Origin of the sequence: Streptomyces sp. 7N604 (genome assembly GCF_052245475.1) — a bacterium.
In the GTDB taxonomy this organism is placed as follows: domain Bacteria; phylum Actinomycetota; class Actinomycetes; order Streptomycetales; family Streptomycetaceae; genus Streptomyces.
The window spans coordinates 1-55,199 of record NZ_JBQQBX010000027.1; the positions used below are offsets into that span (position 1 = coordinate 1).

Below are 55,199 nucleotides of genomic sequence, written 5' to 3' on the forward strand. Positions count from 1 at the left end.
GGGCGGGGGCGGGGGCGGGGCCACCGGGGGCGCATCCCTACCGCCGAACCCAGCCGGACCCGCCGATCCCCGCCGGACCCCAACGGATCTCGCCGGACCTCCCCGGACCTCCCCGGACCTCCCCGGACCTCCCCGGACCTCCCCGGACCTCCCCGGACCTCCCCGGACCTCCCCGGCTCGCGGCCGGATCCGGACGCGAGCCGGGCGGAATTCTGCGGCCCGGTGGTGCGTTTCCACGAAGTGGACGCACCACGCCGAGGAGTCGCCCGATGTTCCTGAACCGCCACAAGACGCAACTGCCGACCGCCGAGGAGTCCCTGCGCGGCCGCGAGACCCCCGAATTCGCGGTCCCTGAGCGCCACACGGTCCTTGGTAACCCGCTCCTCGGCCCCTACCCCGAGGGCCTCGAGGTGGCGGACTTCGCTCTGGGCTGCTTCTGGGGCGCGGAGCGGAAGTTCTGGCAGACCCCGGGTGTGTGGACCACCCTCGTCGGATACCAGGGCGGGCACACGCCGAACCCCGCATACGAGGAGGTGTGCAGCGGGCTGACCGCTCACACCGAGGCGGTCCGCGTGGTCTTCGACCCGAAGGTCGTCCCGTACGCCGCGCTGCTCAAGCTCTTCTGGGAGTCCCACGACCCCACGCAGGGCTTCCGCCAGGGCAATGACGTGGGCACTCAGTACCGCTCGGCGGTCTACACCCACTCCCCCGAGCAGCAGTCCGCCGCGGAGGCCTCGCGCGACGCGTACCAGCCGGTCCTGACGAAGGAGGGCTACGGCCCGATCACGACGGAGATCCTCCCCGCCGAGGGCCGCACCTTCTATCCGGCCGAGCCCTACCACCAGCAGTACCTGGACAAGAACCCGAACGGCTACTGCGGCATCGGCGGCACCGGCGTCGCCTGCCCCGTGGGAGTGGCACGAGCGGACGGGTGAGGCGCACGCCATCACTCATTCGGAGGACGAGGAGCTGTTTCTGCTGAGTAGGCTGTGCTCAGGGAGCAGGATCTCGCTCATGGGAGAAGCCGTGACCACCTCTGCCTCTGAGGAGCCGCTCATTCCTCAACCGCCCGCCACGGCGACGGCGCTGCGGCAGGCAGTGGCCCAGATCGCGCCTGCGGCTCTTCCTGCCTTCACCCGTGAGCTGGACCAGGCAGCGGACCAGTCCCGACAGGGTTCGGACCTCGCCCCGCTTCAGCGTTTCGTTGCCCAGTGGGCTGCCTACGTGTACATCCAGCGACTTCCCCACCTGGCCCGGCGGCTGCGGCAACTGGAGGACGTTGCGGCCACAGGAGACGCCGAGAAGGTCCGGGAGGCCGCGTCCGAGATCGGCCGCATCCTGGACGATGCCCACGCCGCTATCGCCGCCGCTCAACAGTGAGCCATAGCTGGCGCTGGGAGTACGACCCCGACTACGCACACGTCGCGGGAGGCATTCCGACCGAGATCGTCACCGAGGTTGAGCGTCTCGCCGATCAGCTCGTCGAACTGGCCGACACGGGTGTCGACCTCGCCGACATCGGCAACGGACCACGCCCTGGTGGTCTGCGTCGCATGGACGCGGCCGGCGGCTGGTTCTACTTCCTGGCCGCCCCGAGGAGCCGACTGGTCATCGTCGTCAGAATCGTCCCACCCTTCCGGTCCCTCTAGCTGTTGCAGTCGTCGGAGCGCGATCCAATGTCCCTGTCAGCGCAACGTATCGGGTGCGATCGTCTCAGCTGGTCGAACGGCCTACTTGAGAAGCGGGCGGCGCCACCAGCAGTACCTCGATCGCAATAAAAACGGCTACTGCGGCATCGGCGGAACCGGGGTCTCCTGCCCGATCGGCGTCGCCCCGGCGGGCGGCTGAGCGCGCGCCCCGCTGGACACCGATCCGGCTGTCCTGTGCGGGATTCGTAGTGGATGTGACCTGCGCGGTATCGGTTACGGCATGCCGGTGCATCCTGGCAGAGCAGCTGCCGGTCGGTTCTCTTGGCCGTCGCATGCTGTGACTATGCGCAGCGCGGTCTGCTCGGCGACCCTGGGAATGTGAGCCACCGGACCCACGCGCAGGACTCGCGGCCCCACCCGTCGGCCGGTGCCGCCCACATCGACTACAGCGGCGCGGTCTACGGCTCGCTGCTCGCCGCCTCCGTGGTAGTTGGCGCCGGAACGCTCGGCTCGTTTCCGCGGCTGCAACTCGTTGTGCTGCTGCTCTGCACCGGTGTGGTGTTCTGGGCCGCGCACGTCTTCTCACGCCTCCTCGGAGCCCGGATGGCGCGCCAGCCTCCGAGCCTGGAGGAGTTCCGCCGTGTGTGCGCCGACGAGCGGCCGATCGTCGAGGCGGCCCTGCCACCAGCCGTGGCCGTGGCGATCAGTCCACTCCTCGGACTAGGAGTTCAAGGGACGGCATGGCTAGCACTCGCTGTCGCCCTGGCCGGGCAGGTCGGCTGGGCGACCGTTGCCGCCGTTCGCGCCGGCGCCTCACGTCGTCTGATCCTGGTCGCGGGTGCAGCCAACCTTCTCCTCGGGTTGGTCATCGTGGTCGTCAAGGTCGCGCTCCAGCACTGACGCTCTGCCCCGCGGTCAGCCTGGGCTGGCTGTGGCATTCCGGCGGGCCGCCCCCCGAAGGGCGACGGCCGATTCCTGACTGCGAGCGTCCACAAGACCGTACGGGGGGTGGCACACTCCGTGCGGGTGACTGGACGCCCGCGATGACAGCAAATATCGCTGTTAGAGCCAAATCTATGCTCCCGTGGTCTCTGGTCCCGCTCATCCGCCGTGAGGCCGCGGCGGAAGCTGTGGAGGTGCGACGCGGTGGGGCGCTGGCGGGCTCTGATCATTCTCGGGACGGCCCAGTTCCTGATGGTGCTGGACACCTCGGTGATGAACGTATCGATCAGCCAGCTGGTCGAGGACTTCGACACCGAGGTCACCGCGATCCAGGCCGTCATCACCCTCTACACCCTGGTCATGGCCGCCTTCATGATCACAGGTGGGAAACTCGGCGACATGCTCGGACGCCGCCGCGCGTTCGCCATCGGACTGGTCGTGTACGGCGTAGGGTCCGCACTCACGGCATCGGCCCCGACCCTGTTGGTGCTCACACTCGGCTGGTCGGTGGTCGAGGGGCTCGGCGCGTCACTGGTCCTCCCCTCCCTGGCCGCTCTTGTGGCCGGCGCCTACAGGGGCCGGGACCGGGCTGTCGCCTACGGGGTCATCGGGGGGCTGGCCGGGGCGGGCATCGCGGTGGGTCCGCTGCTCGGCGGATGGGTGACGACGTACCTGACGTGGCGGCTGGTCTTCGCCGCCGAGGTCGTCGTGGTGGTGGTCATCCTCTGCTGCATGGGATGGGTCGAGGAGCACCCGCGAACGGGGCCGCGGATCCGGCTCGACAGCGTCGGCGCCGTACTCTCCGCCCTCGGCCTGGCCCTCGTGGTCCTGGGCGTGCTGCAGAGCAGCTCCTGGGGATGGCTGCGGCCCCGCAACTCCCCGGTCACCGTCTTCGGTTTCTCCCTCACTCTGTTCGTCATCACGGCGGGCGCCGTCGTCCTCTATGTGTTCCGGGCGTGGGAGAGACGGCAGGAGGCTCGAAGGCGAGATCCGCTGGTGCGGTTCTCGCTGTTCGCGATCCCCCCGCTGCGCTCCGGACTGACCATGCTGCTCAGCCAGAACCTCATCCTGCTCGGCCTGTTCTTCACCATCCCCCTGTACCTCCAGGTCGTACAGGGCTTCAACGCGTTCGAGACCGGCCTGCGGCTGCTGCCGGTGTCGATCACCATGCTGCTGTCCGCCATGACCGGCCCCCTCCTCGGCCGGATCGCCTCGCCACGGACGGTGGTGCGGCTTGCTCTACTGGTGCTTTTCGCCGCCATCCTGTGGCTGCTCGCCACCATCGAGCCGAAGATCGACAATGTCCCGTTCGCGCTGGCGATGGCAGTGCTGGGGGTCGGCATGGGCCTGCTCGCCTCGCAGCTCGGAAACGTGACGCAGTCCAGCGTCGGGGAAGCGGACCGCAGCGAGGTGGGCGGCCTGCAGTACACCGCCCAGAACCTGGGCTCTTCCCTCGGCACTGCGCTCATCGGCTCCCTCCTGATCGGCGCCCTGGTGAGCGCGTTCACGAGCCAGATCGAGGACAACCCCACGATCTCGGACGAGGTGCACCAGCAGGTCGGCGTCGCCATCCAAGCCGGGGTCAGCTTCGTCAGCACCGACCAGGTACGAGCCGCCACCGAACGTGCCGCGCTGCCGCCGTCCGAGGCCGACGCGGTCGTGGACGCGTACGCCGACGCCCAGCTCGACGCCCTCAAGGCGGCCATCCTGGCCACCGCAGGCATCACGCTCGCCGGCTTCGCGTTCACCCGCCACCTGCCCACGGAACCGTTGGTCAAGCAGCCGGACACCGCGCCAGCGGCATCCTGACCCGCCAACCGGCAAGGTGAAGGCCGACTTCTACGCAATCCAACACGCCGACACTACCGTCCAGGGCTACGGCACGAGCTCGATCTGGGGCAAGCGATGGTGGCGTCGCGACGATCACCTCTGGGTATCCCTTGCGCCGCTGCGCGACCGTCTGCCATGCGGCTGTTCTGACCCGGCGGATCCAAGGGTGCCAGCAGCCGACTACCGGGAACCATTTAGGCTAGTGAAGGGTCCGCTTCATCTCCCGTGTGGGATGTCGGATGAAGCGGACTCTCGCTCAAGGGCCAGTTCAGCGCTCCCTCTGCGATGCTGAGGCCAGCGTGTCTCCCCTGACAACGCACAGGGCCCATATGACGAAGCCATATATGGCGATCAGGATGATCGACCAAAGCGGGTAGTAAGGCAGGGACAGGAAGCTGGAGATCAGGAGCAGCCCGGCCAATAGAACACCAATGATCCGGGCCCCGAGCGTGGCCTTGAACAGCCCGAAGCCCACTATGACAGCCAGTACTCCGAGTATGAGATGGATCCAGCCCCACCCGCTGACATCGAACTCGAAGACGTAGTCCGGTGTAGTGACGAAGATGTCGTCCTCTGCGATGGCCATGATGCCGCGGAAGACGTTGAGGAGACCGCCGATGATGAGCATCACAGCGGCGAAGGCCACGAGCCCGCTGGCCAATTGTTGGGTTTCGCGGGCCTGACGTCGGGTTGTCGTCGTCATGGTTTTCTCGATTCGCTGATGGGAGCCCTGGCATCAGCGCAGGATTTTCTCCTTGGCCTGCTGGAACTCTGCCCCCGAGATCTCACCTCGCGTCTTGAGCTCCGACAGTTTGGCCAACTCGTCCGCTGCGCTCATGCCACTGGTTCCAGCAACAGTCCTGCGGAGGTATTCCTCGAGCTCCTCCTGCCGTGCCTGTGCGTGCAGTGTTTCGCGCTTCCCCATCTCCTTGCCGCGGGTGATCACGTACACCAGGACGCCGAGGAACGGAACGACGATGACAAAGAGCAGCCAGCCAGCCTTCGCCCAACCGCTCAAGTCATGGTCACGGAATACGTCGGCTATGACTCTGAACAGCAGCATCAGCCAGACCACCCAGAGGAATATCCACATCACGGTCCAGAAGGCGCCCAGCACCGGATAGTCATACGCTAGGAACACATGGCCGTCCATCGCCATCCTCCTGCCACTGTGTGCCTGGGAGTTGGGGTTTCATCGTCCGGCGAGACAGGCAACCTACTTGCACCGAGGTGCGGCTGCGGAGGCTGCGTCCACACCGTGGCAGCATCAAGCCGGAGCGACCGGTTCTGGCATGACCGAGCAAGAACCATTATGTGGTCCTCCCTGTGGGGCGCCTCAGAACCCGGCAACACACCCTCACGCAAACAGACTAGCCCCTAGTGGGGCATAGCGCCCATCGATTGCCCGCGGCGATCCCCCCAGATCAGTAAGACCGGGTCTGCGTGGTGGAGCGTACGAGGACCTACGTTGAGCGCTCGAGCACGGGAGCCGATTGCCTGTGACTGAACCAACACGGTCCGTCATCTATTCCCGATTCGTACCGACCGAAGGCTCCCGTACGGTCTCGTGCACCTGGGTCACCCGGATGCAGCCTGCCCGGTGAACACCCGAGCAGGGGCGACCGAGTCCACGCCCTGCACATGCACGCAGCAAGCCGAAGGGGACGGCTCCCCCGACACAACGGACAGCGGTACCGCCAGGGCAGCAATACCGGCGACAGCAGCCACCAGCAGTACCTGGAGGAGAACCCGAACGGCTACCGCGGCATCGGCGGCACGGGCGTCGAAGGTGTGCTCGACGCGGGCACGGACCCTGCGATGCTCGGCGTTGTCCTCTTCCTCGCCCTTCAGCAGCGGCCGTCCGGGGCGTTTGCGGTGCGGCACCAGCAGGCCGGTGTTGATGTACGCGCCGTCGCCGAGCACCGTGGCGCCCTGGCAGTGCTCGGCCAGGCCGGAAGCCCGCCAGGCCTGCGCGTCCGCGGTGGTGCCGGCACAGGACGCGTCGTGGCGACTACCAGACAGGACGCGGCGTCCACGATGACCTGCACATTTTCCGAGAACCGGCAGTTACGGCTGGAGGCGGCCACCTGCCGGTCGCGGACCAGGATCAGTGTGCCGTCCACGATCCACAACCGCTCCACCGCTATGTGGGGGCGGTCGACCGACTCCAGAGCAAGCAGCGGACCCAGACGCTGAATGACACGGCACACCGTGGCCGGGGAGATCCCGAACAACGGCGCCCACTGCCGCATGGTCAAGTTCGTGCGGTAATAGACAGCGACCAACAGCACCCGCTCGGCCAGCGGCAGACACCACGGACGGCCCCATCCCGTGCCCTCGTCACCGCGTTCCCGCATCACCCGCAGCAGCCGCCCGAACTGCGACACCCGCAGCCATTGAACACCTCAATCCACACCCGCTCAGCCCTCAACTCCCCAGCCATGCAAAAGAAAATGCCCAGCCCACAGCCTTCTGCAACACGGTTTACGGGGTGTCCTCCGCGGGGCGGCCGCACAGCGCGCGTCCTTTGATTGGCTTGGGCAGGGGAGTGTCCTCGACGCCTCCAATACGATTGGCCCACCAGACAGTCAGCTCGCGTACGAAGAACATCCGCGCTCTTCGGTAGCGGTGGAGCTTCTGGAACACCCCTACGGAGTCGCCCCAGTAGGCGTGTTTGGCATCAATGGCCGTGTAATCGTGCCGGATTCCCTTCATCGGCGGGAAGTCGGTGTAGGCCTCGCGCAGTTCGAGTCCTGAGTATGCGGCCAGGGCCCGGAACCCGTCCGGGTAGTAGCGCCAGCAGTCCTGTACATCGTGCACATGGCCGCGTGACGGCGCCGTGATGAATGCCATTCCCCTGGGCTTGAGCACGCGCGCGATCTCCATCATCGTTGCCCAGAAGAACGGGATGTGTTCGAATGCCTGGCCCGAGAGCACAATGTCAGCACTGTTGGACTTCACCGGAATGCGGTACGGCTTGGTCATGACCGCATCCACATTTGGTCCGTCGAGAACATCGACGCCTACATAGTCGATGTCGTGCTGACCGAGCATGTCTTTGTGCGTGACCGTCTGTTTGTCGGACACGCGCGATCCCAGATCCACGACCCGGTGCCGCCGGTTTGTCGGCATGTACTCCTTCACGCAGAGTTCCATCTGCTCGTAGGCAGACCTGTGCATTAGTGTTCCTCTCGATGTGCCCCATCTGAATGGCCATGTCCGATAACGTCACGCGACAGGCAGGGGTCACGAAGAAGACGGGTCTGCTGTGACATCACAGGTGCCTCCGGGCCGAGACACCGCTGCAGCCGCGCGGTGCGTGAGCGAGCTCGCGACCAAGGCTGGTGCACGGCGTTCCGCCGGGATGCGGCTACGGGCTGCGCCTCAGCCTCTTCCGCGTGAGCACGGACATCTATGGCTGCATCGAGATTCGCCAACCGTGCGCCGACAACGACTGGTACGACCAAGAGCCGTGGCGGTACGTCATGGATCTTTCGCCGTTGTACCGCGGCAATGACTACACGGCGTTCGGGCGTCTCTTCGACCGCCATTCGTCAGCAGGCAGAACCGAGTGCCAACCTCAACGTTGAGGTCATCAACCCCGTGCGTGCCCGTCCGCGCTGCACAGCTCGCTGGGGCGACCTTGGCGTCACGCTCCAACTCGACACCTGTTCAGCGTGGCCACCGGCTGCGGCGAGGCAGCCGCGGCAGCAGACCACCCGCCTTCGACCGCGGGGCCTATAAGCGGCGCAACACCGTCGAGCGGTGCATCAATCGCCTCAAGCAGTTGCGCGGCATCGCCACCCGCAACGAGAAGACCGCGGCTATCCACCTGGCCGGACCGCACGTCGCGGGCATCTTCCTCTGTTCTGCCCGGTGATCCCGACGAAACCGCCTAACTGTCCGCCCGATACAGCTCGGAGCGGACCCGTCCGGCGGCCCGCGCGGCGAGCGAAACACAGGTGCCCCGGTCGCGTGCGGCACTCACGATGGCGACCACACCGCCGACACGAACGCCGACGGCGTAGGCCGGGCTTCCGTCGTACTCGTCACCGCCGGTGACCCGCGAGATCTCCAGCAGTGCCTCGTCGCCGAGGTCAGGGATCTCCCGGGCTTCGTGGTGCTCCCGGACGGGGGCGGCTTCCGTGTCGACGGCGACATCGGGGCAGGTCTCGTGGAGCCGGCGCCGGATCTCCAGATAGCGCTCGGTGCGCCCCGCGGGCATCGACACCAGTCGGACGGTGACGATCCGGCCGGCCTCCGCGCCGGGTGCGAGGCGCACGGTTTGCTGGGCGCTCGCCCCCTCAAAGCCGGCCAGCTCCTCGCGCAGGTCGTCCCCGGCCCTGCACTGGCTCCAGTCGCCGCCCCCGTACCGGCCGAAGACCCCCAGATCCGTCCCGGTCACCCGTGCGCGCGTGCCGAACGCCCCGGCGGGCAGGAGTGCGGCCTTCAGTTCGGCTTCCGTGAAGACCCGGTCCGGGGCGGCTGTGCCGTCGACGCCGGGTGCCGTGGAGGGTCCGGCCGGCGGGGCCTCCGACACGGCGGGACGCTGCGGATCCGGTGGCGCCTGCGGGCCGGCGCATCCGGTGACGAGGGCCGTCAGTGCGACGACGTGGCCTGCGATTCCCGCCCGTACGGCCGCTCGCACGGCGCCTCCCCTGGTTCTGCGAACGGTTCGACCGAGACCGTGGGCCAACCCTAGGCCGTCTCCGCGAAGTCCCGCACGGACAGCACGCGACGCCTCACGTCGCTGTCGGCCAGGCCGTAGCCCGCGGCGGGGCCTGTCCGCCCGGGGTCAGGCCAGGAAAGCCCGCAGCTCCGCGGCGAGTTCGCCGGGTAGCTCCTCGGGCAGCCAATGGCCGCCCGGCAGTGGCTTGCCCCGGACGTCGGACGCGCATTCCTTCCAGGTGTCGAGTACGTCGTAGAGGGCTTCCATGGCCCCTTGGGCGCCCCAGAGGGCGAGGACCGGGCAGCGGAGGCCGACGCCGTGATCTGCCGCGTCGTGCTCGAGGTCGATGGTGGCTGCGGCACGGTAGTCCTCGCACATCGCGTGCAAAGTGGCGGGGTCCGTGAAGCAGCGCAGGTACTCGGCGAAGGCCGCCTCGGTGACGGCGGAGGGGACGTGGCCGCGGAACGCCCAGTTGCGCAGGAAGAACTCGGCGTTCCCGGCGAGCAGTGTCTCCGGCAGGGGCGCTGGTTGGATCAGGAAGAACCAGTGGAAGTAGACGCTGGCCAGCTCTTTCGAGATCTCGGCGTAGACCCGGCGGGTCGGGACGATGTCCAGCACGGCCAGCTTCGACACCACGTCTGGATGGTCGAGGGCCATCCGATGGCCGACGCGGCCGCCACGGTCGTGACCGACCACGGCGAAGCGGTCGAACCCGAGCGAGGTCATGACCCCAACCTGGTCACGCGCCATCGCGCGCTTGGAGTGACCTTCGTGGCCCTGGCCGTCGGCGGGCTTGCCGCTGTCGCCGTAGCCGCGTAGGTCGGTGGCGACCACCGTGAAGTGCGGCGCCAGCAGCGGAGCGACGCGATGCCACACGACGTGGGTCTGCGGCCAGCCGTGCAGCAGGAGCAGGGGCGGGCCGCTTCCACCGATCACCCCGTTGATCGTCACACCGGCCGTCTCGCACCGGAACGCCTCGAACCCGGGAAAGAACGGTACGGTCACGCCGTCCACCTCCTTGTGACCGGGCGGCCGGCCCGCCCGCGCCGGTCAGTCGAACAGATCCGGGTCCGAGGCGACGATCTGGTCCCACAGCGGCTGGGCCTGGAACCAGCCCGCACGGTGTGTGCCGATCTGCTCCCGGGTCGCCAGCGCGACGTCGCGGTCGATGTGCTTCGGGGTACCGGCGGCCATGGCGAGCAGCTGGGCCTGGCAGGAACGCTCCATGGTGACGAACCACCAGACCGCTTCCGCGACCGACTGACCGACGGTGAGCAGGCCGTGGTTCTGCAGAACGACCGCCTTGTGGGGGCCAAGTGCCGCTCCGATCCGCTTGCCTTCCTCGAGTTCGCTGACCACGCCCTGGTAGTCCGCGTACAGGCCCTGGTCCTCGAAGAACGCGCAGGCGTCCTGAGTGATCGGAGCGAGCGGAATCCCGAGGCTGGCGAAGGCCTTGCCGTACAGCGAATGTGCGTGCGCGGCGGCGAGCGCGTCCGGACGGGCGGCGTGCACCTGCGAGTGGATGACGAAGGCCGCCCGGTTCACCGGGCGGTCACCGTGCAGTACGGCACCGGCGTGGTCGACCAGGATCAGATCGGACGCCTTGATCTGGTTGAAGCTCATGCCGAAGGGATTGACCCAGAACGCCTGCGGGTTCTCCGGATCGCGCACGGTGATGTGGCCGGCGACGCCTTCGGAGAAGCCGAACTTGCCGAACAGCCGGAAGCCGGCGGCGAGCTGCTCCTTGCGGTACTTCCGCTCCGCCTCGACCGAGGCGAACGTCGGGGGCTTCGGAAACGCGAGACCCTCGGGACTGGGACCGGCAGCCGAAGCCGACTTTTGCACGGTGGTTGTCATGGCGCTTCCCTGAGATCGGTGGACGACCGTCCGGCCTATGGGATACATCGGTGTATCGGATACGCCCGCGTATCCTGACCGAGGTCCCGAGACAACGTCAAGGCGTAGGAAGAAGTGCGATGCCCAGAGGCGCGACGAAGAGACGCCCCCAGACCATGGCGGCACTGCTGAATGCCGCGTTGGAGACGTTCGCTGAGCGGGGGTTCCATGCGGCGACGATCGAGCAGATCTGCGAGCGGGCCGGTTACACGCGGGGCGCCTTCTACTCCAACTTCCGCACCAAGGAGGACCTGTTCTTCGCCCTGTTCGACGCGCACAGCGAACGGGTGATCACGCGGCTGACGGACCTGGTCGAGAAGGCGGGCAGCGACGCGCTGGCGCTCGACCGCTTCACCCAGCTGATGTCACAGGTGGAGCCGAGCGAACGTACCTGGTATCTGGTGACGACCGAGTTCACCCTGTACGCGATCCGCAACCCCGAGGCCGCGCGCGTGCTGGCCGGGCGCGACGCGCGGCTACGCGCAGAGATCTCCCGGCTGCTCCTCGACGTCATCCGCCGCGCCGGCCGCAGGATCGACGTCGACCCCGACCAACTCGCGCGACTGCTCGTCGCGATGCGCGAAGGCGGCCTCGCGCAGAGCTACGTCGAGCCCGATCGGCTACCGCCGGGAGAACTCGAACGGATGTTCCTGCCCACCCTGCTCCTCGGCGTCTCCACCGAACAGGACGGTCGCTGACCGGCCGGGCCCCACCGACGGACAGGGCCGAGCGCACCGCACCGAGCCGGATTGGCGCGACCAGCGGCAGTACGGTCTGGAAGAGCGCGAGGTAACTGAGCCGCGGGCGGACGAGCTTGCCCGTGGCGCCGGGCTCGACGATGGCGTGCCGGTGCTTCCACATGGCCTGGAGGGTGCCGTAGCACCAGCGGTAGCGCTGTTTCCACAGTTGCCGCAATGAGGCCGGCGCCTCGGTCCAGGCGATGGCGGACTCCTCGTAGACGACCCGCCAGCCGGCCCGGCACAGCGCCATGGTGAGGTCGGTGTCCTCGGCGAGGTGTCCTCACTGACGCCGCCGACGCCCAACAGCGCGTGGCGACGGAACGCGCCGATCGCACCCGGCACGGTCGGCATGCATTCGAGGACATCGAACATGCGGCGGTCGAGTAGGAGAGCGCCCTTGTTCAGAGGCCGGTCCGGCGAGTCGGCGGCCACCAGGAGGTAGCCGTCTTCGGCGGCGCGCCGGCCGGCCTCCCAGTCATCGGCGCAGCGGCTGGCCGTGGATGCGGTGTGCGGCAGGCGCGACAGTCGCGTGTGAACGCCCGCAGCGCCCGCGTAAAAGCCTTCTGGGTGAGGGCCGGCTCCAGTCCGGCACGGGCAGAGCGGTGGCGTGGGCGTTGTGCTCCGCGAGCAGCTCGAGCAGGCGGGGAGTCCAGGCTGAGTCGGGCCCGCCGTCGAATGTGAGAGCAACGGTATGAGCACGTATCGGTGAGACCGAGGATCAACAGGAGCCAGTGGGCACGGGGGTCGCGGCGCAACGCATGGCGGGTCAATTACCCGGGCCCTTGCCCGTGGGGCGAGAGCCGTTGCCGCCGCGGTCAGCAACGCCATTCCCCCGTCCGGGCAGGCTGGGCGTACTGGTGGGGGTGCTGGTGGGCGTACTGGTGGAAGCCGGAGTATAGCCATGGAGCTGCGGGCCCCGGCCTCGGCGAGCGGAGAGCGGAGGACCGTCGCTCCCGGCATCCCCTGGCGCTACCTGCCGCACGACTTCCCACCCTGGGCCACGGTGCACGGCTACTTCGCGAAATGGCCCAAGGACGGCGTCCGTCCGCAAGGCCTGGGTGGACGGGCTTCTAGGTGATCCCGAGGCGGTGGAGGAAATCAGCGGCCCAAACGCTCGTTACGACGTCCGGACAGGGGCATCGAGGACCCGTTCGACCAGCGCTGTGTCGCAGTGCTCGACCACTTCTACGAGTTGCCCGTCGGCCACTCGGAAGATGTAGCAGTACGTCTGGTGGTAGGGATCACCGCGCTTGGTGGTGGCGTATCCGCGGGCTTGGACCACGACGCGGTCGTCTTCGGCGATGATGAGGTCCGCATCGCTGCGGTAATCGGTGAGTTGGGCCATGAGAGGCCGCAGCAACTCGTCCAGAGCCACCGACTTCGGTCCCCAGATCCCCGACCATGACCAGTTTCCCGGCACGACCCACCGGAAGTCGTCGGCCATCGCCTCGCTCATCGCGCGCGTGTTTCCACGGGCCATCTCGTCGAAGATGTCCTGGAGCAGCTTCTTGTTCTCCGTAGTACCCATGCGAATGAGGCTAGGCATGCCACACCCATGCCACAAACGACGGTCTGGCATATCTGCTATCAATATCTCGCATGGCTGACTTCACGATTCTGGGCCTGCGCGTGGTCCGCGAGGCAGCCCGCCGCGGCTCGTTCTCAACGGCGGCCGAGCGGCTGGGGTACACACAGTCGGCCGTCTCCCGCCAGATCTCGCTCATGGAGCAGGCAGCCGGCCAGGCGTTGTTCGAACGCCATGCGCGCGGCGTCCAGCCCACCGAAGCGGGCCGCATCATCCTTCGTCATGCCGAAGCGGTCCTTGGTGAGCTCGACGCCGCCCGCCAAGACCTCCAGGACCTCGACGCCCGCCCGCCCGGCCGGTTGAGTGTCGGGGCCTTCTCCACCGCCCTCGCGGCGTTGGTCCCCCGAGCGCTGGCCGCCCTCGCCGAGCAGGAACCGCACACGCAGATACCGTTGCGCGAGGGGATGAGTCCCCGTCTGCTCACCGCTGTCGCGCGAGGACGCCTGGATCTGGCGGTGGTGACCCAGCCCCAGCAGGCACCGGACGGCGTCGAGGTGATCCGCCTTCTGGACGACCCCCTGCTCATCGCGGCCCCGCCGGACCATGCCCTCGCCGGCCGAGCAAGCGTCACGACCGCGATGCTCCGGAACGAACGATGGATCACCGCAAGCACAGAGCCGGGCGCAACACTCCTCGGAGCGTGGAGCGAGGCCTCCTGGCGGCCCGATATCGCCTTCGTCGCGCGCGACTGGGTCGCCAAGCTCGGTCTCGTGGCCGCCGGACTGGGTATCACCGTGGTTCCCGGACTCGCCGTGCCGGCGATCCCCTCGGCCATCGCCGTCATCCGCATCGACCACCCCGCCGCCGTACGCACCACAGCGGTCGCCCAGCGCGCCGGTACCCCGGGCGAGCACCTCCGGCGGACCTTCACCGAGGCGCTCCGCGACGCGGCAGCCGAGCTCTCCGCCCAACTCCGGCACAGATTGAGATAGCGGCAGGACAAGAGGCTGTTGACTCAGCGCTGGGACCGTTGATTTCGTCCACCGCCTCGGGGATCACACCACCTCAGCGAGGACTTCGCCGGACCGCGCTCGTACGGGCCGTGCCGGGCGGCGCGGGCTCGGTTCGGGCGGCCTCGCCCTGCTCAGTAGCCCGGCGCAATACGGCCGACGGCTGTCGGTGAAGCGACCGCCCTTCAGGCGACCTTGGCCAACGCCTGCTCGATGTCTGCCCACAGGTCGTCGGGGTGCTCGATGCCGACGGCGAGTCGGACCGTGCCCTCCCCGATGCCCGCCGCCGCCAGCGCCCCGGCGTCCAGCTGCCGGTGCGAGGTGCTCGCCGGATGCATGACGAAGGTTTTGACGTCGCCGAGCGACGGGCTGAGCGAGGCCACCCGTACGGCCTCGATGAAGGTGCGGCCCGCTTCCCGCCCGCCGGCCGGCTCGAAGGCCAGCACCCCACCACCCGCGGCCAGCAGCCGCCGGGCGGTCGCGTGGTCCGGGTGGCCGGGCAGAGCCGGGTAGCGGACGCGGGAGACGCCGGGGTGGGCGGCCAGCCGCTCGGCGAGGGTGAGGGCGTTGGCGCACTGCCGCTCCATCCGCAGCGCCAGAGTCTGCATGCCGCGCAGGGTCAGCCAGGCCGCGAACGGGTCGGCCGAGGCGCCCTGCTCGACAGCGTGGTCCCGGATGCGCCGATGCAGCTCGGCGGATCGGAAGACGGCCGCCCCGCCGAGGACGTCAGCGTGCCCACCGAGGTATTTCGTCGCCGAGTGGACGACGATGTCGGCGCCGTGCTCCAGGGGTCGGCACAGCATCGGTGAGGCGAAGGTGTTGTCCACGACGCTGGTGACCCCGTGTGCGGTGACCTCGCCGATCAGCGCCGGCAGGTCGGCCACCTGCGTGGTCGGATTGGCGATCGTCTCGAGGTAGAGCAGGCGGGTGCGAGGCCGCAGCGCTTCCCGCACTTCGGCGGGGTCGTCACCGGATACGTAGGTCACCTCCACTCCCCACCGCTCGGCCAGGTCGTTCAGCACGGCGTAGGTACCCCCGTAGAGGCAGCGCTGGGCGATCACATGGTCGCCCGAGCTCAGCACCCCGAGCAGCACGGCGTTGATCGCGCCCATTCCCGAGGCGAAAGCCAGGCCGGCCGTGCCGCCCTCGAGGCCGGCGACGGCGTCCTCCAGCGCCCGCACGGTCGGGTTGCCGAGCCGGCTGTAGAGGAAGGCCGCGTCCGGGTCCTGGAAGGCCGCGGCCATCTGGTCCGCGTCGTCGAACGAGAACACGTGCCCCTGGTAGATCGGAACTCCCAAGGGCCTACTGCCTGTGGGAAGCGGCACGTGCTGGTGAACGGTGCGGGTCTCCGGGTGAAGGCGGTGAAGGTGGTGAAGGCTCATGCCGTTCAGTCTTGCTGTCGGCCGGGTTGCCTCGACAGAGCCAATGAGGGAAATTGGTTTGCTTATGGAGCCAATCGAGTCTCTGGTCGCCATGCTCGGCCGCTGGTCCGCCGGGCGCGGCCCGCTCCACCTTCTTCTCGCCGCCCGTTTCCGCCAGTTGATCGATGAGGGACTGCTGCCGCCCGGGGCCGCTCTGCCCCCGGACCGGACCCTCGCTGCTGCCCTCGCGGTCGGCCGTACGACCGTGGTCACCGCCTACGACACCCTGCGCCAGGAGGGCAGGATCGTACGGCGCCAGGGCAGCGGCACACAGGTCGCCGCCGCCGCGCTCGCTCCGGAACCGCGGGCGACGGGAACGTCCAACCCGCTCTTCCTGCACCTGCTGGAACAGCCCGACGACGTCATCCTGCTCAGCTGCGCCGCTCCAGACGGCCCTCCTGAGGAGCTGGCGCGGGCCTACGCGTCGATCACCCTCCCCACGAGGGACCTGGGCTACCACCCCGCCGGCCTCGCTGTGCTGCGGGAGGCACTCGCCGCCCGGTACACCGCGCGGGGCATAGCCACGACACCCGGGCAGATCCTCGTCACGACGGGCGCGCAGCAGGCCCTGTCGCTGCTGACCAGACTGCTGGTGGCACCCGGCGACCCGGTACTCGTCGAGGCCCCTACGTATCCGGGTGCCCTGGATCTGCTCCGGGAGGCCGCCGCGGCGCTGCACCCCATCCCCGTAGGACCGGACGGCGTGGACGTCGACGCCGCGATCCGGGCCATGACGGAGCACCGGCCCGTGCTGTCGTACGTGATCGCCTCCTACCAGAATCCGACAGGCGCCGTGCTGCCTCCGCTGGCTGCACGCCGGCTCGTGGCGGCGGCCGCCGAACTCGGCCTGCCGCTCGTCGACGACGAGGTGCTCGCCGACTTGACGTTCTCGGACGACCCCGGCGCCGTGCCGCGCCCGTTGGCCGCGTTCGGTGACGCCGGCGATGTGATCAGCGTGGGGTCGCTGAGCAAGGTGGTCTGGGGCGGGCTGCGCGTCGGATGGGTCCGCGGACCTGTCCCGCTGATCTCCCGGCTCGCCCGGCTCAAGGCGATCCACGACCTCGGCACGGACGTGCCGGCCCAGTTGGCGGCAGTTCATCTGGTGTCCGGTTTCGAGGAGCTGCGCGAGCGGAGGGCCGAGCAGCTGCGGCTGTGCCACGACCACCTGAGGGCCGAGCTCGCCCGTCGGCTGCCCTCCTGGAGGTGTCCGCCCGCCGCCGGAGGCCAGACCCTCTGGGTAGAGCTTCCCCACGGTGACGGCGTCTCGTTCGCCCAAATCGCCATGCGGCATGGTGTGGCCGTGCTGCCGGGCGCGACCGTGGATGCCCTCGGCGGCAGCCGTCCATATCTGCGGCTGCACTTCGCCACCTCAACCGACCTGCTGACCGAGGCCGTCCGCCGTCTGGCCGCAGCGTGGCAGGCCTTCGACGGCACGGCGCCTACGGCACCTGCGGCTCCCGCGGCCCTGCATGGGATCGTGGTCTAGAGGCGGCGGCCCTCCAACTCCCCGCCGGTGCAGGGGAGTTCAGACCGGAGCCACCAGACCTTGATCACGCTGGGTAACGGCGGTCCCGAATAGGCGTTCACCCGCCTGAGTTGCACCTTTTGTGATCTTTCAGGGGTGCGCTTAGCGTCGAGATGCAAGCGCCATCGAGGGATGGCCTGTTCAAGGAGGGACGCCATGCGTACCCAGGAAACGACCCGTCCGTTCGGCATCGGCCTCGCTGCCCCGGTTGAAGACGCAGCGGTCATGGAGCTCACGGTCCGGCAGGAATCGGCCGTGAGCGACGCCCCGCAGTACACCCCGGAGGCAGCGCAAGCCTTTGCGATGCTGCTGTCGCCCAAGGAGCCCAAGGAGCGCAAGGACAAGTAGCAGAAGACCTGTCCCGAGTTCCCAGCAACAACGCTCAATCGAACCGCCCTCGGAATGACAACAGGCCCCGCCCGTGGTGCAGTTGGTGGAGGTGAACAAGCGGATGCCAGTCACCGGCACCGCGCCGCGCGCGGAGTACGCGGAGGCGGTTGAGGAGCTCGCAAGCCGTGTCCTCGGTGCCCTTGAGGGTGCCGAGGACACGGGCCTGCTGGCCGGTTTTCTGCGGAACGCGGACGACATCAAGGCGGCGCTGGCCGCCGTACGGGCACTCGGGGCCGATGCGCTCGCGCCGTACGTCCTGAGGGGTGTGCCGGTCGGCGCGGAGGAGGCCGACGCGGTGGCGGAGGCGCATCGCCTGTTCCCCCTCGTAGGGGCCGGCCCGGCCGACGCCCTGGTCATGGCGTGGCGCGACTGGGCCACCGCCCGGGTGCTGGCCTCGTCCGGCCGGCCCGTCCTCGATGCGCCGCAGCCCGGCGACACGTTGGAAGAGCCCGGCGGCGAGGACGGCACCGGCTGGCAGAGCTGGTCCGTACGGATGGCGCAGCTGGCACCGCTCGCCCTGCCCGGGCCGGACGGGCCCCGCAAACCCGGCCAGCCCGGCCAGCCCGGCCAGCCCGGCCAGCCCAGCAAGCCGAGGCAGCCGAGCAAGCCGGGTCAGCCCAACGCGCTTGCCGCGCTTGACAGCCCGGTGCACAAGGCCGCGCGCCGCCACGTACGCGCCCTCGCCCGCGGCGCCGCGCGCTCGATGCTGCGCCGCGACCCCGCCACCGCGGCCGGGCTCGCGCGCTGGCTGGCGCTGGTTCGGATCAGCGGGGCCGGAAGCCCGCTGGACCCGGCACCCCTGCTCGACCATGTGCTGCTGTTCCGCCCCGGCGACGCGCGTACGGCACTGGACGTGACGATCGGTCAGTGGATGCTGCGGAGGGCGGGCCGATGAGTGCGCCGGTGACGACGACGGCCCACCAGGTGGCCACCCGGGCCTTCGACTGGCTCCGGCGGTCCGAGACGTACGGCGGCCTGCCCGCCGACAGCACCGCCGACCTGGCCGACCCCAACAGCGACTACAAACCGCTGGCGGAGACGGCCCTGGCCTGCTCCCTGATCCTGCGCGAGGGAGTCGCGGGCCCCCGAGAGGCCCGGACCGCCCGCATGTTGCTCGACTTCGCGTGGCAACAGCTGCGCGAGGGAGACCTGCTGTACGAGAGGCAGCTGCGGCACACGCTGATGACCGATCCGCTGGAGGTCTACGCGCACTTCGTACGGGCCGGTTACCGCCACCGGCGCTTGGAGCGGCTCCTTGAGCATCTGAACGGCCTCCGCTCCCGCCACGCCGCCGAGATGATGCCCAACCGCCGCCTCGCCGTCGCCAACGCGACTCGCATCGCCGGGTTCGCGACCGAGCAGGAGCAGGACTGGGATGCCCTCACCGCCGGCACCTGGCTCGGCCGCGCGCCCGAGCCGTGGGCCATCGACTGGATGACCGCGTACTGCCTCACCCACACCGTCTTCCACATCACCGACTGGGGTGCGCGGCCCGAGGCTCTGCCGCCCAACCTCCAGTCCTATCTGGCCACTTGGCTGCCGGTCTGGACGGACATCTGGAAGGAGGTCGCGCAGTGGGACCTCGTGACGGAGCTGCTGATCGTCGGCGCCTGCCTGGAGGAGCCGTACTGCGACCCCGTGGTCTGGGCGGAGATCGCCGCGGAACAGCACCCGGACGGCATGCTGCCGCGCGACGCGGACCCGGTGTCCGGCGATCCGGCCGAGGCGTTCAAGACCCACCAGCACACCACGGTCGTAGCGGCGGTCGCGGGCACCCTGACGCTGTCCCGCACGCTCGGCGCGCCCGCGCCCGCGCCTGCCACCGTACGGTCGTGACCAGGTGATCATCGGTACGCGGAAGGCGCGGGCGCTGACGGGGCCGCCTCCCGCCGCGGACCCCGCCGACCGCACGGACCCGAGCCGTACGGAGCTGTGGTCCGCGGACCTGACCCCCGCGGACCCGAGCCGTACGGACACGAGCACCACGGACCTGCAGGGACGGCTCGCGGCTCTGACCGGCGCCGTACCCCACGGCACGGCCGTCGTCGCCGCGGCCATCAGCGGCCCCGAGCAGGCGCTGTTCTGCCACGGCAGCACCGGCCACGGCCCAGGTGTCAGGGCGGTCGGGCCGGACACCCGTTTCGAGATCGGCTCGCTCACCAAGACGTTCACCGCGCTGCTGCTCGCCGACATGGCCGCGCGCGGCGAAGTACGCCTCGACGACCCGATCACCGCCCACTTGCCCCCCGGCGCGGCGCCCCGCCACCCCTCCGCCCGGCGCATCACCCTGCTGCACCTGGCCACGCACACCTCGGGCCTGCCGCGGCTCCCCGCCAACCTCTACCCCGTAGCCCTCCCCCGCTGGGGCACCAACCCGTACGCGGGCTACTCCCCCGAGCAACTGCTCCGCGCCATCGCGCACGCCCGGCCCCGCAGCCGCCCCGGCAGGCGGGTGCACTACTCCAACTTCGGCGTCGGCCTGCTCGGACGCCTCCTCGCCGAGGCGGCCGGGGACACGTACGAGCACCTGATCGCCGACCGCGTCTGCGCTCCCCTCGGCATGACCGCCACAGCCACGGCCGCTGCCCCGGCCGCGGACCGCGCGACAGGGCACCGCCGCCGCGGCGAGCCCGTGCCGACGTGGCGGATCCCCGGCCTTCCCGGGGCGGGCTGTCTCGCCTCGAGCGCCGCCGACCTGCTGCGCTACCTCGACGCCCACCTCCACCCCGACCGGGCCCCCACCACAGCCGCCGCCTCGTCCCTCGCCGCTGCCCTGCACGACGTACGCCGCCCCCGCCTGGCCGTCCCGCGCACCGGCGACCGGCTCTGCCTGGTCTGGAACCTGCGCTCCTTCCCCGGGCGGGGCCCCCGCCCCGGTTACGACCTGCTGTTCCACTCCGGCGGTACGTGCGGCTTCACCGCGTTCGCGGGCTTCTCCCCGCAGGCGGGTGTCGCCCTGGCCGCGGTGGCCGGCACCGCCCCCAGCCTGCGCGGCACCTTCGTCCAGGCCGCGTACCGCCGGCTGGGGTCCCTGGTCCGCGAGCGGACTGCCTGATCCACTGATCCAGTTGCTTCCCGGGCCCGTCGGGTGTGCCCTGGTGTGAGAAGGGTGGAGAGAGGAGTCCGCCATGTCCGCATCCGCTCAGCCCGGCATACCCACGAAACCCACGGCCCCCGCCCTGCCCGGACGTCGCCGTCACGGGAGGGCGTTCGTGGCCGTCCCGCTGCTGCTGGGAATCGCCTACGGCCTCTACGCCGCCTTCCTCACCAGCAACAACGGCGCGTCCAACACCCGCATCATGCTGGACTCGTTCGTGGGCGGCGCCGTGGTCGCCGTGCTCTCGTTCCTCATCGCGGCCGCGCAGACCCGGCTGCCACGGGAGCGCCGAGCGGCCGCGTACGGAGGGCTCTTCGGCATCGCGATGGGCTACCTGCTCAGCCTCAGCGGTGAAACGTGGCTGAAGGCAGGATTCCTCGGGCTGATCCTGGGCCTGTCGATGGGGCTGATCGTCTTCTACGTCCGCTACACGCACGAGACCTGACGGGCCGACAGGAGGGGAAAATCTGTTTGGGGAGTTCGGGGAACTGCCCGCGGTCCCCGGCTCGCCATGCGCGAGGATGGCGGCATGACTCAGCCGTTCACCGTTCGGATCACCGTCCGTGGCTACGAGACGGACTCACAGGGGCACCTCAACACCAGCGTGTATACGCAGTACGCGGAGCACGCCCGCTGGAGCCTCGTCCAGGCCGCCGGAATCCGGCAGAGCGAGCTGGTCGAGAAGGGCGTGGGACCGGTCAACCTGGAGAGCACGATCAAGTTCCACCGCGAGCTGCGCGCGGGCGACGAGGTCGAGGTGTCCTGCGCGTTCGTGTGGGGCGAAGGCAAGACGTTCCGGGTCGAGCAGTCCTTCCGCCGCGGCGACGAGCTGGTCGCGGAGCTCAGCAGCGTCGGCGGGATCATGGACCTCCGGGAGCGGCGGCTGGTGCCCGACCCGCGCGCCGCCTTCCGTGAGTTCGCCTCCGACCCGGCGGTCCTCGGCCTCTGACGAGCCCACCGCCTCTGACGGGTCGGCCACCTCTGACGGCCGGCCACCTCTGACGGTCCGGCCGCCCCGCACGCAGCGTGCGGCCGGGACTCGCGGAAACGGCCACCGTCCCGGGCGGAGCACAGTACGTTCCGGACATGACATTCGCAGCGGACACGTTCAGCGCGGTCGTACGGCTCGGCGGCCGGTTCATGACCGCTCCGGACATGACGGCGCGGGGAGCGGAGTTGGGCCTGGCCGACCGGCTGCTGTACTTCCGCGGGAGGGCCGGCGTGCTCGGCACGGCCCCGCCCGTCGTCGTCACCCAGGTGCTCGGGATCTTCCCGGCCTGGATCATCGACTACACCTGGGAGAACAGCGCGGGCGTCACCCCGGAGCAGGCCGTGACGGCGTACGCGCAGGGGTGCTGGGACTGGGGCCGGAACCACCTCACCGGCACGCCGGAAGCGGTCCGTACCGCTCGGCTCGCGCACCGGGTGGTGGACGCCGCGGACGGGAGCGCGCTGCCGCTGTTCACGGGCTGGCGGGCGGCCAGGCGCCCGTACGACACGGACGGCCCCGCCGCTCTCGCGCACGCGCTCATGCTGCTGCGCGAGTTGCGCGGCGGGCTGCACTTCGGGGCGCTGCGGGCCTGCGGGCTGGGCGTCACGGAGGCGGTCGTCGCCGACCCGGGCGGCGGGCGTGCGCGGCTTCTGCGCACGGCCTGGCCCGAGGAGGAGGCGGATGCCCTCGTGGCGCGGGCGGGAAAAATCCCGGATCTGACGGAGCGGTGGCGGCGCGCGGAGCGGCTCACGGAGGACGCGTTCGACCGGGCGGTCGCGGCGACGCTGCCGGAGACGGAGCTCGTCGAACTGCGGGAGCGGCTGGTCGCCCTCGGGTGACCAGCCGCTCCCTCCTGCGGGCTGAGGCGTTCCGGCAGCCCTACTTGCCCAGGTAGGCGTTGTAGAGCGTCTGCGACAGGGTGTTGCCCTGCTTGTCGGTGACATTGGCCCGGAAGGAGATGCCCTTCCCGGCCTTCGGGTTCTTCACCGTCACCTTGCCGCCGCTCACCTTGACCTTCCGCCAGTGCGCGCCGCCGTCGTACGACACGTACACGGCCAGCGACTCGAGGTTCCGGCCGGCGGCCGAGCCCTGGACCGCGACCGGGACGGCGGCCGTCGCTCCGGCCTTGGCGGTGCTGTCCGCCGCCAGCGCCGGGGTGAAGCGGACCGCCGAGGCGGGGAGCTGGGTCTGCTCGCTCGTCTTCCTCGAGGTGAACGTCCAGCTCGCGGTCAGCTTGGTGGTCACCGCGGCGACCTTGCTCCGGGTGACCGAGGTGGTGAGCTTGTAGCGGGCCTTGCCCGCCGGCACCCGGAAGGCTTTCTCGCCGGTCAGCGGGTCGTCATGGGTGCCGACCTTGGTGCCGTTCCGGTAGAGGGTGGTGACCGCCTTGTCGTACGCCGAGCCGCCGACGTGGCCCTTGCCGTCCGCGTGCACCGGCAGGTAGCCGGACAGGCTGTTGCCCTCGCGGAAGATGCCGTACTCCTTGCTCACCTTCGGCCCGAAGACGCCGACGTTGAAGACCTTCTCGTAGCTCTTCCCCGCCTTGTACGGCTTGGCGCCGATCGAGTAGGCCACCTCGGGCGCCCAGGGGTCGGGGCCGTCCTGCTCGAAGTCGAAGGCCCACTCCACGCCGGCCGCGTTGACGTACGAGGTCCTGGTGCCCGGCAGCTTGACCGGGGCCGAGTACGCGGAGCTGCCGAAGCTCCCAGGGATGTAGCCCCAGGCCCACAGGCGGCCGGTCTTGTTCCTGACCGAGGCGCCCAGCTTCCCGGTGATCTTGGCGAGTTCGCTCTTCTCGGCGTGCTTGGTGTAGCCGGTCGCGAGCTTGCTCACCGTGCCCCCGTACGCCAGGTCGTACTGGGCGGCCGCGCTGGTCCAGGTACCGGTCCACTGCTGGAACAGCTCACCGGCCGCTGGCTTGGGGCCGAGGTGCGCGGTGCGGAAGCCCTGGTAGGAGTCGAGCCACCAGCCGTAGCCGTATCCGCCGTCCCCGGTCTGGACCGAGAAGTCGGGCGAGGCGTTCTTCGGCTTCGCCGCGCTGTCCGGGACCCTGATGTCGACCGGCTTCGCGGTCCGGGCGTCGACCGTCACCGTGGTGTCCTTGGTGATGTCGAGCCTGGGCTGGTTGATCCAGTCGATCCCCTTGGTCGCGTCCTCCTCGTCGACGAGAACGCTGGAGCTGAGGATGTAACGGCCCTTGGGGACGCGGATCGTGGCGGTGCCGCTCTCGTCGTACGGCGCGAAGAACTTCCCGGCGCCCAGGCCGCTGACGCCGTCCACGGTGGTTCCGTAGATCTTGGTCGGCTTGCCGTCGCGCCCCAGGTGCCTGACCGTCAGGTCGTACGACTCGACCTCGCGGTCCACCGCGGCCGCCGTGCGGACGGTCTGCCCGCCGCCGGTCGCCGTGATCACCGCGCCGTACGCCCCGTCGAGCGTCCCGCCGAGCCGGGTGTCCACGGTGGCCGACACCGTGCCCTCGGCCTTCGGCTCGAGGGTGAGCTGCTTCGTGTCGATGCCGAACATCCCGGCGGGCGCGGGCTTTCCGTCCGGTCCCGTGCCCTGGACGGCGAGGTCGAGGGTGACCGGCTCGGTGCCGAGGTTGCGGTAGGTGACGGCCTTCGTCACCGGCTTGTCGTCGGTGTGCGGCCATGCCTGGGTGCCGAAGCTCACCGACACCGGCTCGGCGACGACGGTCTGCTTGATGGCCGCGGAGACGTCGACCCGTCCGGACCCCTGCTGGAAGGGGGTGTAGTCACCGGGCTTGGTGGAGCCGGTGAGCGCGGACTTGAGCTGTGCGCCGGTCCAGTCGGGGTGCTGCTGGGCGAGGATCGCCGCGGCGCCCGCGACGTGCGGGGTGGCCATGGACGTACCGGAGATGGCGACATAGCCGTCCGCGACCGGCGTGCCCTCCTCGGCGACGATGCTGCCGGGGGCGGCAGCGGCGCCGATGCCCACGCCGGGCGCGGTCAGATCGGGCTTGACGGCTCCGTCCCCGACGCGCGGCCCTGTGCTGGAGAAGGAAGCGAGCTTGTCCTCCTTGTCGACGGCGCCGACGGTGAGCGCGGCGTCCGCGCTGCCCGGCGAGCCGACGGTGCCGGGGCCGAAGTCGCCCTCGTTGCCCGCCGCGATGACGAACAGCGTGCCCTTCTCGGCGGAGATCCGGTTGACGGCCTCCTCGAGCGGGTCGACGCCCGGGGAGTCCGGGCCGCCGAGGCTGAGGTTGACGATGTCGGCGCCTTCCGCGGCGGCCCACTCGAGGCCCGCGATGATGCCCGAGTCCTCGCCGGAGCCCTCGTCGTTGAGAACCTTTCCGTCCAGCAGCCGTGCGCCCGGCGCGACGCCCTTGTACTTGCCGCCCGACTTGGCGCCCGTACCCGCCGAGATGGAGGCGACGTGCGTGCCGTGGCCGTAGCGGTCCTTGCTGTCGGCCGCGTCCGAGAAGTTCTTCTCGGCGATCTCCTGGCCCGCCAGGTCCGGGTGGGTCTGGTCGACACCGGTGTCCAGGACGGCGATCTTCGCGCCCTTGCCGTCGAATCCGGCCTTCCATGCCTCGGGCGCGCCGATCTGCGGCACGCTCTTGTCGAGGCTGGCCCGGTGGATGGCGTCGAGCCAGACCGCGCCGACGCCGGAGGCGGCCGTACGGAATCCGGCGGCGCCTTGCGGCTCGCTGGTCAGCGCGTCCCAGGCCGCGGAGGCGGCCTCCCCCTGCCCGGTCCGCACGGCCTCGGCGCCCAGCTTCGGGAAGCTGCGGCGCACGTCGGTGCCTCCGGCGGCGCGCAGTTCGGACTTGGCGGCGGGGCGGGAGCCCTTGTAGGTGACGATGAGCCGCAGGCCCTCGCGGTGGGCCTTGCGGTACTCGGGGCGGCTGAGCAGGCCGACGTCGAACAGCCGCTGGTCGACCCGCCCTTCGCGGATCAGCTTCTGGGCGTCCCGCGGCACGACGTACGCGTGCTTGCCGGAGCGCTGGACCTGTACGGGTATGTGCTCGCGCCCCTCGGCGCGCTGGATGCCGACCGGGCGGCCCTTGGCGTCGACGGCGACCCGGTCGCCGGTGAGGAGGGTGACCCAGTGCTTGGCCGGGCCGCCCTTGCTCGGGGCGGACGACGCCGACGGGGCCGTGGTCGCGGCCCGCTCTCCGGCCACTGACGGCGAGGCGGTCAGTCCCGCCGTCATCGCGATGGCCGCGGCCATGGCGATCGTGGTTGCTCCGGCCGTTTTGAGTTGTCTGTGCAACTTTCCCCCTGGTGAGTTCAGTTCACCGTTACGGAAGCCCTCGGGCCCCTGCACACGGAGTATGCAGGGGGTGGTACACCAGTTCAACCGTGGGGTTTCCATGGGGAATTGGGGTATATGGCTCCGCTTGGCGGCTTCACGTGCGGGCTTGCATGCCGGGTCTCATGCGGGCTTGGTGCACGGGCCTCATCCGGAGCCTCATGCGGGCGAACGGCCGGGGACCGTCACCCCGCCCTGGTGGATGGTCGCGAGGCGCGGCGAACGGCGGGCGACCGCGCTGTCGTGCGTGACCATGATGAAGGTCAGCCCGTGCTCCTTCCACAGGCCCTCCAGCAGGTCACGATGAGAGCCGCCTGAGAAACGCGACGGCGGCGCTACGCGCCCCCTTCCGGGGGTACGTACCGCCGCCGTACGGAGATCCGCAGCCCGTGGCGCTACGGGCCGGCGTCAGGCACCGGTCGCGCTGCCCGCGACCCACTCGCTCCACGGCAGGTTCCAGCCGTTGAGGCCGTTGTCCGGAGCGATGGTCTTGTCCTCGGAGTTCTTGACCACCACGACATCGCCGATGAGCGTGTTGTCGTAGAACCACGCGCCGGGCTGCTTGGGGTCCTTCGCGCCCTTGACGTCGTTCAAGCCGACGCAGCCGTGGCTGGTGTTGGCGCTGCCGAAGATCGAGTCGGCGCCCCAGTAGTTGCCGTGAATGAAGGTGCCGGACGAGGACAGCCGCATCGCGTGCGGCACGTCCTTGATGTCGTACTCGCCCTTGCCGTTCTTCTTCTTGAAGCCGACGGTGGAACCGTTCATCCGGGTCTCCTTGAACTTCTCGGAGATCACCATCTGGCCGTTGTACGTCGGGTTCTCGGGGCTGCCCGCGGAGATCGGGACAGTCTTGATCGTCTTGCCGTCGCGGACCACAGTCATCTGCTTGGTCTTGGTGTCGACCGTGCTCACCTGGCTACGGCCGATCGTGAAGGTGACGGTCTTCTCCTGGACGCCCTGCACGCCCGGCGCGCCCTCGACGCCGTCGAGGGCGAGTTTCAGCGTCACCGTGGACCCGGCCTGCCAGTACTCCTCGGGGCGGAAGTCCAGGCGGTTGCCGTTGAACCAGTGGCCGACGACCTCCTGGCCGCTGCTCGAGGTGACCGTGATGCCGGACTGGACGTCGGCCTTGTTGGTGATCGCCTTGTCGAAGTTGATCGACACCGGCATGCCGACACCCACGGTCGAGCCGTCCTCGGGCGTGAAGTTCCCGATGAAGCTGTTGGCCGGGGAGACGGTCGTGATGGTGGAGTTCTCGTTGGCCTCGCGGCCCTTGGCGTCCTTCGCCTCAGCGGTGATCTTGTACTTGGTGGACCGCTCCAGCTGGGCGTCCGGCTTCCAGGACGCGCCGTCCGGGGAGATCGTGCCCGCGACCTCGGCGCCGGTCTCGACGGCCGTCATGGTGACCTTGGTGAGCTTGCCGCCCGCCACTTTGACCTTGACGTCGCTGTTGATGCCGGCGTTGTCGGCGCCGTCCTTAGGCGTGATCGCTATTCGAGCGTCGGAAGCGTCCTTGGCGGCCGCCTCGTCGACCTGCGCCTGCGACTTGGCCTGGCCGCCGTTTCCGCTGCCATTGCCGCTGTCGTCACCGCCACAGGCCGTGAGCGTCAGTGCACCGCCGAGCAGCACGGCCGTCAGAGCCAGCGCCCTGCGGTGCTTACCGTCCGTCATCACACGCTTCTCCATCGCTATGGTTTCCCCTGAATCCCCGATCCGGGCCACGGGTGCAGATGTCCCGGTCACCCGAGAAGAACACGAATTCCTATTCGTCCGGTTCCCTCACAGCTGGAAATGTGGGGAACACCACGTTCGGCGCGGGAACACCCCCGGGCCGTGCGGGGCGCCCTGGGTCTCCGGCTCGCCTGGCTCACGCCCTCCCGGCGCCGCCTTCCCCATTCGGGCGGTCTTCATCCTCACGGATGAAGCGGGATCCGTCGAGGTCCCCGCTCACATCCTCCGCGCATTCTGCTCGCCACCCCCTCCGACCTGGTCGTTTTCATCCGCGCTCCCGTCCTCGTCCATGTCCTCGCCGTCGCCCATGTCCTCGTCCATGTCCTCGTCGTCGAGGCCGAGGTCCCATTCCGCGGAGGTCGGGTCGTACTCGATCTGCTCACTGCTCCAGGACGCCTGCGCCAGCTCGACCCCGGGGACGCCGCCCACCAGGTCGAACGGATCGACGAGATAGGCCAGCGCCTCCGCGTCGTCCTCCTGGACCGCCGCCCTGGCGTGGCCGCGCTCGTCCTCCGGCATGAACTCGTCGGAGTCGATGTGGCCGAGGGCCGCACCGGTGAGGTCGGCTGGGCCGATGACCTCGAGGACCAGTTCCACCCGAAGCCGTACGAATCGTGATGTCTCAGCAGTAGTCATGCGCGGAGCGTAAGGGGCCCGCGGACCGAGACTTTCCCGCGACCCGCGGCACTTACTAACATCAGCCCGGACGGCCAAGTCTCCTATGCCACAAGGGGGTCCGTTCCGTGTCCGCACGCCGCCCGCTGCTGACCGCCACCGCCGCGGGTTCACTGCTCTTCGCGCTGTGGTTCGTGCCTTCGGCGAACGCGACGGTCGAGCGGCGCACGGCGGACGCGCGCAGCGAGTCCCCGGGCTCCGCCGCCGCTCCGTCCGAACCCCAGAACGGCGCGAAGGACCTTTCCAAGGACCTCTCCCTCGCCGACACCGGCAGCGTGGACACCACGCCGTATCTCGTGGGCGGGACGCTCTTCCTCGGCTTCGGCGCGGCGATGGTCGCGTACGCGGCGCGGCGCGCCGGTACGAGCGCGCTCTGACCCGTAGCGGGGCGGTACGGGGCCGGGCTGTGCGCCGACCCCGTATCGCCGCCGTGTCGCGATCCCTGGGACCTCAGGCCAGCGGGCCCGTCACCGGCTCCACGGCCCGCACGAGCCCCCCGGACCGTACGAAGGAATCCGCCGCCGCGAGGTCCGGCGCCAGGTAGCGGTCGCCGCCCGGCCCCTGGACGCCCGCCTCGCGCACGGCCGTCAGCACCGCCCGCGTCGCCGGGGCCGGGACGAGCCCCTCGCGCAGCTCGATCGCGCGGGTCGCGGCGACCAGCTCGACGGCGATGACGCGGCCGAGGTTCTCGACGGAGTGGCGCAGCTTGCGCGCCGCGGACCAGCCCATCGAGACGTGGTCCTCCTGCATCGCGGAGGACGGGATCGAGTCCACCGAGGCGGGTACGGCCAGCCGCTTCATCTCGCTGACCAGGGCTGCCTGCGTGTACTGGGCGATCATCAGGCCGGAGTCGACGCCGGGGTCGTCCGCGAGGAAGGGCGGCAGCCCGTGCGAGCGGTTCTTGTCGAGCAGCCGGTCGGTGCGGCGCTCGGCGATCGACGCGAGGTCGGCCGCGGCGACGGCGAGGAAGTCCAGGACGTACGCGACGGGCGCGCCGTGGAAGTTGCCGTTGGACTCGACCCGGCCGTCGGGGAGGACGACGGGGTTGTCCACGGCGGCGGCGAGCTCGCGGTCGGCGACCACGCGCGCGTGAGCGAGGGTGTCCCGGCCCGCGCCCGCGACCTGCGGGGCGCAGCGCACGGAGTACGCGTCCTGGACGCGCGGCGCATCGTCCTGGTGATGGCCGGTCAGGCCGGAATCGGCAAGGACTTTGAGCATGTTGGCGGCGCTGGCCGCCTGGCCCGGGTGCGGACGGATGGCGTGCAGCTCGGGCGCGAGCACCTTCTCCGTGCCGAGCAGGGCCTCGAGGGAGAGCGCGGCCGTGATGTCGGCCGCGGTGAACAGCCGCGCGAGGTCGGCGCAGGCCATGACCAGCATGCCGAGCATGCCGTCGGTGCCGTTGAGGAGCGCGAGGCCCTCTTTCTCACGGAGGACGACGGGCTCGATGCGGTGGGCTTCGAGCAGCTCGTGGGCGGGGCGGACGACGCCGTCGGGGCCTTCGGCGTCGCCCTCGCCCATGAGGGTGAGGGCGCAGTGCGAGAGCGGCGCGAGGTCGCCGGAGCAACCGAGGGAGCCGTACTCGTGGACGACGGGGGCGATGCCCGCGTTGAGGATCGCGGCCATGGTCTGCGCGACCAGCGGACGGACGCCCGTACGGCCGGAGCAGAGGGTCTTCAGCCGCAGGAACATCAGCGCGCGCACGACTTCGCGCTCGACGCGCGGGCCCATGCCGGCAGCGTGCGAGCGGACGATGTTGCGCTGCAGCTGGGTGCGCAGCTCGGGGCTGATGTGCCGGACGGCGAGCGCGCCGAAGCCGGTCGAGACGCCGTAGACCGGGTCCGGCTTGGCGGCGAGCGCATCGACGACCTCCCGCGCGGCCCCCAGCGCGTCCAGCGCCTCGCGGGACAACTCGACCCGCGCCTCCCCGCGGGCCACGGCAACAACGTCCTCAGCCGTGGCCCCGGCCGTCCCCACCACCACATTGTGCATATCCATATTCAGGCACCCTAGAGAGTGAATCCCCGAAAGTCACCAGCGGACCCCTCGCCGGGAGGGGCCGCTCCGCGAACTCCGTCCCCGGGAGGGCCGCTCCGCGCAGACAGCTACGCCCGCCGCGCAGCGAATCCCCGCCGGGGGATGCCGCCGCCGGGGCCCCACACCGGAACCGCCCCGCGGACGGGCCGGCATAGAAACCACGCCCCGACGGGCGACCGTCGTACGAGTTCCCCAGCGCGGACGCTTCACCGCGACGCGCCACAGGGGCAGCCGCGAAAGCGGGCTCCCTCGGGGGCCAGGCCGCCCGCAGCGCCGAGCGGCCGCGGAAAACACCCCCCTCGGCTGCGAGGCCGCCCTGCGCCAGGAACCTGCCCACGGGCCCAGGCCCGTCGGAAAACCGGCCTCCGGGTTCCCGACCCGAGAAGGACGCCTCCTCGCCATGCGGCACCGAGCGACCGCGGAAGCGGACACCCCCGGCGGGGAACCGCCCCGCGCAACGAGAACCCGCAGGCGGGACGAGCGACCGCCGGCCAACCAGCCTCACGCTCCCGGCCCGGGAACCGCCTCGACGGTTCGGGGCGCTGAGCGGCCGCGGAAGCGAACTCCCCGGCGGGGAGCCGCACCAGGCCAGAAGGCCCGCCCGCGGGCCGAGGGTCCGCCCGCGCGCCAGGCGCCCGCCCGTCGCGGGGCACTTGCGTTCCCCTCCGGCGCGCCTTACCGCTGAGGCGCGGCAGGGCGGGGGCCGGCCTCGCAAGGGAGGCGACGGCGGCGCGGGCGGCGGCGCGTGGCCAGGCCGCTCGCCGCCGTGCGGCCTGCGGCCCGGCGCCACGCGGGCTTTGGCGCCGGGGTGCGCCATGTGTGCGTTACGACTCCGTGCGGCTGCGGAAGCGGCGGCGGTCCGGGCCGGGTTCCGGGGGAGTCTCCGCGAGGCGGACCACCGGGTCGTCGGGGCCCTCGCGGCCCGCCACGACCGGCTTCTCCGAGCGGGCCGCCTTCGCCCGGTACTGCGCCGCGTCCGCGAGCCGGAAGAGCCGTCGCGCGGACCGTACGGGCCCGATCTGCTCGCCCGTGGAGGCGACCCCGCAGGCGACGCCCTCGCCCAGCTCCAAGTCGCCCGCCCGGCGGCACAGTTCATCCGCCGCGTGCACCACGTCGTCGGCCGGCGGTCCCACCGCCAGCAGGCAGAACTCGTCGCCGCCGAGCCGCGCGACCAGGGCGCCCGGCAGCGCCGCCCCGCACAGCGACAGCAGCGAGCCGAAGCGTTCCAGCAGGCGGTCGCCGACCGCGTGGCCCATCGAGTCGTTGACCTCCTTGAGGCCGTTGATGTCGCAGACCACGAGGCTGACCACCGTGCCGTCCGCCACGTGCCGGTCCACCGCCTCGTCGAGGCGGATGTCCACCAGCCGGCGGTTCGCGAGCCCCGTCAGCGGGTCCGTGAACGCGAGCCGGCGTGCCTCCTCCAAGCGCTCCGTCTGCGCGATCCCGGCCGCCGTCACGGCCGCCAGTACGGTCGCGAAGTCCGCGTCGTCCCGGCCGAAGACCCGTTCCCCGGCCCCCCGCGCCACGTACAGCTCGCCCCACGCCCGCCCGTGCAGCACGATCGGCGCGACCACGCAGCAGCCGCGGCCGCGCCGCTGGAGGGCGGCCACACGCTGGGTGCAGTAAGCACCGGACACAGGCCCCGCGCCGGGGCCGTTCGCGGTCTCCACCCATGCGTTGGGCTCGCCGCCCCCGGCCCACCGGTCATGCAGAAACTCGGCGATCTCCGGGAACTCGTGCACCGGGTAGGACTCGTCCTCGGGGAACTCCTCCTCGCCTTCGGCGAGTTCGCCGGTGTTGACGAGCACCCGGAGCCGCCCCAGCTCCCGCTCCCACACCGACAGCGCGGCGAAGGTCCCGCCCAGCGCCCGCATGGCCCCTGCCGCCGCGGCGCGCGCGGACTCGCGCGGAGTCTGCGCCGCGGCCATCGCCTGAGCCAGGCCCACGACCGCCCGCAGCCGCGCATCGCCCCCGCCGCCGTCGTACGACACGGGCACCGGCACCTCACATTCCGTAACCGAGTGCGCACCTCGCACTCCAGCCTAGGAACATTTGATGACATTCGCCCCGTTCCCGGGGGAGGCTTTCGCTCACTCCCCCGGGCCTGCGCCCCGGACCTGCTCCCCCCGGGCGCTACTCCGCTCGCCTATTCCCCCGGCCAGTCCGGCGTGCGCTTCTCGTTGAAGGCCGCGACGCCCTCCGCCCGGTCCCCGGAGAAGGCCACACTCCGCCAGGCCGCGTCCTCCACCTCGAGACCGGCCCGCAGGTCCAGCCCGTGCCCGAGCCGCAGCGCCCGCTTGGCCGCCCGCAGCCCGACCGGCGAGTTCGTGGCGATCCGCCCGGCGAGCGCCAGCGCCTCCGTACCGTCCGCGCCCTCCTCGACCAGCAGGTCCACGAGCCCCAGCTCCCGGGCCTCCTCCGCCGCCACCCGCCGCGCCGTGAACACCAGCTCGGCGGCGCGGGCCGCGCCCACCCGCCGCGGCAGCAGCTGCGTCCCGCCACCGCCCGGGATCACGCCCACCGACACTTCCGGAAGACCGAGGACGGCGGTCCTGTCCGCCACGATCAGATCGCAGGAGAGCGCGATCTCGAACCCGCCGCCGAGCGCGAAGCCGTGCACCGCCGCGATGGTGGGCATCGGCAGCTCCAGCACACCGGTGTACGCGGCCCTGGTCACCGGCCGCTGCCGCAGCAGCTCCGCGTCCGTGAAGGAGTTGCGCTCCTTGAGGTCCGCGCCGACACAGAACGCCCGCTGGTGGCTCGAGGTCAGCACCACGACCCGCGCAGACCGGTCCGCCGCCAGCGCCCCGCACGCCTCCGCGAGCGCCCGCGCCATCTCCGTCGAGACGGCGTTCATCGCTTTGGGGCGGTCCAGTACGAGCTCCGCGACGTGCTCGCCGTGCCGCCGTACGGCGACCCACTCCCCGTACCGCTGCTCGCTGCCCATGCGCCCTCCGCTCTCCCCGCTCCCGCTCCGGGTTAACGACCGTGAACCTGCGCGAGGCATCATCGCACCCGGGACAGAACTCCGCCGGTTCAGGCCGGCTCGGCACAGCCGGACAGCGACACAGTGGTTGCCCGCCGTCGGGGGAGAAAGACCTTGCCTACCCCCGCCGGGTCAGCAGCCACGGCTCCACGACCCCGAGACCTCGCACCGGCCGCTGCCACATCGGCTGCAGCGCGAACCGGTACGCGGAGGCAGGGCTGCGGCCCTCCTTCTCCGCCTTCGCGGCCTCCGCCTCCGACTCGGGCGCGTCGCCCGAGCGCATCAGCTCCTCCGCGAACGCCCCGTCCACCAGGACCGCGTCCTTCGGCGCTATCGATGTCAGACGGCTCGCCAGGTTGACCGTCGTCCCGAAGACGTCGCCCATCCGCGTCGTCACCGTCCCGAAGGCGATGCCGACCCGCAGCTCCGGCATCGTCTCGTCGTGCGTCATCGTCTCGATCAGCCGCAGCCCGATCTCGCTCGCGATCCCCGCGTCGTCCGCCGCGAACAGGACCTCGTCTCCCAGGGTCTTGATGAGCCGCCCGCCGTGCGCCGCGACCAGATCCGCGGCCGTGGTCTCGAAGGCCTCGACCAGCTCGCCGAGCTCCTCCTCCTCCAGCCGCCGGGTCAGCCGGGTGAAGCCCACGAGGTCCGCGAAACCGACCGCGATCCGCCGCTCGACCATTTCCTCGTCGTCCGCGGCCTGCACCACGCGCCCGGTGGCCGCCGCGAGCTGCCGCCGCCACACGTACACCAGGAACTCCTCGAGCTCCGGCAGCAACAGCTCGACCAGCGGATACGTGACCTCGGTGCGGGTCATCCCCGGCTCCGGCGGCTCGGTGAGCCCCTCCAGGAAGGAGTCGATCTGCCACTCCGCGAGCCGCGCCGTGGTCTGCCCGGTGGACCGCGCCACCTGCACCGCCATGGGCTCGCTCAGCAGCCCGGCCTCGACCAGGCCCGCGAGCCGCCGCAGCGCCAGCACGTCCGCCTCCGTCAGCGCCTTGGCCTGCCCGATGTCGGCGAATCCCATGGCCCGCCAGAACCGGGAGGCCAGCTCCATCGAGACCCCGGCGCTGCGGGCCGCCTGGAAGGGGGTGTAGCGCCGCTCGGAGCCGAGGATCAGCTGCTCGATCCGGAGGGCGAGCGGGTTCTCCTCGGGCGGCTCCTCGTCGGGAGCGGAGGCGGCAGAAGAGGGCTCGTCCACGGTCACCGCCCGCCCCCAGTCCGATCCCTGCGCACAGCCCTTCCGATCACTTCTCGCCCGCTCCGCCCACTCGGCCCGCTCTCTGCCTGGTCCGGCGCATCAAACGATACGGCAGGTGTGCCCTAGCTCACTCTCATCCGGCAGCCCGCAGATGGACGATGTCCCCGGCGCCCACCGGCTGCTGCACGCCCTCCTTGGTGGCCAGGACGAGCCTGCCGTCGCCGTCGACCGCGACCGCCTCACCGATGATCTCCCGGTCCCCGGGCAGCACCGCGCGCACGGTCCTGCCGAGGGTCGCGCAGCCCGCCGCGTACGCCTCCTGCAGCCGGCTCGCCCCGGGGTCGCCGCCGGCCCCCCGCCAGTCCTCGTACCACTGCTCGAGCGAGCGCAGTACGGCCCGCAGCAGCGGGTCCCGGTCCACCGCGGCCGCGCCCGCCAGCAACAGCGACCCGGCTTCCGGCACGGGCAGTTCGTCCGCGTGCAGCGTGACGTTGAGCCCGATCCCGACCACGACGCCGTCCCCGGCCCGCTCGGCGAGGATGCCGCCGGCCTTCCGCTCCTCGTCGCCGACCTGCACGAGCAGGTCGTTGGGCCACTTCAGCGCGGTGTCGACGCCGGCGGCCCGGGACAGCGCGGTCGCCGTCGCGACCCCGGCGAGCAGCGGCAGCCAGCCCCACCGCTCGGTTGGGACGTCCGGTTCGAGGAACACGGAGAAGAAAAGCCCCGAGCGCGCCGGTGAGGACCAGGTCCGGTCGAGCCGCCCGCGCCCCGCGGACTGCTCCTCGGCGACGAGCACCGCGCCCTCCTCTGCGTCGCCCGCCCTGGCCCGCTCGGCGAGGTCGGTGTTGGTGGACCCGGTCACCTCGACCACGTCGAAGGCGGTCCACAGACCGCCGGGCCGTACGAGGGCCTTGCGCAGCGCGGCGGCGTTCAGCGGCGGCCGCTCGAGGTCGGACCAGCGGCCGTGGGCGGGGTCCGGCTGCGGGGAGCCGGGCGTTCCTGGCGGCTTCGGCGTCATGCCGCCAGCGTAGGCCCCGTACCAGCTCAGCCGCCGCCCCGCGAGGGTGCGCGGTGTGTCCAACGCCGCACTGCCATCGCGCAGCGTCGCCGATACGCTACGAGTCAGTAGCCCGTATAACACAGCAGCCCAGGCAGCACACACAGGACGAGCAGGAGCCGCATCCCGATGTCCGAGCCGGATTACGACATTCACACGACCGCGGGGAAGATCGCGGACCTGCAGCGTCGCACCGAGGAGGCGACGCACGCCGGCTCGCAGCGCGCGGTCGAGAAGCAGCACGCGAAGGGGAAGCTGACGGCCCGTGAGCGCGTGAACCTGCTGCTCGACGAGGGGTCGTTCGTCGAGCTGGACGAGTTCGCGCGGCACCGGTCGACCAACTTCGGCCTCGACAAGACTCGGCCCTACGGCGACGGCGTCGTCACCGGCTACGGCACGGTCGACGGCCGCCCGGTGGCCGTCTTCTCCCAGGACTTCACGGTCTTCGGCGGCGCCCTGGGCGAGGTCTTCGGCGAGAAGATCGTCAAGGTGATGGACTTCGCGCTGAAGAACGGCTGTCCGGTCGTCGGCATCAACGACTCCGGCGGCGCCCGTATCCAGGAGGGCGTCAGCGCCCTGGGCATGTACGGCGAGATCTTCCGCCGCAACGTCCACGCCTCCGGGGTGATCCCGCAGATCAGCCTGATCGTCGGCCCGTGCGCGGGCGGTGCGGTCTACTCTCCCGCGATCACCGACTTCACGGTCATGGTCGACAAGACCTCGCACATGTTCATCACCGGGCCCGACGTCATCAAGACCGTCACCGGCGAGGACGTCGGCTTCGAGGAGCTGGGCGGCGCCCGCACCCACAACACCACCTCCGGCGTCGCGCACCACATGGCGGGCGACGAGAAGGACGCCATCGACTACATCAAGTCGCTGCTCTCGTACCTGCCGTCCAACAACCTCAGCGAGCCGCCCGTCTTCCCCGAGGAGGCGGACCTGGCGGTCTCGGACGAGGACCGCGAGCTGGACACGGTGATCCCGGACTCGGCGAACCAGCCGTACGACATGCACCGGCTCATCGAGCACATCCTCGACGACAACGAATTCCTCGAGACGCAGGCGCTGTTCGCGCCGAACATCGTCACCGGCTTCGGCCGGGTCGAGGGCCACCCGGTGGGCATCGTGGCCAACCAGCCGATGCAGTTCGCGGGCTGTCTGGACATCAGCGCCTCGGAGAAGGCCTCGCGCTTCGTCCGCACCTGCGACGCTTTCAACGTCCCCGTGCTGACCTTCGTGGACGTGCCCGGCTTCCTGCCCGGCACCGACCAGGAGTACAACGGCATCATCCGGCGCGGCGCCAAGCTGATCTACGCCTACGCGGAGGCGACCGTCCCGCTCATCACCGTCATCACCCGCAAGGCCTTCGGCGGCGCGTACGACGTCATGGGCTCCAAGCACCTCGGCGCGGACCTCAACCTCGCCTGGCCGACCGCCCAGATCGCGGTCATGGGCGCTCAGGGCGCGGTCAACATCCTGCACCGCCGCACGATCGCCGCGGCCGAGACGCCGGAGCAGGCCGAGGAGGTGCGGACGCGGCTGATCGCCGAGTACGAGGACGCGCTGCTCAACCCGTACACCGCGGCCGAGCGCGGCTACATCGACGCGGTGATCATGCCGTCGGAGACCCGCCGCCACGTCGTCCGCGGTCTGCGCACGCTGCGCAACAAGCGCGAGTCGCTGCCGCCGAAGAAGCACGGCAACATCCCGCTGTAAAGCGGGGCCACAGGGGTACGAGGACGGCGAGAGGCTCAAGGAGGCTGCGCATGTACAAGGTCGTACGGGGCAACCCCACCCCGGAGGAGCTGGCCGCCGCGCTGGCGGTGGTCCAGGCGCGCGCCGCGGCGGCGGGGGCCGTGTCCGCAGCGCAGGAGGAGCTCGACGAGTGGGCGGACAAGGCGCGGAATGTGGCGCGGGGCGTGCTGCCGCACCCGGGCCCGAAGGCGTGGCGCAGCTCGTACTGGCCGAGGTGAGCAGGCTCGTACCGGCCCAGGCGAGCAGATGACCTGGTGACCGGCGGGCCCGTGGAGCCGCGGGACCTCCGGGGGCCCCCGGAGCCCCTGGAGCCCCCCGAATCCTCTGGACCAGCGGGATGAGCCCCTCCGGACGGTGCCGCGGGAGTACGTGTATTCAGGCGGCACCGTCGTATCCGACGGAGCATCGAATCCATGCTCTGGTCCGACCCGCCCGACGAGCCCCCAGAGGAGCTGCGCCAAGCCGAGGCGATGCTCCGCCGGGCGGGCTGGGTGCTGGCGGTCGCCGTGATCATCATGACGTTGGCGCTGGCCCTCTGAGCCCGGCCGAGCCGGTCGGGGGTCGGTCCGGGCCTGGGGTCCGAGCCGGCCCGGGCCGGTCGATACCCTGGGCTCCATGACCGATCAGCGCCGTCTCGTCCTCGCCTCCGCCTCCCCAGCCCGCCTCGGACTGCTCCGCCAGGCGGGACTCACCCCCGAGGTGATCGTCAGCGGTGTGGACGAGGACGCCATCACCACGGTCTCCCCGGAGGAGCTGGCCCGGCTGCTGGCCGAGGCGAAGGCCGCGGCGGTGTCCGTACGGCCGGAAGCCGCGGGCGCGCTCGTCGTCGGCTGCGACTCGGTGCTGGAGCTCGACGGCCAGGCCTTCGGCAAGCCGGTGGACGCCGAGGACGCCACCGCCCGCTGGAAGGCGATGCGCGGGCGCTCGGGCGTGCTGCTGACCGGCCACTGCGTGATCGACACGGCGACCGGCCGCCGGGCCTCGGCGACCGCGTCCACGACGGTCCGGTTCGGGGAACCGACGGACGCGGAGATCGCGGCGTACGTGGCGAGCGGCGAACCGCTGCGCGTGGCGGGCGCGTTCACCCTCGACGGGCGCTCGGCCCCCTTCATCGACGGCATCGACGGCGACCCGGGAAACGTCATCGGCCTGTCGCTGCCCCTGCTCAGGCGGCTGCTCGCCGACGTGGGCGTGGGAATCACCGAACTCTGGGCGTAGAGCCCGCGTTTCGGCGGCGTACGTTCCGGGCTTACGCCTCGGCTGCCGCCGCGGGCGCGGCCGGGGTGTCAGGAGTGTCGGGGGCGTCGGAGCTCCCCGCGGGGAAGGCCAGCAACACCAGCACGACCATCCCGAAGACGACCATCATGAAGGCGAACGCGGCCCAGCCGACCAGCCCGACGGTGAGCGCACCGAGCACGCCGTGCACCACCGCGCAGGTGATGAGCAGGATGCGCGCCAGCCGCCCGGGGGCCCGGTCGCGCAGCGCGCAACGCCCCAGGACGAGCGCGCAGCTCGCCAGATAGAGGCCGAAGAGCCCGCCCATGACCCAGGTGGAGACGCTCATCGCGTCCGGGTCGAGGCCGCCGAGCGACATGTCCTGCCGGTCAACGGCGATGCCCAGGACCATGTTGAGCAGGACGATCCCGATCGCTTCCAGGAACAGCAGCACGGCCGCCACCGCGGCCACTGGTCTGCGAGCCACCCCCGACCCACCCCACTCCACTCGTTACCCCGAGTACTGACACATCTGGCACGCTACTAACGGGTAATCCCATAAACAAGGGGTCTGCAGGCCCTGCGGAGGTGTCACCCGGCAGGACGCATCAGATCGGCAAAGTTTCCGTTGCGCGTTCGTAGGGATTCGACAAAGGGCACTTGGCCACCGCTGGTCGACCTGACAGAGACCTTGACCACACCGGAGCACGAGAGTTCCTCGAGATTTCCGGGCGTACCGTGGGACGACAAGGGCTTTCAGTCCTCGCTCGGCGCTCGGATGACGCTCCGTGTGGGCAAGGTCACCCCCGGGGCCGACTCGGCAGGCCGTGTCGGCAGTCCCTAAACTCGCCTTGTTTCAAGGAGGGAGCCATCGTGCGCAAGGTGCTCATCGCCAACCGTGGCGAAATCGCTGTCCGCGTTGCCCGAGCCTGTCGGGACGCCGGGATCGCGAGCGTAGCCGTCTACGCCGACCCGGACCGGGACGCTCTGCACGTCCGCGCGGCCGACGAGGCCTACGCGCTGGGTGGTGACACCCCGGCCACCAGCTACCTGGACATCGCCAAAGTCCTCCAGGCGGCCGCCGATTCCGGCGCGGACGCCATCCACCCCGGGTACGGCTTCCTCTCCGAGAACGCCGACTTCGCCCAAGCCGTGCTGGACGCGGGCCTGATCTGGATCGGCCCCCCGCCGCAGGCCATCCGCGATCTGGGTGACAAGGTCGCGGCCCGGCACATCGCGCAGCGCGCCGGTGCGCCGCTGGTGGCCGGCACGCCCGACCCGGTCTCCGGCGCCGAGGAGGTCGTGGCCTTCGCCGAACAGCACGGCCTGCCGATCGCGATCAAGGCCGCCTTCGGCGGCGGCGGGCGCGGTCTGAAGGTGGCCCGCACGCTGGAGGAGGTCCCGGAGCTGTACGAGTCGGCGGTGCGCGAGGCGGTCGCCGCCTTCGGCCGCGGCGAGTGCTTCGTCGAGCGCTACCTGGACAAGCCCCGGCACGTGGAGACCCAGTGCCTGGCCGACTCCCACGGCAACGTCGTGGTGGTATCCACCCGGGACTGCTCGCTGCAGCGCCGCCACCAGAAGCTGGTGGAGGAAGCCCCGGCTCCCTTTCTGAGCCAGGCTCAGAACGACGAGCTGTACGCCGCGTCGAAGGCCATCCTCAAGGAGGCGGGCTACGTCGGCGCGGGCACGGTGGAGTTCCTGGTCGGCAACGACGGCACGATCTCCTTCCTGGAGGTCAACACCCGCCTCCAGGTCGAGCACCCGGTGACCGAGGAGGTCACCGGCATCGACCTGGTCCGCGAGATGTTCCGCATCGCCGACGGCGAGGAATTGGGCTACACCGACCCGCCGGTGCGCGGCCACTCCTTCGAGTTCCGCATCAACGGCGAGGACCCGGGCCGTAACTTCCTCCCGGCCCCGGGCACCGTCACCGCCTTCGTCCCGCCCGCGGGGCCAGGTGTTCGGCTGGACGCGGGCGTGGAGTCCGGCAGCGTGATCGGCCCGGCCTGGGACTCGCTGCTGGCCAAGCTGATCGTCACCGGCGCCACCCGGCAGCAGGCGCTGCAGCGTGCGGCGCGTGCGCTGGCGGAGTTCCAGGTGGAGGGCATGGCCACCGCGATCCCCTTCCACCGCGCGGTGGTCACCGACCCGGCCTTCGCTCCGGAGCTGTCGGGCTCGGCGGGGCCGTTCACCGTCCACACCCGGTGGATCGAGACCGAGTTCGTCAACGAGATCAAGCCGTTCGCCGCCCCGGACACGGAGGAGGCGGAGGCCGAGACCCGCGAGACCGTCGTCGTCGAGGTCGGCGGCAAGCGCCTGGAGGTCTCCCTGCCGTCCACGCTGGGCGTCTCCGCGGCCCCGGCGGCCGGCGGGAAGAAGCCCAAGCGCAAGGCGTCGAAGAAGGCCGGCTCGGCCGCCTCGGGCGACGCGCTGGCCTCCCCGATGCAGGGCACCATCGTCAAGATCGCCGTCGAGGACGGCCAGGAGGTCAAGGAGGGCGACCTGGTCGTCGTCCTGGAGGCCATGAAGATGGAGCAGCCGCTGAACGCCCACCGCTCCGGCACGATCAAGGGCCTGACGGCCGAGGTCGGCGCATCCATCTCCTCCGGCGCGGTCATCTGCGAGATCAAGGACTGACGCCGGACGTACGGTCCGTACGAACCGTGGGGCCCTGCCACTCGATCGGCAGGGCCCCACGGCGTTTTTCGGGGCGGCCTCCGGTACGGGGACCGAAGGCCGCGCCGCCCGCGCCGAGGCGCTATCGGCCGCAGTGAAAGCGACGAGACCGAGCGCAGCGACGCTGCAGCCGATATGCGGCCGACGTCACGCGAGCGAAGCGCAGGTGTCGTGGGCTCCCTGGCTTCGCCAGGGGTACTCCCACCCGGCGGTGGCTGGGGAAGCGTGTCGGCGCCCCCGCGGCCGGAGGCGCTGATCGGGCACGGCAAGCCGCTCGGAAGACGAGCGAGGGGCAGCGCAGCCGGTGGCATGCTGGACGCACGGGCAGCGTGGGCAGGGATTGGGAGGACGGGCGATGGCGACGGAGGCCGCACGCGCGTCGGCGCGGGAATCGCGGGAATCGCGGGAATCGCGGGAATCGCGGGAATCGCGGGAATCGCGGGAATCGCGGGAATCGCGGGAATCGCGGGAATCGCGGGAATCGCGGGAGGCGGAGCGCGCGGCCGGGCGGCCCATGCGGTCCGATGCGCGGCGCAACTACGAGCGGTTGCTGACCGAAGCCCGTACGGCCTTCACCGAGCACGGCACGGACGCCTCGCTCGAGGACATCGCCAAACGCGCGGGCGTGGGCATCGGCACGCTCTACCGCCACTTCCCGAACCGGTACGCCCTCATGGGCGCCGTCTTCCAGGGCGAGGTCGACGCCCTGCTGGCGCGCTCGCGGGAGCTGCTCGAGGCCGAGCAGCCGTGCGGCGCGCTGGTGGACTGGCTGCGGGCCGTCATCGGGCACGCCAGCACGTACCGCGGGCTCGCACGCGCCCTGCTGAGCGCCTCGCACGACGAATGCTCCGCCCTGGCCCAGTGCAGCGTGCCGATGCGCGAGGCGGGCAGCGCGCTGCTCTCACGGGCTCAACAGGCCGGTGACGTACGGCGTGACGTGGGGATCGGCGACGTGATGCAGCTGACCAACGCCATCGCCCTGGCCGTCGAGCAGAACCCGGACGACCCGGAACTGGCCGACCGGCTGCTGATGCTGACGCTCACCGGCCTCAAGGGCTCGGAGACAGGGGCCCGTTGACCGGGAGCCGTCTGCTGGCCGGAGCCCGCTGACGGCCGGAGTCTGCTGACCGGCGATGGCGGGAACTGACCGGCCGATCCGCCCGACCGGCCTACCGGCGGCGCGGCCCTCCTACCGGCGGCGCGGCGACAGGTCCGCGATCCGGCCGTTGCCGATCGCGGGCTGCTGCTCCGCAAGCCCGCTCGCGCTGCGCAGCTGCGGCCCCGCGGCACCCGGCTGGTGATTCCGCCGCTGCCCTGGAAGGGGCAGCTCATCGCCCCCCTTCGCCCCGGGAGGGCCCATACGGCGCGGCCTGCGCCCCGCCGTACCGTTTCCCTCGGCTCCGCCCCCCGGCCCGGGCCCCGGACCGGGAGCGGCCGCGCCCGGACCCGCCACCGTGATCTGCACCCCCTGGTCGGCGAGGGCCTGCAGCTCGGTCACCGCACGGTCGTCGTGCAGCGGCGGCTCGTCGGTGACCAGTCGCGTGATCACATCCGTCGGCACCGTCTGGAACATCGTGTCGGTGCCGAGCTTGGTGTGGTCCGCGAGGACGACGACCTCGGCCGCGGCCTGGACGAGCGCCCGGTCGACGCTCGCCGACAGCATGTTGGAAGTGGACAGACCTCGCTCGGCGGTCAGTCCGCTGCCGGACAGGAAGGCCCGGGAGACCCGCAGCCCCTGGAGGGACTGCTCGGCTCCGCTGCCGACCAGCGCGTAGTTGGAGCCGCGCAGGGTGCCGCCGGTCATCACGACCTCGACCCGGTTGGCATGGGCCAACGCCTGTGCGACCAGGAGCGAGTTGGTGACGACGGTCAGCCCCGGCACGCGCGCGAGCCTGCGCGCCAGCTCCTGTGTGGTCGTACCCGCTCCGACGACGATCGCCTCGCCCTCGTCGACGAGACCGGCCGCGAGGTCGGCGATGGCCGTCTTCTCCGCGGTCGCTAGATGGGATTTCTGCGGGAAGCCGGACTCCCTGGTGAATCCGCCCGGCAGCACCGCACCGCCGTGCCGGCGGTCCAGCAGTCCTTCTGCCTCCAGCGCGCGCACGTCTCGCCGTACGGTCACTTCGGAGGTCTGGACGACGCGGGCGAGCTCACGGAGCGACACCGCTCCATTCGCTCGCACCATTTCGAGGATCAATTGGCGACGTTCTGCAGCGAACACGAAACTGACAGTAACCCCAACGACCGTCTGGTTTCAGCAGTTTGCGCCGAATAACAGAAGTTGTTCGCGGCTGGTGGAGCAAAGTGGTATAGGGGGCGTCAGGCTTCGCGCTGGGTCTTACGGGCGTGCAACTGCCGCGCCGTCTCGGCGATCGAGCCGGACAGCGAAGGGTAGACGGTGAAGGTGTTGGCGATCTGCTCCACCGTCATGTTGTTGTCCACCGCGATGGAAATGGGATGGATCAGCTCGCTGGCGCGCGGCGAGACGACCACGCCGCCGACCACGATGCCCGTGCCCGGACGGCAGAAGATCTTCACGAAGCCGTCCCTGATGCCCTGCATCTTCGCGCGCGGGTTCCGCAGCAGCGGCAGCTTGACCACGCGAGCGTCGATCAGGCCGCCGTCCATGTCCGCCTGCGAGTAGCCGACCGTCGCGATCTCGGGGTCGGTGAAGACGTTCGCCGAGACGGTCTTCAGGTCGAGCGGCGCGACCGCGCTGCCGAGGAAGTGGTACATCGCGATCCGGCCCTGCATCGCCGCGACCGACGCGAGCGCCAGGACGCCCGTGCAGTCACCGGCCGCGTACACGCCGGGGGCGGTCGTACGCGACACCCCGTCGGTCCAGATGTGCCCGGACTCCTTGAGCCGGACCCCGGCCTCGTCCAGACCCATGTCCGCGGTGTTCGGGATCGAGCCGACCGCCATCAGGCAGTGCGTGCCGGTGATGACGCGGCCGTCGGAGAGCGTGACCTCGACCCGGTCGCCAACACGCTTGGCGGATTGCGCCCGGGAGCGGGCCATGACGTTCATGCCACGGCGCCGGAAGACGTCCTCCAGTACGGCAGCGGCGTCCGGGTCCTCGCCCGGCAGCACCCGGTCGCGGCTGGAGACCAGCGTCACCGTCGAGCCGAGCGCCTGGTACGCGCCCGCGAACTCGGCGCCGGTGACACCCGAGCCGACCACGATGAGCTCTTCCGGCAGCTCCTCGAGGTCGTAGACCTGCTTCCAGTTGAGGATCCGCTCGCCGTCGGGCAGCGCGTCCGGGATCTCCCGGGGGTGCGCGCCGGTCGCGATCAGCACGGCGTCGGCGGTCAGCGTCTCCGACGAACCGTCGATCGCGGTCACGACCACCCGCCGCGATCCGTCCGGGGCCTGGGCGGGCTCCAGCCGGCCGCGGCCGCGCATGACCCGGCCGCCGGCGCGGGTGACGGACGCGGTGATGTCATGGGACTGGGCGAGCGCGAGGCGCTTCACACGCCGGTTGACCTTGCCGAGGTCGACGCCGACGATCCGGGCGGGCGTGTCGATGTGCGGAGTGTCGTCCGCGACGATGATGCCCAGCTCCTCATGGGAGGAGTCGAAGGTGGTCATCACCTCGGCCGTGGCGATCAGGGTCTTCGACGGAACGCAGTCGGTGAGCACCGACGCACCGCCCAGACCGTCGCAGTCGACGACGGTCACCTCCGCGCCGAGCTGGGCGCCCACCAGCGCCGCTTCATAGCCGCCGGGTCCGCCACCGATGATCACGATCCGAGTCACATGCTCCATTGTCCCGCACGCGTCGCGGAGCCTCTCACGGGGGCCTCGATAGGGCTCAGGCGCGGCACCGCGCGGCTCGGGGGCGGCTCGTGGGTTGCTCGGGGACGACGCGGGGCCGCCCGGGGCGGTGTCATCCGTACGAACGGGCACCTCGGGAAACCCTGGAGCCACTCCCGTACTCTCGAAACATGTCGCTCTACGCCGCGTACGCCGGCAATCTCGACGCGCGGCTGATGTCCCGCCGCGCACCGCACTCGCCGCTGCGCGGCACGGGCTGGCTCTCCGGCTGGCGGCTCACCTTCGGCGGCGAGCAGTTGGGCTGGGAGGGCGCTCTCGCCACGATCGTCGAGGCGCCGCGCTCACAGGTCTTCGTCGCGCTCTACGACATCGCGCCCATGGACGAGGACTCCATGGACCGCTGGGAGGGCGTCGGCCTCGACATCTACCGGCGGATGCGGGTGCGGGTGCACACGCTGGACGGGGAGGAGGCGGCGTGGTGCTACGTGCTCAACGGTTACGAGGGCGGGCTGCCGTCGGCCCGGTACCTCGGCGAGATCGCCGATGCGGCGGACTCGGCGGGGGCGCCGCACGACTACGTGATGGAGCTGCGCAAGCGGCCGTGCTGAAGGGGGTCCCGGCCTTCGGCCGCGGTTTTGTGCCGCGCCCACCCGTTGCTCCGGCCGCCCGGCCCCGGGCCCAACCTTTGTCGCTTCGAGCGACCACGCGCTCGGGCGCCCCGCAGGACACGTGACGCCGGCCTTCGGCAGGAGGTCGTGGGCACGCGTGCCGTGGGGCTGGGGATCGGGTGGGCACAAAGGGGCTGGGGATCGGGTGGGCACAACCCGGCCACCACCCTGCGACGTTCGGGAGGGCACAGCCCTCCCGTCTCGGCACAGCGCTCGGCGGACGCGCTGGGGCGGGTCCGTCTACGCGCGTAGGCGCTGACAGGTTACCCTCGTGCGCGTGAACGCTTCTGTTTCTTCGGACTTCCCCGGCGCCCCCGACGCCGATGCCGCCGCCGCCCGTCTGCGGGAGCTCACCGGTGCGGAGAGCCACGACGTCGCGCTCGTCATGGGTTCCGGCTGGGTTCCGGCCGCCGACGCGCTCGGGGCGCCCGACCACGAGTTCTCCGTCACCGACCTGCCCGGCTTCCCGCCACCCGCGGTCGAGGGCCACGCGGGCAAGGTGCGCTCGTACAGGATCGGGAACAAGCGGGTGCTGGTCTTCCTCGGCCGCACGCATTACTACGAGGGCCGCGGCGTGGCGTCCGTCGCACACGGCGTACGGACCGCGGTCGCCGCCGGCTGCAAGACCGTCGTCCTGACCAACGGCTGCGGTGGCCTCCGCCCCGGCATGCGCCCCGGCCAGCCGGTCCTGATCAGCGACCACATCAACCTCACGGGCGCCTCCCCCATCGTCGGCGCGAACTTCGTCGATCTCACGGACCTGTACTCCCCGCGGCTGCGCACGCTCTGCAAGGAGATCGACAACACCCTCGAAGAGGGCGTGTACGTGCAGTTCCCCGGCCCGCACTACGAGACCCCCGCCGAGATCAACATGATCCGGATCATGGGCGCGGACCTGGTCGGCATGTCGACCGTCCTCGAGGCCATCGCGGCCCGCGAGGCGGGCGCCGAGGTCCTGGGCATCTCGCTCGTCACCAACCTCGCCGCCGGGATGACCGGTGAGCCGCTCAACCACGAAGAGGTGCTGCGGGCCGGCCGCGACTCGGCGACCCGTATGGGCAGCCTGCTGGCGCAGGTCCTCGGCCGGATCTGAGCCGTATCGGGGCCCGATCCGAGATTCCGGCCCAGGGCCGGGTACACATTCCGCACCGGCGAATTCCGACACAGGAGCGCATCACCGTGGCAGTGCCGAGCGACACAGCGGAGCTGATCAGCCGGGCCCGCGCATGGCTGGCCGATGATCCGGACCCGGAGACCCGTGCCGAGCTGGGCAGACTGCTCGAGAGCGTGGATCCGGCGGACGTCGAGGACGGCGCGCAGAGTGAGCAGCTCGCCGAGCTGGCCGACCGCTTCGGCGGCACCCTCCAGTTCGGCACCGCGGGGCTGCGCGGAGAGCTCGGCGCGGGCCCCATGCGGATGAACCGCGCGGTGGTGATCCGAGCCGCAGCGGGCCTCGCGTCGTATCTCCACAAGTACGGCCACGGTGGCGGCCTGGTCGTGATCGGCTACGACGCGCGCCACAAGAGCACGGACTTCGCGCGCGACACCGCCGCCGTGATGACCGGCGCGGGAATGCGGGCCGCGCTCCTGCCGCGCCCGCTGCCCACCCCTGTCCTCGCCTTCGCCGTCCGGCACCTCGGGGCGGTCGCGGGCGTCACCGTCACCGCCAGCCACAACCCGCCGAGCGACAACGGCTACAAGGTCTACCTCGGCGACGGCTCACAGATCGTGCCGCCCGCCGACACCGCCATCGCCGCGGAGATCGCCGCCATCGGGAGCCTGGCGGACGTGCCGCGGCCGGACGCCGGCTGGGAGACGCTCGGCGACGAGGTCGTGGAGGCGTATCTGGCCCGTACGGACGCGGTGCTGACGGAGGGCACGCCTCGGGAGGTACGCGTCGTCTACACGCCCCTGCACGGCGTCGGCCGCGACACCCTGGTCGGCGCCTACACCCGGGCGGGCTTCCCGGCACCGGTGGTCGTGGCCGAACAGGCGGAACCCGACCCGGAGTTCCCGACGGTGGCCTTCCCCAATCCGGAGGAGCCGGGCGCGATGGACCTCGCCTTCGCCGCCGCCCGCTCGGCGCGCCCCGACATCGTCATCGCCAACGATCCCGACGCCGACCGCTGCGCCGTCGCCGTCCCGGACTCGGCCGCAGAGGGCGGCTGGCGGATGCTGCGCGGCGACGAGGTGGGCGCGCTGCTGGCCACCCACCTCGTCCACAAGCGCGCCCGCGGCACCTTCGCGACGACGATCGTCTCGTCCTCGCTGCTGTCCCGGATCGCGGACGCGGCGGGCGCCGAAATCTCCTACGACGAGACCCTGACGGGCTTCAAATGGCTCGCCCGGGTCCGCGGCCTGCGCTACGCGTACGAGGAGGCGCTCGGCTACTGCGTCGACCCGTGGGGCGTGCGCGACAAGGACGGCATCACGGCGGCGCTGCTGGTCGCCGAACTGACGGCCGAGCTCAAGCAGACGGACCGTACGCTGACCGACCTGCTCGACGACATCGCCGTCGAGTACGGCCTGCACGCCACGGACCAGTTGTCCGTACGGGTGGAGGACCTGTCGCTGATCACGGCCGCGATGGAGCGGCTGCGCGAGGAGCCGCCGAGCACCCTCGCGGGCCTGACGGTCACCTCGAGCGAGGACCTGAGCAAGGGCACGGACCGGCTGCCGCCGACCGACGCCCTGCGGTACCGCCTCGCCGGGGACGACGAGCGGGGTGTGTCGGGCGCGCGCGTGGTCGTCCGGCCGAGCGGCACGGAGCCGAAGCTCAAGTGCTACCTGGAGGTTGTGGTCCCGGTCGACGCGCGGGACGCGCTGGAGCGGGCACGCGCGAAGGCGGGCTCGGTCCTTGCGGACCTGAAGACGGGCCTGGCGGCGGCAGCCGGCATCTGACCGCGCAGGCAGCCACGACGGGCGGCTGCCGCCCACGGCCGGCGATTGCCGCGCGCCGACCATGAGCCTGACAGCACGCCCGGTGCGAATGCCGCCCCGCAGCGCCCGGCAGTCCAATCGGCGGCGGACTACCCGCGCTTGGCCCCGGCCGGCCCCGGCCTTACCCCGTGGCGAGCAGCACCGCCAGCAGCACCGCGCCCACCGCGCTCGGCGCGATGATCTCGTAAGCCCAGCGCACCACCGGCTCACCCTGCGACGCCTCGTCCGACGCGTGCCGCTCCGCCAGCTCCCGCAGCTCGTCCACCGCCTGGTCGGACGGCGCGCGGTGGGCGGCCGGGCTCGTCGTCGCGCCGGCGGCGTCGGTGGTCGCGGACGCGCGGCCGTACGCGTTCCCTGACGCGGCCGCGGCCCGGGCCGACTGCCGGGCCGCCCTCTTGCGCGCGCGCAGCGAGACGGGGATCGCCCACAGCTGGTACTTGCGGCCGCCCGCGAAGACCTCGCTGGAGTACGACGCCCGCACCTCCTCGACCGACGCCCAGGGCAGCGTGATCGTACGGAACGGATTGCGCACCCGGAGCCGCCGCGCGCCCGCGAAGACCGCGGGCCGCAGCGTGTACGCCACCACCAGCGGCACCACGAGCAGCAGCCCGCTCAGCGCCAGCCAAGGCGTCCGCCCCTCTCCGCGGATCACCGCATCCCCGCCGAGCCAGAGGGCGAGTGCCAACAGCAGCACGCCACCGGCGAGCGAGGCGGGCGAGCGGTAGGCGCGGTCCGCGTACTGCGGCTGCTGCGGACGCTGCGCCTGCTCCGGCTCGTGCGGCTCCGGCGCGGGCCGGTCGGCGGAGGAGTCGTCGGGGCTCGTCATGCGGCCGATTCTGCCCGATCGTCCGGATGCCGGAGATTGCGGTCCGGCATCGGATTGCCGGGCCCCGCACCCCAGCGCCCCCCGCGGCCGCGTGACACCGCGCGCCGGGACTCACTCCACCTCGGCCAGCACCCCCCGCAGCCTCCCGAGCCCCTCCGCGATCCGGTCCTCCGGCAGGCCGTACGACAGCCGCAGGTGGCCCTCCGCGCCGAAGGCCGTGCCCGGGGCAAGGGCCACATGGGCGTGCTCGAGCAGGGCCGCGGCCAGGGTGTCGGCCGAGTCCAGCTGCGTGCCGCGCAGGGTACGGCCGAGCAGCGGCGTCGCGTCGAGGAAGAAGTAGAAGGCACCCCGCGGGTCGGCCGCGCTGACGTGCGGGAGGTCGTCGAGGGCGCTTCTGACCACGCGGTGGCGGTGGCGCAGTACGGCCCGGATCTCGGCGAGGAAGATGTCCTCCTCGCCGCGCGCCGCGGGCAGCAGCCCATGCTGTACGGCGCTGACGGCGTTCGACGTGGTGTGGCGCTGCAGATCGCTCAGCGCCGCGACCACCCGCTCGGCCCCGTACGCGTATCCGGCGCGCCAGCCGGACACCGCGAAGGACGTGGAGAACGAGCCGAACGAGACGACGTGATCCCGGGCCTCCGGCACCAGAGCCACAGGGTGCGCGTGTTCGGCGCCGGGCAGCACCAGATCCCCGTAGCACTCGTCGAAGAGGATCCACAGCCCGCTGTGCGCCGCCCACTCGGTGATCCGCGCCAGCCGCTCGGGCGGGTAGACCGCGCCCGTCGGGTTGTTGGGGGTGTTGAGGACGATCATGCGGGTGCGCGGGGTGCGCAGCTCCTCGAGCGCCTCGACGGTGGGGACGAACCCGGTGGGGCGGGTGTCGAGTCCCACCGGGTTCGCGCCCACCAGCCGGACCTGCGCCATGAAGGTGCCCCAGGCGGGCAGCGGTACGAGCACCTCGTCGCCCTGGTTCAGCAGGGCGAGGCAGCCGAGATGGAGCCCGTGGCGGGCGCCCGCGGTCACCAGCACCTCGGAGGGTTCGCAGGCGACGCGGCGGGTGCGCGCAACCCGGCCGGCGAGGGCTGCCCGCAGCTCGGGCAGCCCCGCCGTACCGGTGCACTGGTGCGTGGGGCCCTCCAACGCCTCGGCGAGGGCGCGGCGCAGCCCCGCCGGGGGCTCGAAGTCCAGCTCTCCCGAGGCGAAGTCGATGACCTCGGCGCCTTCGGCGCGCAGGCGCTCCGCGATGGCGTGCACGTCGGTGGCGGCGGGCGGGTGGGGCCCGCAGATCCTGCCCGCCGCATCCGACAGGCTCACACCAGGTCCAGGACACCCGGACCCGTGAAGTCCCATCCGATGTCCCCGGGAGTGGCCGCCGCCGCGGTCAGGGTGAGGACGGCGGCCATGGCTGCGGAACCGGCAAACGCGAGTCGGAACAGCCTGCGGGGCATGCGAAGCTCCTTGCGGTCGGGGGAAGTTCCCTGCAGTCGGGGAACTGTGGAGAGATACGACTGTCCAGATCGTGAGCCGTAGAAGTCCACGAAGTGGACGTGCTCCCCCCTTGATGCTGTCTGTTCCGCATGGCTAGCCTCAAGGCCGCGAGGGGGTCGTGAATTGTCCGTGCAGAAACACGCACAGGGGGGCGGCATACCGGGGGACGGTTTGCCGGGGGACGGCGTGCCGGGGGACGGCGCGAAGCGCCCGCGCGGGGGCGACACCGACCCCGCGAAGGCCGCACAGGCAGGACAGACCCCGCAGGCAGGGCGGCCCGCGCGGGCCGCCGAGCCCGCCCCGTCCTCGCACGCGGCGGCACCGGCCCCCGCCGTTCCCGACTACACCCTCCGGGACGAGGACCTCCGGCTCTACGGGAGTGCACTAGCACTCGGCGGAATCACCCACGACCAGGCGGATTCCGCAGCCCTGGAACGGCTGGTCCGTCTCGGCCTGCTGACCGCCCCGCGGACCCCCGGCACTGGCCCCGGAACCGCCGGAACCGGCAGCGGCACCGGCACCGGCACCGGCACCGGACCCGGAACCTGCCACGGAACCCGCCCCGCACCCGGCGACCGCTTCGAGCCGGTCAACCCCGCAGTCGCGCAGAGCTCCCTCGTCTCGGACCTCATGAAGGACGCGCAGCAGGCGATCGAGCGCATCTGCCAGGTCCGTATGGCACTTGCGCCCGCCGAGGCCGCGTACCGCGATCAGCGCGGTACGAGCGGGGGCGCGCTGGTCGAGCACGTGGGCCTGCGGAACATCAACGAGTCGATCCGGGCGGCGGCGCAGGAGTGCCGCTCGGAGGTACTGACCTGCCAGCCGGGCGGCGGGCGCCCGCAGGAGGTGCTCGAGGAGTCGCTGCCCGCGACCTCGTCCATGCTGGCGCGCGGGGTCCGGATGCACACGATCTACCAGCACACGGCCCGCGCGAGCCCGGCCACTCAGGAGTTCGTCCGCACGGTGCAGCGGCAGGGCGCGGAGGTGCGGACCCTCGACGAGAGCTTCGACCGGCTCATCATCTTCGACCGCGAAGTCGCCTTCATCCCCGGGCGCCCGGGGCGGGCGGGGCGCAGCACGGCGGTGGAGATCCGCTCGCCCGCGGTCGTGGCGTTCCTGGCCGACCTCTTCGACCGCGCCTGGCTGCGCGCGCTGCCCTTCACACCGCCCACCCGCGGCCCTCGCACCTCGGAGATCTCCAACGACCTGGGCCTGGCGATCCTGCGGCACGTCGTCGCGGGCGACACGGACGCGGTGACGGCCCAGCAGCTGGGCATCAGCGTCCGCCGCTGCCAGCAGTACATCTCGCAGATCTCGGCCCGGCTCGGCAGCCGCAGCCGAGCCCAGCTCGGTTACCTGGCCGCGGTCTCCGGCCTCCTCGGCGACCCGCCGAAGTCCTGATCCGCCGCCCCGCATACCCTTCGCGGAGGGCCCCGTTGGCCCACCCCGTAGTGACAATCTGCTACGCGCGTAGATATGCTCCCCTGGTGACCATGCCCTCCACTGTTCCCGCATACGGCACCGAAGCCGCGGAACGGCTGGCATCGATGGCGGACGTGACCGCCTCCGACGCAGCGCTCCGCCGTTTCCTGCACGGCCTCCCGGGCGTCGACGCCGTCGGGCTGCAGGCCCGCGCCGCGACCCTCGGCACCCGCTCGATCAAGACGACGGCGAAGGCGTACGCCATCGACCTGGCGATCTCGATGATCGACCTGACGACGCTCGAAGGCGCGGACACCCCGGGCAAGGTCCGGGCGCTCTGCGCCAAGGGCATCAACCCCGACCCCACCGACCGTACGGTCCCGAAGGTCGCCGCGATCTGCGTCTATCCCGACATGGTGGCCACCGCCAAGGCGGCCCTCGCCGGCTCCGGCGTCCATGTCGCGTCCGTCGCGACCGCCTTCCCCGCGGGCCGGGCCGCGCTGCCCGTCAAGCTCGCCGACACCCGCGACGCGGTCGCCGCGGGCGCCGACGAGATCGACATGGTGATCGACCGCGGCGCCTTCCTCTCCGGTCGCTACCTCGAGGTCTTCGAGGAGATCAAGCAGGTCAAGGAGGCGTGCCGCCGCGAGGACGGCAGCGCCGCCCACCTGAAGGTGATCTTCGAGACCGGCGAGCTCCAGACGTACGACAACGTGCGCCGCGCCTCGTGGCTGGCCATGCTCGCGGGCGCCGACTTCATCAAGACCTCCACCGGCAAGGTCGCCGTCAACGCCACCCCGCCCGTCACCCTCCTCATGCTGGAGGCCGTCCGTGACTTCCGGGCCACCACCGGGGTACAGGTGGGGGTGAAGCCCGCGGGCGGCATCCGGACCACCAAGGACGCGATCAAGTACCTGGTGATGGTCAACGAGACACTGGGCGACGACTGGCTGACGCCGGACTGGTTCCGCTTCGGCGCGTCCAGCCTCCTCAACGACCTGCTGATGCAGCGCCAGAAGCTGAGCACCGGGCGCTACTCCGGCCCCGACTACGTGACGGTGGACTGAGACAGCCATGACGAACACAGCTTTCGAGTACGCACCCGCACCCGAGTCCCGCGCGGTCGTCGACATCGCCCCGGCCTACGGGCTCTTCATCGACGGCGAGTTCGGCGAGGCGGCCGACGGCAAGGTCTTCAAGACCATCTCGCCGTCCTCCGAAGAGGTCCTCTCCGAGGTCGCGCAGGCGAGCGCCGAGGACGTCGACCGGGCGGTCACGGCAGCGCGCAGGGCCTTTACGGCGTGGTCCGCCCTCCCCGGCGCCGAGCGCGCCAAATACCTCTTCCGCATCGCCCGCATCATCCAGGAGCGCTCGCGCGAACTCGCCGTCCTCGAATCCCTCGACAACGGCAAGCCGATCCGCGAGTCCCGCGACGCCGACCTCCCCCTCGTCGCCGCGCACTTCTTCTACTACGCGGGCTGGGCCGACAAGCTCGACTACGCGGGCTACGGCGCGGACCCGAAGCCGCTGGGCGTCGCGGGCCAGGTCATCCCCTGGAACTTCCCGCTCCTCATGCTGGCCTGGAAGATCGCCCCGGCGCTCGCCGCGGGTAACACGGTCGTCCTGAAGCCCGCTGAGACGACCCCCCTCTCCGCCCTGTTCTTCGCGGACATCTGCCGCCAGGCCGGGCTGCCCAAGGGCGTCGTCAACATCCTCACCGGTGACGGCTCGACCGGCGCCGAGCTGGTGGCCCACCCCGGCATCGACAAGGTCGCCTTCACCGGCTCCACCGAGGTCGGCAAGGCCATCGCCCGTACGGTCGCGGGCACGGACAAGAAGCTCACCCTCGAGCTGGGCGGCAAGGCCGCCAACATCGTCTTCGACGATGCGCCCATCGACCAGGCCGTCGAGGGCATCGTGGGCGGCATCTTCTTCAACCAGGGCCACGTCTGCTGCGCGGGCTCCCGCCTCCTCGTCCAGGAGTCGGTCGCAGAGGAGCTGCTGGACTCCCTCAAGCGCCGGATGCAGACCCTCCGGGTCGGCGACCCGCTCGACAAGAACACCGACATCGGGGCCATCAACTCCGCCGAGCAGCTGGCCCGGATCCGCGCGCTCGCGGAAGTCGGCGAGGCGGAGGGCGCCGAGCGCTGGACCCCGGCCTGCGAACTGCCCTCCTCCGGCTACTGGTTCGCGCCCACCCTCTTCACCGGCGTCACCCAGGCGCACCGCATCGCGCGCGAGGAGATCTTCGGCCCGGTGCTTTCGGTGCTGACCTTCCGCACCCCGGCCGAGGCCGTCGAGAAGGCCAACAACACGCCGTACGGGCTGTCGGCGGGCATCTGGACGGAGAAGGGCTCGCGCATCCTGTGGATGGCGGACCGGCTCCGGGCCGGTGTCGTGTGGGCCAACACGTTCAACAAGTTCGACCCGGCCTCGCCCTTCGGCGGCTACAAGGAGTCGGGCTTCGGCCGCGAGGGCGGCCGCCACGGTCTGGAGGCGTACCTCACCCCGTCGAAGCCGAAGGCGAGCGAAAAATGAGCGCAGTTGAGCGACTCAATGTCTTCAAGACCTACAAGCTGTTCGTCGGGGGCACGTTCCCCCGGTCCGAGAGCGGGCGGGTGTACGAGGTGACCGACACGGAAGGCAACTGGCTGGCGAACGCCCCTCTCGCCTCCCGCAAGGACGCGCGGGACGCGGTCGCCGCCGCCCGCAAGGCGTTCGGCGGCTGGTCGGGCGCCACCGCGTACAACCGCGGCCAGATCCTCTACCGCATCGCCGAGATGCT

General features: G+C 71.1%; 53 protein-coding genes and 6 pseudogenes (1 of these 59 running past the window's edge). 33 read left to right on the forward strand and 26 right to left on the reverse strand.

Going from position 1 to position 55,199, the window contains the following annotated elements; genetic code table 11:
• Nucleotides 1–269: 269 nt before the first annotated feature.
• The 6 genes and pseudogenes from msrA to ACTWP8_RS27290 all read left to right on the forward strand — a co-directional run bounded on the left by msrA (nt 270) and on the right by ACTWP8_RS27290 (nt 4,400).
• Nucleotides 270–935, forward strand: coding sequence for a peptide-methionine (S)-S-oxide reductase MsrA (gene msrA, locus ACTWP8_RS27265; RefSeq protein WP_443324752.1), 666 nt, complete (start codon nt 270–272; stop codon nt 933–935).
• A gap of 91 nt (nt 936–1,026) precedes the next feature.
• Nucleotides 1,027–1,380 carry a DUF6247 family protein gene (locus ACTWP8_RS27270; protein WP_443324753.1) on the forward strand — a complete coding sequence of 118 codons (354 nt, stop codon included), beginning with the start codon at nt 1,027–1,029 and terminating at the stop codon, nt 1,378–1,380.
• On the forward strand, nt 1,377–1,649 hold the full coding sequence (locus tag ACTWP8_RS27275; protein WP_443324754.1) for a hypothetical protein: 273 nt from the start codon (nt 1,377–1,379) through the stop codon (nt 1,647–1,649). The genes ACTWP8_RS27270 and ACTWP8_RS27275 overlap by 4 nt, the downstream gene beginning before the upstream one ends.
• Nucleotides 1,650–1,749: 100 nt before the next feature.
• Nucleotides 1,750–1,848 (forward strand): annotated as a pseudogene (locus ACTWP8_RS27280) (peptide-methionine (S)-S-oxide reductase MsrA); the annotation flags it as partial.
• A gap of 179 nt (nt 1,849–2,027) precedes the next feature.
• The gene (locus tag ACTWP8_RS27285) at nt 2,028–2,549 is read left to right on the forward strand and encodes a hypothetical protein (protein WP_443324755.1); all 522 of its coding nucleotides are present in this window, start codon (nt 2,028–2,030) and stop codon (nt 2,547–2,549) included.
• A gap of 246 nt (nt 2,550–2,795) precedes the next feature.
• On the forward strand, nt 2,796–4,400 hold the full coding sequence (locus ACTWP8_RS27290) for an MFS transporter (RefSeq protein WP_443324756.1): 1,605 nt from the start codon (nt 2,796–2,798) through the stop codon (nt 4,398–4,400).
• Nucleotides 4,401–4,689: 289 nt separating this feature from the next.
• On the opposite strand, the gene ACTWP8_RS27295 is transcribed toward ACTWP8_RS27290, so the two are convergent.
• The 4 genes and pseudogenes from ACTWP8_RS27295 to ACTWP8_RS27310 form a co-directional block, all read right to left on the reverse strand.
• Nucleotides 4,690–5,124, reverse strand: coding sequence for a DUF7144 family membrane protein (locus ACTWP8_RS27295; protein ID WP_443324757.1), 435 nt, complete (start codon nt 5,122–5,124; stop codon nt 4,690–4,692).
• A gap of 33 nt (nt 5,125–5,157) precedes the next feature.
• Entirely contained in the window at nt 5,158–5,574 is a 417-nt protein-coding gene (locus ACTWP8_RS27300) for an SHOCT domain-containing protein (RefSeq protein ID WP_443324758.1), read from the reverse strand.
• Between the two features lie 638 nt (nt 5,575–6,212).
• Nucleotides 6,213–6,864: pseudogene (locus tag ACTWP8_RS27305) on the reverse strand (transposase family protein); the annotation flags it as partial.
• Between the two features lie 41 nt (nt 6,865–6,905).
• Nucleotides 6,906–7,601 (reverse strand): class I SAM-dependent methyltransferase, encoded by a 696-nt coding sequence (locus ACTWP8_RS27310; RefSeq protein ID WP_443324759.1) that lies wholly within the window; start codon nt 7,599–7,601, stop codon nt 6,906–6,908.
• Nucleotides 7,602–7,819: 218 nt separating this feature from the next.
• Between ACTWP8_RS27310 and ACTWP8_RS27315 the strand changes: the two genes are divergently transcribed.
• Both ACTWP8_RS27315 and ACTWP8_RS27320 read left to right on the forward strand, forming a co-directional pair.
• Nucleotides 7,820–8,011: a hypothetical protein gene (locus ACTWP8_RS27315; RefSeq protein WP_443324760.1), complete on the forward strand. Its 192-nt coding sequence runs from the start codon at nt 7,820–7,822 to the stop codon at nt 8,009–8,011.
• 83 nt (nt 8,012–8,094) lie between these two features.
• Nucleotides 8,095–8,301, forward strand: a pseudogene (locus tag ACTWP8_RS27320) (IS5/IS1182 family transposase); the annotation flags it as partial.
• 15 nt (nt 8,302–8,316) lie between these two features.
• Here ACTWP8_RS27320 and ACTWP8_RS27325 read toward each other — a convergent pair.
• The 3 genes from ACTWP8_RS27325 to ACTWP8_RS27335 form a co-directional block, all read right to left on the reverse strand.
• Entirely contained in the window at nt 8,317–8,961 is a 645-nt protein-coding gene (locus ACTWP8_RS27325) for a hypothetical protein (RefSeq protein ID WP_443324761.1), read from the reverse strand.
• Nucleotides 8,962–9,216: 255 nt separating this feature from the next.
• The gene (locus ACTWP8_RS27330) at nt 9,217–10,095 is read right to left on the reverse strand and encodes an alpha/beta fold hydrolase (protein ID WP_443324762.1); all 879 of its coding nucleotides are present in this window, start codon (nt 10,093–10,095) and stop codon (nt 9,217–9,219) included.
• A 45-nt stretch (nt 10,096–10,140) separates the two neighbouring features.
• Nucleotides 10,141–10,947, reverse strand: a complete 807-nt coding sequence (locus tag ACTWP8_RS27335) for a class II aldolase/adducin family protein (protein ID WP_443324763.1) — start codon at nt 10,945–10,947, stop codon at nt 10,141–10,143.
• Between the two features lie 119 nt (nt 10,948–11,066).
• On the opposite strand from ACTWP8_RS27335, the gene ACTWP8_RS27340 reads away from it, so the two are divergent.
• Complete coding sequence (locus ACTWP8_RS27340) at nt 11,067–11,684, forward strand: TetR/AcrR family transcriptional regulator (RefSeq protein ID WP_443324764.1); 618 nt, start codon at nt 11,067–11,069, stop codon at nt 11,682–11,684.
• 49 nt (nt 11,685–11,733) lie between these two features.
• Here the strand turns inward: ACTWP8_RS27340 and ACTWP8_RS27345 are convergent.
• Together ACTWP8_RS27345 and ACTWP8_RS27350 are read right to left on the reverse strand one after the other, a co-directional pair.
• Nucleotides 11,734–12,110 (reverse strand): annotated as a pseudogene (locus ACTWP8_RS27345) (glycosyltransferase); the annotation flags it as partial.
• 91 nt (nt 12,111–12,201) lie between these two features.
• Nucleotides 12,202–12,429, reverse strand: coding sequence for a polysaccharide deacetylase family protein (locus tag ACTWP8_RS27350; RefSeq protein WP_443324857.1), 228 nt, complete (start codon nt 12,427–12,429; stop codon nt 12,202–12,204).
• Between the two features lie 252 nt (nt 12,430–12,681).
• Between ACTWP8_RS27350 and ACTWP8_RS27355 the strand changes: the two are divergent.
• Nucleotides 12,682–12,777 (forward strand): annotated as a pseudogene (locus ACTWP8_RS27355) (transposase); the annotation flags it as partial.
• A 66-nt stretch (nt 12,778–12,843) separates the two neighbouring features.
• On the opposite strand, the gene ACTWP8_RS27360 reads toward ACTWP8_RS27355, so the two are convergent.
• Nucleotides 12,844–13,254 carry a nuclear transport factor 2 family protein gene (locus tag ACTWP8_RS27360; RefSeq protein ID WP_443324765.1) on the reverse strand — a complete coding sequence of 137 codons (411 nt, stop codon included), beginning with the start codon at nt 13,252–13,254 and terminating at the stop codon, nt 12,844–12,846.
• A gap of 71 nt (nt 13,255–13,325) precedes the next feature.
• Between ACTWP8_RS27360 and ACTWP8_RS27365 the strand changes: the two genes are divergently transcribed.
• Nucleotides 13,326–14,243 carry a LysR family transcriptional regulator gene (locus tag ACTWP8_RS27365; RefSeq protein WP_443324766.1) on the forward strand — a complete coding sequence of 306 codons (918 nt, stop codon included), beginning with the start codon at nt 13,326–13,328 and terminating at the stop codon, nt 14,241–14,243.
• A 203-nt stretch (nt 14,244–14,446) separates the two neighbouring features.
• On the opposite strand, the gene ACTWP8_RS27370 is transcribed toward ACTWP8_RS27365, so the two are convergent.
• Nucleotides 14,447–15,643 carry a trans-sulfuration enzyme family protein gene (locus ACTWP8_RS27370; protein ID WP_443324767.1) on the reverse strand — a complete coding sequence of 399 codons (1,197 nt, stop codon included), beginning with the start codon at nt 15,641–15,643 and terminating at the stop codon, nt 14,447–14,449.
• A gap of 64 nt (nt 15,644–15,707) precedes the next feature.
• Between ACTWP8_RS27370 and yczR the strand changes: the two genes are divergently transcribed.
• The 8 genes from yczR to ACTWP8_RS27410 all read left to right on the forward strand — a co-directional run bounded on the left by yczR (nt 15,708) and on the right by ACTWP8_RS27410 (nt 22,524).
• The gene (gene yczR, locus ACTWP8_RS27375) at nt 15,708–17,168 is read left to right on the forward strand and encodes an aminotransferase class I/II-fold pyridoxal phosphate-dependent enzyme (RefSeq protein ID WP_443324768.1); all 1,461 of its coding nucleotides are present in this window, start codon (nt 15,708–15,710) and stop codon (nt 17,166–17,168) included.
• A 195-nt stretch (nt 17,169–17,363) separates the two neighbouring features.
• The gene (locus tag ACTWP8_RS27380; protein WP_443319279.1) at nt 17,364–17,555 is read left to right on the forward strand and encodes a hypothetical protein; all 192 of its coding nucleotides are present in this window, start codon (nt 17,364–17,366) and stop codon (nt 17,553–17,555) included.
• A 73-nt stretch (nt 17,556–17,628) separates the two neighbouring features.
• Entirely contained in the window at nt 17,629–18,492 is an 864-nt protein-coding gene (locus tag ACTWP8_RS27385) for a hypothetical protein (protein WP_443324769.1), read from the forward strand.
• Complete coding sequence (locus ACTWP8_RS27390) at nt 18,489–19,433, forward strand: DUF6895 family protein (protein ID WP_443324770.1); 945 nt, start codon at nt 18,489–18,491, stop codon at nt 19,431–19,433. Before ACTWP8_RS27385 ends, ACTWP8_RS27390 begins: the two co-directional genes overlap by 4 nt.
• A 4-nt stretch (nt 19,434–19,437) precedes the next feature.
• Nucleotides 19,438–20,652 (forward strand): serine hydrolase domain-containing protein, encoded by a 1,215-nt coding sequence (locus ACTWP8_RS27395; RefSeq protein ID WP_443324771.1) that lies wholly within the window; start codon nt 19,438–19,440, stop codon nt 20,650–20,652.
• Nucleotides 20,653–20,725: 73 nt separating this feature from the next.
• Nucleotides 20,726–21,139 (forward strand): hypothetical protein, encoded by a 414-nt coding sequence (locus ACTWP8_RS27400; RefSeq protein ID WP_443324772.1) that lies wholly within the window; start codon nt 20,726–20,728, stop codon nt 21,137–21,139.
• An 84-nt stretch (nt 21,140–21,223) separates the two neighbouring features.
• Nucleotides 21,224–21,643 (forward strand): acyl-CoA thioesterase, encoded by a 420-nt coding sequence (locus ACTWP8_RS27405; protein WP_443319275.1) that lies wholly within the window; start codon nt 21,224–21,226, stop codon nt 21,641–21,643.
• Nucleotides 21,644–21,780: 137 nt separating this feature from the next.
• On the forward strand, nt 21,781–22,524 hold the full coding sequence (locus tag ACTWP8_RS27410) for an SCO6745 family protein (RefSeq protein ID WP_443324773.1): 744 nt from the start codon (nt 21,781–21,783) through the stop codon (nt 22,522–22,524).
• A gap of 40 nt (nt 22,525–22,564) precedes the next feature.
• On the opposite strand, the gene ACTWP8_RS27415 is transcribed toward ACTWP8_RS27410, so the two are convergent.
• The 4 genes and pseudogenes from ACTWP8_RS27415 to ACTWP8_RS27430 form a co-directional block, all read right to left on the reverse strand.
• Nucleotides 22,565–25,918, reverse strand: coding sequence for a S8 family peptidase (locus tag ACTWP8_RS27415; RefSeq protein ID WP_443324774.1), 3,354 nt, complete (start codon nt 25,916–25,918; stop codon nt 22,565–22,567).
• A 198-nt stretch (nt 25,919–26,116) separates the two neighbouring features.
• Nucleotides 26,117–26,257, reverse strand: a pseudogene (locus ACTWP8_RS27420) (ABC transporter ATP-binding protein); the annotation flags it as partial.
• Nucleotides 26,258–26,365: 108 nt separating this feature from the next.
• Complete coding sequence (locus ACTWP8_RS27425; protein ID WP_443324775.1) at nt 26,366–27,643, reverse strand: L,D-transpeptidase; 1,278 nt, start codon at nt 27,641–27,643, stop codon at nt 26,366–26,368.
• A 261-nt stretch (nt 27,644–27,904) separates the two neighbouring features.
• A complete protein-coding gene (locus tag ACTWP8_RS27430; RefSeq protein WP_443324776.1) occupies nt 27,905–28,324 on the reverse strand; it encodes a hypothetical protein in 420 nt (139 codons plus the stop codon).
• Between the two features lie 107 nt (nt 28,325–28,431).
• Between ACTWP8_RS27430 and ACTWP8_RS27435 the strand changes: the two genes are divergently transcribed.
• Entirely contained in the window at nt 28,432–28,740 is a 309-nt protein-coding gene (locus ACTWP8_RS27435; protein ID WP_443324777.1) for a hypothetical protein, read from the forward strand.
• A 73-nt stretch (nt 28,741–28,813) separates the two neighbouring features.
• On the opposite strand, the gene hutH is transcribed toward ACTWP8_RS27435, so the two are convergent.
• The 5 genes from hutH to ACTWP8_RS27460 form a co-directional block, all read right to left on the reverse strand.
• Nucleotides 28,814–30,358, reverse strand: a complete 1,545-nt coding sequence (hutH, locus tag ACTWP8_RS27440; protein WP_443324778.1) for a histidine ammonia-lyase — start codon at nt 30,356–30,358, stop codon at nt 28,814–28,816.
• An 863-nt stretch (nt 30,359–31,221) separates the two neighbouring features.
• Nucleotides 31,222–32,325 carry a diguanylate cyclase domain-containing protein gene (locus ACTWP8_RS27445; RefSeq protein WP_443324858.1) on the reverse strand — a complete coding sequence of 368 codons (1,104 nt, stop codon included), beginning with the start codon at nt 32,323–32,325 and terminating at the stop codon, nt 31,222–31,224.
• 218 nt (nt 32,326–32,543) lie between these two features.
• Nucleotides 32,544–33,344 carry an enoyl-CoA hydratase/isomerase family protein gene (locus tag ACTWP8_RS27450; protein WP_443324779.1) on the reverse strand — a complete coding sequence of 267 codons (801 nt, stop codon included), beginning with the start codon at nt 33,342–33,344 and terminating at the stop codon, nt 32,544–32,546.
• Between the two features lie 157 nt (nt 33,345–33,501).
• The gene (locus ACTWP8_RS27455; RefSeq protein ID WP_443324780.1) at nt 33,502–34,593 is read right to left on the reverse strand and encodes an adenylate/guanylate cyclase domain-containing protein; all 1,092 of its coding nucleotides are present in this window, start codon (nt 34,591–34,593) and stop codon (nt 33,502–33,504) included.
• A gap of 127 nt (nt 34,594–34,720) precedes the next feature.
• Entirely contained in the window at nt 34,721–35,605 is an 885-nt protein-coding gene (locus tag ACTWP8_RS27460) for a biotin--[acetyl-CoA-carboxylase] ligase (protein WP_443324781.1), read from the reverse strand.
• 168 nt (nt 35,606–35,773) lie between these two features.
• Between ACTWP8_RS27460 and ACTWP8_RS27465 the strand changes: the two genes are divergently transcribed.
• From ACTWP8_RS27465 to ACTWP8_RS27480, 4 genes are all read left to right on the forward strand, one after another.
• Nucleotides 35,774–37,363, forward strand: coding sequence for an acyl-CoA carboxylase subunit beta (locus ACTWP8_RS27465; RefSeq protein ID WP_443324782.1), 1,590 nt, complete (start codon nt 35,774–35,776; stop codon nt 37,361–37,363).
• A gap of 50 nt (nt 37,364–37,413) precedes the next feature.
• Entirely contained in the window at nt 37,414–37,620 is a 207-nt protein-coding gene (locus ACTWP8_RS27470) for an acyl-CoA carboxylase epsilon subunit (protein WP_443319264.1), read from the forward strand.
• Between the two features lie 195 nt (nt 37,621–37,815).
• A complete protein-coding gene (gene mmpB / locus ACTWP8_RS27475) occupies nt 37,816–37,941 on the forward strand; it encodes a morphogenic membrane protein MmpB (RefSeq protein WP_443324783.1) in 126 nt (41 codons plus the stop codon).
• Nucleotides 37,942–38,017: 76 nt separating this feature from the next.
• Nucleotides 38,018–38,620, forward strand: a complete 603-nt coding sequence (locus ACTWP8_RS27480) for a Maf family protein (protein WP_443324784.1) — start codon at nt 38,018–38,020, stop codon at nt 38,618–38,620.
• Between the two features lie 31 nt (nt 38,621–38,651).
• On the opposite strand, the gene ACTWP8_RS27485 is transcribed toward ACTWP8_RS27480, so the two are convergent.
• Entirely contained in the window at nt 38,652–39,104 is a 453-nt protein-coding gene (locus tag ACTWP8_RS27485) for a hypothetical protein (protein WP_443319261.1), read from the reverse strand.
• A gap of 386 nt (nt 39,105–39,490) precedes the next feature.
• On the opposite strand from ACTWP8_RS27485, the gene ACTWP8_RS27490 reads away from it, so the two are divergent.
• Both ACTWP8_RS27490 and ACTWP8_RS27495 read left to right on the forward strand, forming a co-directional pair.
• Nucleotides 39,491–41,254, forward strand: coding sequence for an acetyl/propionyl/methylcrotonyl-CoA carboxylase subunit alpha (locus tag ACTWP8_RS27490; RefSeq protein WP_443324785.1), 1,764 nt, complete (start codon nt 39,491–39,493; stop codon nt 41,252–41,254).
• A 553-nt stretch (nt 41,255–41,807) separates the two neighbouring features.
• Complete coding sequence (locus tag ACTWP8_RS27495) at nt 41,808–42,371, forward strand: TetR/AcrR family transcriptional regulator (RefSeq protein ID WP_443319209.1); 564 nt, start codon at nt 41,808–41,810, stop codon at nt 42,369–42,371.
• Nucleotides 42,372–42,482: 111 nt separating this feature from the next.
• Here the strand turns inward: ACTWP8_RS27495 and ACTWP8_RS27500 are convergent, their stop codons facing one another.
• Nucleotides 42,483–43,514 carry a DeoR/GlpR family DNA-binding transcription regulator gene (locus ACTWP8_RS27500; RefSeq protein WP_443324786.1) on the reverse strand — a complete coding sequence of 344 codons (1,032 nt, stop codon included), beginning with the start codon at nt 43,512–43,514 and terminating at the stop codon, nt 42,483–42,485.
• A 98-nt stretch (nt 43,515–43,612) separates the two neighbouring features.
• Nucleotides 43,613–45,061: an NAD(P)H-quinone dehydrogenase gene (locus tag ACTWP8_RS27505; RefSeq protein ID WP_443324787.1), complete on the reverse strand. Its 1,449-nt coding sequence runs from the start codon at nt 45,059–45,061 to the stop codon at nt 43,613–43,615.
• Between the two features lie 179 nt (nt 45,062–45,240).
• Between ACTWP8_RS27505 and ACTWP8_RS27510 the strand changes: the two genes are divergently transcribed.
• The 3 genes from ACTWP8_RS27510 to ACTWP8_RS27520 all read left to right on the forward strand — a co-directional run bounded on the left by ACTWP8_RS27510 (nt 45,241) and on the right by ACTWP8_RS27520 (nt 48,639).
• On the forward strand, nt 45,241–45,678 hold the full coding sequence (locus ACTWP8_RS27510) for a gamma-glutamylcyclotransferase (protein WP_443319198.1): 438 nt from the start codon (nt 45,241–45,243) through the stop codon (nt 45,676–45,678).
• Between the two features lie 337 nt (nt 45,679–46,015).
• The gene (locus ACTWP8_RS27515; protein WP_443324788.1) at nt 46,016–46,831 is read left to right on the forward strand and encodes a purine-nucleoside phosphorylase; all 816 of its coding nucleotides are present in this window, start codon (nt 46,016–46,018) and stop codon (nt 46,829–46,831) included.
• Nucleotides 46,832–46,923: 92 nt separating this feature from the next.
• Nucleotides 46,924–48,639 carry a phospho-sugar mutase gene (locus ACTWP8_RS27520; protein ID WP_443324859.1) on the forward strand — a complete coding sequence of 572 codons (1,716 nt, stop codon included), beginning with the start codon at nt 46,924–46,926 and terminating at the stop codon, nt 48,637–48,639.
• A gap of 160 nt (nt 48,640–48,799) precedes the next feature.
• On the opposite strand, the gene ACTWP8_RS27525 is transcribed toward ACTWP8_RS27520, so the two are convergent.
• The 3 genes from ACTWP8_RS27525 to ACTWP8_RS27535 all read right to left on the reverse strand — a co-directional run bounded on the left by ACTWP8_RS27525 (nt 48,800) and on the right by ACTWP8_RS27535 (nt 50,952).
• Nucleotides 48,800–49,504 carry a PH domain-containing protein gene (locus ACTWP8_RS27525; protein ID WP_443324789.1) on the reverse strand — a complete coding sequence of 235 codons (705 nt, stop codon included), beginning with the start codon at nt 49,502–49,504 and terminating at the stop codon, nt 48,800–48,802.
• Nucleotides 49,505–49,615: 111 nt separating this feature from the next.
• Nucleotides 49,616–50,818, reverse strand: a complete 1,203-nt coding sequence (locus ACTWP8_RS27530; RefSeq protein WP_443324790.1) for an aminotransferase class I/II-fold pyridoxal phosphate-dependent enzyme — start codon at nt 50,816–50,818, stop codon at nt 49,616–49,618.
• A complete protein-coding gene (locus ACTWP8_RS27535; RefSeq protein WP_443324791.1) occupies nt 50,815–50,952 on the reverse strand; it encodes a hypothetical protein in 138 nt (45 codons plus the stop codon). The genes ACTWP8_RS27530 and ACTWP8_RS27535 overlap by 4 nt, the downstream gene beginning before the upstream one ends.
• Nucleotides 50,953–51,121: 169 nt before the next feature.
• On the opposite strand from ACTWP8_RS27535, the gene ACTWP8_RS27540 reads away from it, so the two are divergent.
• From ACTWP8_RS27540 to ACTWP8_RS27555, 4 genes are all read left to right on the forward strand, one after another.
• Nucleotides 51,122–52,393: a hypothetical protein gene (locus tag ACTWP8_RS27540; RefSeq protein ID WP_443324792.1), complete on the forward strand. Its 1,272-nt coding sequence runs from the start codon at nt 51,122–51,124 to the stop codon at nt 52,391–52,393.
• Nucleotides 52,394–52,485: 92 nt separating this feature from the next.
• Nucleotides 52,486–53,481, forward strand: a complete 996-nt coding sequence (gene deoC, locus ACTWP8_RS27545; protein WP_443324860.1) for a deoxyribose-phosphate aldolase — start codon at nt 52,486–52,488, stop codon at nt 53,479–53,481.
• A 7-nt stretch (nt 53,482–53,488) separates the two neighbouring features.
• Complete coding sequence (locus ACTWP8_RS27550) at nt 53,489–54,952, forward strand: aldehyde dehydrogenase family protein (RefSeq protein WP_443324793.1); 1,464 nt, start codon at nt 53,489–53,491, stop codon at nt 54,950–54,952.
• On the forward strand, nt 54,949–55,199 hold the start of the coding sequence (locus ACTWP8_RS27555; protein WP_443324794.1) for an aldehyde dehydrogenase family protein. It continues 616 nt past the right edge of the window; the window shows 251 of its 867 coding nt (coding positions 1–251); the start codon lies at nt 54,949–54,951; its stop codon lies off the right edge, out of view. The genes ACTWP8_RS27550 and ACTWP8_RS27555 overlap by 4 nt, the downstream gene beginning before the upstream one ends.

What these genes read in the sequence shown, in the direction of transcription:
- msrA (WP_443324752.1), top strand. Translation starts at nt 270, where the DNA reads ATGTTCCTGAACCGCCACAAGACGCAACTGCCGACCGCCGAGGAGTCC.
- ACTWP8_RS27295 (WP_443324757.1), bottom strand. Translation starts at nt 5,124, where the DNA reads ATGACGACGACAACCCGACGTCAGGCCCGCGAAACCCAACAATTGGCC.
- ACTWP8_RS27300 (WP_443324758.1), bottom strand. Translation starts at nt 5,574, where the DNA reads ATGGACGGCCATGTGTTCCTAGCGTATGACTATCCGGTGCTGGGCGCC.
- ACTWP8_RS27310 (WP_443324759.1), bottom strand. Translation starts at nt 7,601, where the DNA reads ATGCACAGGTCTGCCTACGAGCAGATGGAACTCTGCGTGAAGGAGTAC.
- ACTWP8_RS27335 (WP_443324763.1), bottom strand. Translation starts at nt 10,947, where the DNA reads ATGACAACCACCGTGCAAAAGTCGGCTTCGGCTGCCGGTCCCAGTCCC.
- ACTWP8_RS27340 (WP_443324764.1), top strand. Translation starts at nt 11,067, where the DNA reads ATGCCCAGAGGCGCGACGAAGAGACGCCCCCAGACCATGGCGGCACTG.
- ACTWP8_RS27360 (WP_443324765.1), bottom strand. Translation starts at nt 13,254, where the DNA reads ATGGGTACTACGGAGAACAAGAAGCTGCTCCAGGACATCTTCGACGAG.
- ACTWP8_RS27365 (WP_443324766.1), top strand. Translation starts at nt 13,326, where the DNA reads ATGGCTGACTTCACGATTCTGGGCCTGCGCGTGGTCCGCGAGGCAGCC.
- ACTWP8_RS27370 (WP_443324767.1), bottom strand. Translation starts at nt 15,643, where the DNA reads ATGAGCCTTCACCACCTTCACCGCCTTCACCCGGAGACCCGCACCGTT.
- yczR (WP_443324768.1), top strand. Translation starts at nt 15,708, where the DNA reads ATGGAGCCAATCGAGTCTCTGGTCGCCATGCTCGGCCGCTGGTCCGCC.
- ACTWP8_RS27380 (WP_443319279.1), top strand. Translation starts at nt 17,364, where the DNA reads ATGCGTACCCAGGAAACGACCCGTCCGTTCGGCATCGGCCTCGCTGCC.
- ACTWP8_RS27390 (WP_443324770.1), top strand. Translation starts at nt 18,489, where the DNA reads ATGAGTGCGCCGGTGACGACGACGGCCCACCAGGTGGCCACCCGGGCC.
- ACTWP8_RS27400 (WP_443324772.1), top strand. Translation starts at nt 20,726, where the DNA reads ATGTCCGCATCCGCTCAGCCCGGCATACCCACGAAACCCACGGCCCCC.
- ACTWP8_RS27405 (WP_443319275.1), top strand. Translation starts at nt 21,224, where the DNA reads ATGACTCAGCCGTTCACCGTTCGGATCACCGTCCGTGGCTACGAGACG.
- ACTWP8_RS27410 (WP_443324773.1), top strand. Translation starts at nt 21,781, where the DNA reads ATGACATTCGCAGCGGACACGTTCAGCGCGGTCGTACGGCTCGGCGGC.
- ACTWP8_RS27425 (WP_443324775.1), bottom strand. Translation starts at nt 27,643, where the DNA reads ATGGAGAAGCGTGTGATGACGGACGGTAAGCACCGCAGGGCGCTGGCT.
- ACTWP8_RS27430 (WP_443324776.1), bottom strand. Translation starts at nt 28,324, where the DNA reads ATGACTACTGCTGAGACATCACGATTCGTACGGCTTCGGGTGGAACTG.
- hutH (WP_443324778.1), bottom strand. Translation starts at nt 30,358, where the DNA reads ATGGATATGCACAATGTGGTGGTGGGGACGGCCGGGGCCACGGCTGAG.
- ACTWP8_RS27445 (WP_443324858.1), bottom strand. Translation starts at nt 32,325, where the DNA reads ATGGCCGCGGCGCAGACTCCGCGCGAGTCCGCGCGCGCCGCGGCGGCA.
- ACTWP8_RS27450 (WP_443324779.1), bottom strand. Translation starts at nt 33,344, where the DNA reads ATGGGCAGCGAGCAGCGGTACGGGGAGTGGGTCGCCGTACGGCGGCAC.
- ACTWP8_RS27460 (WP_443324781.1), bottom strand. Translation starts at nt 35,605, where the DNA reads ATGACGCCGAAGCCGCCAGGAACGCCCGGCTCCCCGCAGCCGGACCCC.
- ACTWP8_RS27465 (WP_443324782.1), top strand. Translation starts at nt 35,774, where the DNA reads ATGTCCGAGCCGGATTACGACATTCACACGACCGCGGGGAAGATCGCG.
- ACTWP8_RS27470 (WP_443319264.1), top strand. Translation starts at nt 37,414, where the DNA reads ATGTACAAGGTCGTACGGGGCAACCCCACCCCGGAGGAGCTGGCCGCC.
- mmpB (WP_443324783.1), top strand. Translation starts at nt 37,816, where the DNA reads ATGCTCTGGTCCGACCCGCCCGACGAGCCCCCAGAGGAGCTGCGCCAA.
- ACTWP8_RS27480 (WP_443324784.1), top strand. Translation starts at nt 38,018, where the DNA reads ATGACCGATCAGCGCCGTCTCGTCCTCGCCTCCGCCTCCCCAGCCCGC.
- ACTWP8_RS27495 (WP_443319209.1), top strand. Translation starts at nt 41,808, where the DNA reads ATGCGGTCCGATGCGCGGCGCAACTACGAGCGGTTGCTGACCGAAGCC.
- ACTWP8_RS27505 (WP_443324787.1), bottom strand. Translation starts at nt 45,061, where the DNA reads ATGGAGCATGTGACTCGGATCGTGATCATCGGTGGCGGACCCGGCGGC.
- ACTWP8_RS27510 (WP_443319198.1), top strand. Translation starts at nt 45,241, where the DNA reads ATGTCGCTCTACGCCGCGTACGCCGGCAATCTCGACGCGCGGCTGATG.
- ACTWP8_RS27525 (WP_443324789.1), bottom strand. Translation starts at nt 49,504, where the DNA reads ATGACGAGCCCCGACGACTCCTCCGCCGACCGGCCCGCGCCGGAGCCG.
- ACTWP8_RS27535 (WP_443324791.1), bottom strand. Translation starts at nt 50,952, where the DNA reads ATGCCCCGCAGGCTGTTCCGACTCGCGTTTGCCGGTTCCGCAGCCATG.
- deoC (WP_443324860.1), top strand. Translation starts at nt 52,486, where the DNA reads ATGCCCTCCACTGTTCCCGCATACGGCACCGAAGCCGCGGAACGGCTG.
- ACTWP8_RS27550 (WP_443324793.1), top strand. Translation starts at nt 53,489, where the DNA reads ATGACGAACACAGCTTTCGAGTACGCACCCGCACCCGAGTCCCGCGCG.